The sequence below is a fragment of the Klebsiella sp. R445 genome, assembly GCF_051131755.1.
In the GTDB taxonomy this organism is placed as follows: Bacteria; Pseudomonadota; Gammaproteobacteria; order Enterobacterales; family Enterobacteriaceae; genus Klebsiella; species Klebsiella lignicola.
Genome location: NZ_CP180446.1, coordinates 1202700 through 1257890 on the forward strand (window position 1 = coordinate 1202700; position 55191 = coordinate 1257890).

Annotated in this window: 56 protein-coding genes and 2 pseudogenes (2 of these 58 running past the window's edge); 21 read left to right on the forward strand and 37 right to left on the reverse strand. The window is 57.9% G+C overall.

The window, feature by feature from the left end; all coding sequences use genetic code 11:
- Both ACMYSN_RS05660 and ACMYSN_RS05665 read left to right on the forward strand, forming a co-directional pair.
- Positions 1 to 496, forward strand: partial view of a radical SAM family protein gene (locus ACMYSN_RS05660; protein WP_462497325.1) — the 3' portion only. 380 nt of this gene lie to the left of the window's left edge; only the last 496 of its 876 coding nucleotides appear in the window; the start codon falls outside the window, past its left edge; the stop codon is at positions 494 to 496.
- 15 nt (positions 497 to 511) lie between these two features.
- Complete coding sequence (locus ACMYSN_RS05665; RefSeq protein ID WP_123753747.1) at positions 512 to 853, forward strand: PTS fructose-like transporter subunit IIB; 342 nt, start codon at positions 512 to 514, stop codon at positions 851 to 853.
- Positions 854 to 975: 122 nt separating this feature from the next.
- On the opposite strand, the gene ACMYSN_RS05670 is transcribed toward ACMYSN_RS05665, so the two are convergent.
- Positions 976 to 1743 carry a phytanoyl-CoA dioxygenase family protein gene (locus ACMYSN_RS05670; RefSeq protein ID WP_123753746.1) on the reverse strand — a complete coding sequence of 256 codons (768 nt, stop codon included), beginning with the start codon at positions 1741 to 1743 and terminating at the stop codon, positions 976 to 978.
- A 252-nt stretch (positions 1744 to 1995) separates the two neighbouring features.
- Here ACMYSN_RS05670 and ACMYSN_RS05675 point away from each other — a divergent pair, with 252 nt between their 5' ends.
- Positions 1996 to 2829: an AraC family transcriptional regulator gene (locus ACMYSN_RS05675; protein WP_462497326.1), complete on the forward strand. Its 834-nt coding sequence runs from the start codon at positions 1996 to 1998 to the stop codon at positions 2827 to 2829.
- A 12-nt stretch (positions 2830 to 2841) separates the two neighbouring features.
- Here ACMYSN_RS05675 and ACMYSN_RS05680 read toward each other — a convergent pair whose 3' ends face one another.
- The 8 genes from ACMYSN_RS05680 to hpxU form a co-directional block, all read right to left on the reverse strand.
- A complete protein-coding gene (locus tag ACMYSN_RS05680; protein ID WP_462497327.1) occupies positions 2842 to 3747 on the reverse strand; it encodes a GGDEF domain-containing protein in 906 nt (301 codons plus the stop codon).
- 311 nt (positions 3748 to 4058) lie between these two features.
- Entirely contained in the window at positions 4059 to 5321 is a 1263-nt protein-coding gene (gene hpxK, locus ACMYSN_RS05685) for a Zn-dependent hydrolase (RefSeq protein ID WP_462497328.1), read from the reverse strand.
- Complete coding sequence (locus ACMYSN_RS05690) at positions 5318 to 6559, reverse strand: pyridoxal-phosphate-dependent aminotransferase family protein (protein ID WP_462497329.1); 1242 nt, start codon at positions 6557 to 6559, stop codon at positions 5318 to 5320. The genes hpxK and ACMYSN_RS05690 overlap by 4 nt, the downstream gene beginning before the upstream one ends.
- Before the next feature lie 13 nt (positions 6560 to 6572).
- Complete coding sequence (locus tag ACMYSN_RS05695) at positions 6573 to 7310, reverse strand: amino acid ABC transporter ATP-binding protein (protein WP_123753742.1); 738 nt, start codon at positions 7308 to 7310, stop codon at positions 6573 to 6575.
- The gene (locus tag ACMYSN_RS05700) at positions 7291 to 7947 is read right to left on the reverse strand and encodes an amino acid ABC transporter permease (RefSeq protein ID WP_462498206.1); all 657 of its coding nucleotides are present in this window, start codon (positions 7945 to 7947) and stop codon (positions 7291 to 7293) included. The genes ACMYSN_RS05695 and ACMYSN_RS05700 overlap by 20 nt, the downstream gene beginning before the upstream one ends.
- Positions 7947 to 8612 (reverse strand): amino acid ABC transporter permease, encoded by a 666-nt coding sequence (locus tag ACMYSN_RS05705; protein WP_462497330.1) that lies wholly within the window; start codon positions 8610 to 8612, stop codon positions 7947 to 7949. Before ACMYSN_RS05705 ends, ACMYSN_RS05700 begins: the two co-directional genes overlap by 1 nt.
- 9 nt (positions 8613 to 8621) lie before the next feature.
- Positions 8622 to 9407 (reverse strand): transporter substrate-binding domain-containing protein, encoded by a 786-nt coding sequence (locus ACMYSN_RS05710; RefSeq protein ID WP_462497331.1) that lies wholly within the window; start codon positions 9405 to 9407, stop codon positions 8622 to 8624.
- 213 nt (positions 9408 to 9620) lie between these two features.
- The gene (gene hpxU, locus ACMYSN_RS05715) at positions 9621 to 10460 is read right to left on the reverse strand and encodes a MurR/RpiR family transcriptional regulator HpxU (protein ID WP_434585590.1); all 840 of its coding nucleotides are present in this window, start codon (positions 10458 to 10460) and stop codon (positions 9621 to 9623) included.
- Positions 10461 to 10623: 163 nt separating this feature from the next.
- Between hpxU and hpxW the strand changes: the two genes are divergently transcribed.
- From hpxW to hpxZ, 4 genes are read left to right on the forward strand one after another with little or no spacing between them, the layout of a single operon-like run.
- Positions 10624 to 12207, forward strand: coding sequence for a gamma-glutamyltransferase family protein (gene hpxW, locus ACMYSN_RS05720; RefSeq protein WP_462497332.1), 1584 nt, complete (start codon positions 10624 to 10626; stop codon positions 12205 to 12207).
- Between the two features lie 9 nt (positions 12208 to 12216).
- A complete protein-coding gene (gene hpxX / locus ACMYSN_RS05725) occupies positions 12217 to 12405 on the forward strand; it encodes an oxalurate catabolism protein HpxX (protein WP_462497333.1) in 189 nt (62 codons plus the stop codon).
- Positions 12402 to 13799 (forward strand): amidase, encoded by a 1398-nt coding sequence (locus ACMYSN_RS05730; protein ID WP_462497334.1) that lies wholly within the window; start codon positions 12402 to 12404, stop codon positions 13797 to 13799. Before hpxX ends, ACMYSN_RS05730 begins: the two co-directional genes overlap by 4 nt.
- Positions 13796 to 14182 carry an oxalurate catabolism protein HpxZ gene (gene hpxZ, locus ACMYSN_RS05735; RefSeq protein WP_434585594.1) on the forward strand — a complete coding sequence of 129 codons (387 nt, stop codon included), beginning with the start codon at positions 13796 to 13798 and terminating at the stop codon, positions 14180 to 14182. Before ACMYSN_RS05730 ends, hpxZ begins: the two co-directional genes overlap by 4 nt.
- 67 nt (positions 14183 to 14249) lie before the next feature.
- On the opposite strand, the gene puuE is transcribed toward hpxZ, so the two are convergent.
- From puuE to ACMYSN_RS05750, 3 genes are read right to left on the reverse strand one after another with little or no spacing between them, the layout of a single operon-like run.
- Complete coding sequence (gene puuE, locus ACMYSN_RS05740) at positions 14250 to 15182, reverse strand: polysaccharide deacetylase family protein (protein WP_462497335.1); 933 nt, start codon at positions 15180 to 15182, stop codon at positions 14250 to 14252.
- Positions 15183 to 15197: 15 nt separating this feature from the next.
- On the reverse strand, positions 15198 to 15941 hold the full coding sequence (gene hpxA / locus ACMYSN_RS05745) for an aspartate/glutamate racemase family protein (RefSeq protein ID WP_462497336.1): 744 nt from the start codon (positions 15939 to 15941) through the stop codon (positions 15198 to 15200).
- Positions 15938 to 16657 carry a GntR family transcriptional regulator gene (locus ACMYSN_RS05750; RefSeq protein WP_462497337.1) on the reverse strand — a complete coding sequence of 240 codons (720 nt, stop codon included), beginning with the start codon at positions 16655 to 16657 and terminating at the stop codon, positions 15938 to 15940. The genes hpxA and ACMYSN_RS05750 overlap by 4 nt, the downstream gene beginning before the upstream one ends.
- Positions 16658 to 16801: 144 nt before the next feature.
- Between ACMYSN_RS05750 and ACMYSN_RS05755 the strand changes: the two genes are divergently transcribed.
- Positions 16802 to 18295 carry an NCS1 family nucleobase:cation symporter-1 gene (locus tag ACMYSN_RS05755; RefSeq protein ID WP_462497338.1) on the forward strand — a complete coding sequence of 498 codons (1494 nt, stop codon included), beginning with the start codon at positions 16802 to 16804 and terminating at the stop codon, positions 18293 to 18295.
- 112 nt (positions 18296 to 18407) lie between these two features.
- Entirely contained in the window at positions 18408 to 19721 is a 1314-nt protein-coding gene (guaD, locus tag ACMYSN_RS05760; protein WP_462497339.1) for a guanine deaminase, read from the forward strand.
- 40 nt (positions 19722 to 19761) lie between these two features.
- Here guaD and ACMYSN_RS05765 read toward each other — a convergent pair whose 3' ends face one another.
- Positions 19762 to 20088 carry a hydroxyisourate hydrolase gene (locus ACMYSN_RS05765; protein ID WP_462497340.1) on the reverse strand — a complete coding sequence of 109 codons (327 nt, stop codon included), beginning with the start codon at positions 20086 to 20088 and terminating at the stop codon, positions 19762 to 19764.
- On the reverse strand, positions 20085 to 20585 hold the full coding sequence (gene uraD, locus ACMYSN_RS05770; RefSeq protein WP_462497341.1) for a 2-oxo-4-hydroxy-4-carboxy-5-ureidoimidazoline decarboxylase: 501 nt from the start codon (positions 20583 to 20585) through the stop codon (positions 20085 to 20087). The genes ACMYSN_RS05765 and uraD overlap by 4 nt, the downstream gene beginning before the upstream one ends.
- A 50-nt stretch (positions 20586 to 20635) precedes the next feature.
- On the opposite strand from uraD, the gene ACMYSN_RS05775 reads away from it, so the two are divergent.
- Together ACMYSN_RS05775 and hpxO are read left to right on the forward strand one after the other, a co-directional pair.
- Complete coding sequence (locus ACMYSN_RS05775; protein WP_462497342.1) at positions 20636 to 20977, forward strand: hypothetical protein; 342 nt, start codon at positions 20636 to 20638, stop codon at positions 20975 to 20977.
- Positions 20978 to 20989: 12 nt separating this feature from the next.
- Positions 20990 to 22075 (forward strand): annotated as a pseudogene (gene hpxO / locus ACMYSN_RS05780) (FAD-dependent urate hydroxylase HpxO); the annotation flags it as partial.
- Positions 22076 to 22100: 25 nt separating this feature from the next.
- Here hpxO and hpxR read toward each other — a convergent pair.
- Positions 22101 to 23049 (reverse strand): annotated as a pseudogene (hpxR, locus tag ACMYSN_RS05785) (LysR family hpxDE operon transcriptional regulator HpxR).
- A 127-nt stretch (positions 23050 to 23176) separates the two neighbouring features.
- Here hpxR and hpxD point away from each other — a divergent pair.
- The 3 genes from hpxD (at position 23177) to ACMYSN_RS05800 (ending at position 25764) form a co-directional block, all read left to right on the forward strand.
- Positions 23177 to 24214: an aromatic ring-hydroxylating oxygenase subunit alpha gene (gene hpxD, locus ACMYSN_RS05790; protein ID WP_462497343.1), complete on the forward strand. Its 1038-nt coding sequence runs from the start codon at positions 23177 to 23179 to the stop codon at positions 24212 to 24214.
- Between the two features lie 13 nt (positions 24215 to 24227).
- A complete protein-coding gene (locus ACMYSN_RS05795) occupies positions 24228 to 25202 on the forward strand; it encodes a PDR/VanB family oxidoreductase (RefSeq protein ID WP_462497344.1) in 975 nt (324 codons plus the stop codon).
- A gap of 217 nt (positions 25203 to 25419) precedes the next feature.
- On the forward strand, positions 25420 to 25764 hold the full coding sequence (locus ACMYSN_RS05800; RefSeq protein WP_254444138.1) for a hypothetical protein: 345 nt from the start codon (positions 25420 to 25422) through the stop codon (positions 25762 to 25764).
- 164 nt (positions 25765 to 25928) lie between these two features.
- On the opposite strand, the gene ACMYSN_RS05805 is transcribed toward ACMYSN_RS05800, so the two are convergent.
- From ACMYSN_RS05805 to ACMYSN_RS05835, 7 genes are all read right to left on the reverse strand, one after another.
- Positions 25929 to 26249, reverse strand: a complete 321-nt coding sequence (locus tag ACMYSN_RS05805) for a hypothetical protein (RefSeq protein WP_462497345.1) — start codon at positions 26247 to 26249, stop codon at positions 25929 to 25931.
- Positions 26242 to 26487, reverse strand: coding sequence for a hypothetical protein (locus ACMYSN_RS05810; RefSeq protein WP_462497346.1), 246 nt, complete (start codon positions 26485 to 26487; stop codon positions 26242 to 26244). Before ACMYSN_RS05810 ends, ACMYSN_RS05805 begins: the two co-directional genes overlap by 8 nt.
- A 14-nt stretch (positions 26488 to 26501) precedes the next feature.
- A complete protein-coding gene (locus tag ACMYSN_RS05815) occupies positions 26502 to 27227 on the reverse strand; it encodes a DarT1-associated NADAR antitoxin family protein (protein ID WP_462497347.1) in 726 nt (241 codons plus the stop codon).
- A gap of 8 nt (positions 27228 to 27235) precedes the next feature.
- Positions 27236 to 28288, reverse strand: a complete 1053-nt coding sequence (locus ACMYSN_RS05820; protein ID WP_462497348.1) for a DarT ssDNA thymidine ADP-ribosyltransferase family protein — start codon at positions 28286 to 28288, stop codon at positions 27236 to 27238.
- Positions 28289 to 28711: 423 nt separating this feature from the next.
- Positions 28712 to 29743 carry an ABC transporter ATP-binding protein gene (locus tag ACMYSN_RS05825; RefSeq protein WP_462497349.1) on the reverse strand — a complete coding sequence of 344 codons (1032 nt, stop codon included), beginning with the start codon at positions 29741 to 29743 and terminating at the stop codon, positions 28712 to 28714.
- A gap of 1 nt (position 29744) precedes the next feature.
- On the reverse strand, positions 29745 to 31319 hold the full coding sequence (locus ACMYSN_RS05830) for an ABC transporter permease (RefSeq protein WP_462497350.1): 1575 nt from the start codon (positions 31317 to 31319) through the stop codon (positions 29745 to 29747).
- 23 nt (positions 31320 to 31342) lie between these two features.
- A complete protein-coding gene (locus ACMYSN_RS05835; RefSeq protein WP_462497351.1) occupies positions 31343 to 32359 on the reverse strand; it encodes an iron ABC transporter substrate-binding protein in 1017 nt (338 codons plus the stop codon).
- 416 nt (positions 32360 to 32775) lie between these two features.
- Between ACMYSN_RS05835 and ACMYSN_RS05840 the strand changes: the two genes are divergently transcribed.
- Both ACMYSN_RS05840 and ACMYSN_RS05845 read left to right on the forward strand, forming a co-directional pair.
- Positions 32776 to 33315 (forward strand): DUF2058 domain-containing protein, encoded by a 540-nt coding sequence (locus tag ACMYSN_RS05840; protein ID WP_123753714.1) that lies wholly within the window; start codon positions 32776 to 32778, stop codon positions 33313 to 33315.
- A 213-nt stretch (positions 33316 to 33528) separates the two neighbouring features.
- Complete coding sequence (locus ACMYSN_RS05845; RefSeq protein ID WP_154143332.1) at positions 33529 to 34020, forward strand: cold-shock protein; 492 nt, start codon at positions 33529 to 33531, stop codon at positions 34018 to 34020.
- Positions 34021 to 34123: 103 nt separating this feature from the next.
- On the opposite strand, the gene ACMYSN_RS05850 is transcribed toward ACMYSN_RS05845, so the two are convergent.
- The 6 genes from ACMYSN_RS05850 to ACMYSN_RS05875 form a co-directional block, all read right to left on the reverse strand.
- Complete coding sequence (locus tag ACMYSN_RS05850) at positions 34124 to 35389, reverse strand: Y-family DNA polymerase (protein ID WP_462497352.1); 1266 nt, start codon at positions 35387 to 35389, stop codon at positions 34124 to 34126.
- Positions 35390 to 35391: 2 nt separating this feature from the next.
- Positions 35392 to 35811, reverse strand: a complete 420-nt coding sequence (locus ACMYSN_RS05855; RefSeq protein ID WP_123753708.1) for a translesion error-prone DNA polymerase V autoproteolytic subunit — start codon at positions 35809 to 35811, stop codon at positions 35392 to 35394.
- A 311-nt stretch (positions 35812 to 36122) separates the two neighbouring features.
- Positions 36123 to 36404 (reverse strand): hypothetical protein, encoded by a 282-nt coding sequence (locus tag ACMYSN_RS05860; RefSeq protein ID WP_462497353.1) that lies wholly within the window; start codon positions 36402 to 36404, stop codon positions 36123 to 36125.
- 92 nt (positions 36405 to 36496) lie between these two features.
- Positions 36497 to 36781 carry a hypothetical protein gene (locus ACMYSN_RS05865; protein WP_462497354.1) on the reverse strand — a complete coding sequence of 95 codons (285 nt, stop codon included), beginning with the start codon at positions 36779 to 36781 and terminating at the stop codon, positions 36497 to 36499.
- A gap of 576 nt (positions 36782 to 37357) precedes the next feature.
- On the reverse strand, positions 37358 to 39553 hold the full coding sequence (locus ACMYSN_RS05870) for a CBM35 domain-containing protein (protein ID WP_462497355.1): 2196 nt from the start codon (positions 39551 to 39553) through the stop codon (positions 37358 to 37360).
- 11 nt (positions 39554 to 39564) lie between these two features.
- Positions 39565 to 40902 (reverse strand): maltoporin, encoded by a 1338-nt coding sequence (locus ACMYSN_RS05875; RefSeq protein ID WP_462497356.1) that lies wholly within the window; start codon positions 40900 to 40902, stop codon positions 39565 to 39567.
- Positions 40903 to 41441: 539 nt separating this feature from the next.
- Between ACMYSN_RS05875 and ACMYSN_RS05880 the strand changes: the two genes are divergently transcribed.
- Positions 41442 to 41654, forward strand: coding sequence for a hypothetical protein (locus tag ACMYSN_RS05880; RefSeq protein ID WP_462497357.1), 213 nt, complete (start codon positions 41442 to 41444; stop codon positions 41652 to 41654).
- Between the two features lie 49 nt (positions 41655 to 41703).
- Here the strand turns inward: ACMYSN_RS05880 and ACMYSN_RS05885 are convergent, their stop codons facing one another.
- Positions 41704 to 42618, reverse strand: coding sequence for a LysR family transcriptional regulator (locus ACMYSN_RS05885; RefSeq protein ID WP_462497358.1), 915 nt, complete (start codon positions 42616 to 42618; stop codon positions 41704 to 41706).
- Positions 42619 to 42724: 106 nt separating this feature from the next.
- Here ACMYSN_RS05885 and ACMYSN_RS05890 point away from each other — a divergent pair, with 106 nt between their 5' ends.
- Positions 42725 to 44044, forward strand: coding sequence for a nucleobase:cation symporter-2 family protein (locus ACMYSN_RS05890; RefSeq protein ID WP_462497359.1), 1320 nt, complete (start codon positions 42725 to 42727; stop codon positions 44042 to 44044).
- Positions 44041 to 44517: a nucleoside deaminase gene (locus ACMYSN_RS05895; protein WP_462497360.1), complete on the forward strand. Its 477-nt coding sequence runs from the start codon at positions 44041 to 44043 to the stop codon at positions 44515 to 44517. Before ACMYSN_RS05890 ends, ACMYSN_RS05895 begins: the two co-directional genes overlap by 4 nt.
- Before the next feature lie 55 nt (positions 44518 to 44572).
- On the opposite strand, the gene ACMYSN_RS05900 is transcribed toward ACMYSN_RS05895, so the two are convergent.
- The 8 genes from ACMYSN_RS05900 to ACMYSN_RS05935 form a co-directional block, all read right to left on the reverse strand.
- Complete coding sequence (locus tag ACMYSN_RS05900) at positions 44573 to 45160, reverse strand: cupin domain-containing protein (RefSeq protein ID WP_123753697.1); 588 nt, start codon at positions 45158 to 45160, stop codon at positions 44573 to 44575.
- Positions 45161 to 45219: 59 nt separating this feature from the next.
- On the reverse strand, positions 45220 to 45921 hold the full coding sequence (locus ACMYSN_RS05905) for a DUF1989 domain-containing protein (RefSeq protein ID WP_174508563.1): 702 nt from the start codon (positions 45919 to 45921) through the stop codon (positions 45220 to 45222).
- Positions 45918 to 47171, reverse strand: coding sequence for a M20 family metallo-hydrolase (locus tag ACMYSN_RS05910; protein ID WP_462497361.1), 1254 nt, complete (start codon positions 47169 to 47171; stop codon positions 45918 to 45920). The genes ACMYSN_RS05905 and ACMYSN_RS05910 overlap by 4 nt, the downstream gene beginning before the upstream one ends.
- Positions 47168 to 47953 carry an amino acid ABC transporter ATP-binding protein gene (locus tag ACMYSN_RS05915; protein WP_462498207.1) on the reverse strand — a complete coding sequence of 262 codons (786 nt, stop codon included), beginning with the start codon at positions 47951 to 47953 and terminating at the stop codon, positions 47168 to 47170. Before ACMYSN_RS05915 ends, ACMYSN_RS05910 begins: the two co-directional genes overlap by 4 nt.
- A gap of 31 nt (positions 47954 to 47984) precedes the next feature.
- Positions 47985 to 48626 carry an amino acid ABC transporter permease gene (locus ACMYSN_RS05920; protein ID WP_154143348.1) on the reverse strand — a complete coding sequence of 214 codons (642 nt, stop codon included), beginning with the start codon at positions 48624 to 48626 and terminating at the stop codon, positions 47985 to 47987.
- Entirely contained in the window at positions 48623 to 49282 is a 660-nt protein-coding gene (locus tag ACMYSN_RS05925; RefSeq protein ID WP_462497362.1) for an amino acid ABC transporter permease, read from the reverse strand. Before ACMYSN_RS05925 ends, ACMYSN_RS05920 begins: the two co-directional genes overlap by 4 nt.
- Positions 49283 to 49292: 10 nt before the next feature.
- Entirely contained in the window at positions 49293 to 50150 is an 858-nt protein-coding gene (locus tag ACMYSN_RS05930; RefSeq protein WP_462497363.1) for a type 2 periplasmic-binding domain-containing protein, read from the reverse strand.
- A gap of 311 nt (positions 50151 to 50461) precedes the next feature.
- Positions 50462 to 50821, reverse strand: a complete 360-nt coding sequence (locus tag ACMYSN_RS05935) for a helix-turn-helix domain-containing protein (RefSeq protein ID WP_462497364.1) — start codon at positions 50819 to 50821, stop codon at positions 50462 to 50464.
- Positions 50822 to 51164: 343 nt separating this feature from the next.
- Between ACMYSN_RS05935 and ACMYSN_RS05940 the strand changes: the two genes are divergently transcribed.
- Together ACMYSN_RS05940 and oqxB are read left to right on the forward strand one after the other, a co-directional pair.
- Positions 51165 to 52340 carry an efflux RND transporter periplasmic adaptor subunit gene (locus ACMYSN_RS05940; protein WP_462497365.1) on the forward strand — a complete coding sequence of 392 codons (1176 nt, stop codon included), beginning with the start codon at positions 51165 to 51167 and terminating at the stop codon, positions 52338 to 52340.
- A 23-nt stretch (positions 52341 to 52363) separates the two neighbouring features.
- Positions 52364 to 55191, forward strand: the 5' portion of a protein-coding gene (gene oqxB, locus ACMYSN_RS05945; protein ID WP_462497366.1) for an efflux RND transporter permease subunit. 325 nt of this gene lie beyond the right edge of the window; the window shows 2828 of its 3153 coding nt (coding positions 1-2828); it begins with the start codon at positions 52364 to 52366; its stop codon lies beyond the right edge, outside the window.

Sequence of the window (55191 nt, forward strand, 5' to 3'; positions counted from 1 at the left end):
GCTGATGCAGGCTGAATTTGCCACGCGTCTGCTGCGCCAACTGCGCGAATGGGGGATCCACACCGCCATTGAAACCGCGGGCGACGCCGCATTCAGCCGTTTTTTCCCGCTGGCGCAAACCTGCGATGAAGTGCTGTTCGATCTGAAAATTATGGATGACGTCCAGGCTCAAACGGTACTGCAGATAAACATGTCGCGGGTACGGGATAATTTCACCCGACTGGTCGCGGCGAATATTCAGGTTATTCCCCGGGTGCCGTTAATTCCGGGCTATACCCTCAACAAAGCCAATTTCCGCCAGATTCTGGCGTTTCTGGCCCCCTTTAAGCTGCCGGAAATTCATCTTCTGCCGTTCCATCAATACGGCGAAGCCAAATACCAGTTACTGGGAAAAATCGGGGCACTGTCGCAGGTTCGCGTCCCCGAAGAGTCTGAGATCCACCCCTTCAGGGTGCTGGCTGAACAGTCCGGTTTTCAGGTGACCATCGGCGGATAACGCCAGGAGGATACGATGGATGTCAATATCGTTGCCGTAACGGCCTGCGTCAGCGGCGTCGCGCACACCTACATGGCGGCCGAGCGTCTGGAAAAGGTGGGTCACCTTGAAAAGTGGCATATCAAAATCGAGACCCAGGGCGCGTTAGGGGTAGAGAACAAAATCACGGCTGACGATATCGCCCATGTCGATGTCGTCCTGCTGGTGACGGATATTGAGATCGACGACGCAAAGCGTTTTCACGGCATCCGCACCATTAAGACCAGCATCAAAACCTTCCTGCTGCAGCCGCAGCTGATTATCGAGGCGGTGAAGTGCATTATGAAAAAGCCGGTGGTCTATATCGACATCCCCTGACCGCGGGTGAGTCCTTCTTCGTGCATCTTCGGTTTCCCCCGGAGGCGTTGCTACGTAACCTGTAGCCCGGACAGGCGCGTTAAGCGCCGCCTCCGGGAACCACACGGGCAACTACGTCAAATTTACTCTACGCCCAGCAGCCATTTTTGCGCCGGCGTCAGGCGGCTCGCGGTCTGCGGCGTTAGCCAGCGCTGCTGATCCTGCTGCGCGGTATCTTCCCGGTCGATGTACAACCCGTGCAACACCCGGCGTCGGCTGCCGACCCGGTTGCGGGTCCCGCCATGCCAGGCGTGGGCGTTATAAATCATCACGCTGCCCGCCGGGGCGGCAAACACCACCTCGTCAGGGTGCGTTAACTCCGGATCGTCCAGCACCTCTTCCGGTAGTTCCGGACGGTGATGCGTGCCGGGAATAATGCGCGGTGCGCCATTTTCCGCACTTAAATCATCGATAGCCCAGATGGTGTTCACCAGATGCACTTTCGGAAAATCCGGGCGAGGCTTCTTCCAGTCCGCATGCAGCGGCTGGTGGCCGCCGTTAAACAACGCTTCCCGGGCGTTCAGGCTGGAGACTTTAAAATCACCCTGAAAAACATACTGGCAGGCGGAGAGGATCAGCGGATGCGACCAGACTTTTTCCCAAATAACCCCTTTGTTAATCAGGTTGGCAATGCGCGTCGCCGTCGCCTCCTGATGATGCTCGATCGCCAGATTGTCGCCCTCTTTCTCGACGATGGTATCAATCAACTCGCGCATCGCCGCCAGCCACTCCGGGTCCGCGACGTTATGCACCACGGTATAGCCCAGGGTATCCAGCTCTTCTTTCATCTTCGGGGACAGCTCGATGTTCGCCCCCAGCGCATTCAGATAAACCGCAGATTGTTGTTCCATATTTACATTCCTTAACGTATCGATAACACAGAACCAACTTTAAGCTGCGGCGGGGCGGAAAACATGAAGGCAAAACTACGAAAAACTGGACACGCGTACGCGGCAGGGAAAAGTGTGACGCGCCTCAAAATCTATCACCCGGACCGCCCTACGCGGTGCGATCCATGATGTAAATAGCGCATCGTGCTCGTTCAGCTGTTATAAAATAGATGATAATCAACGAGATAATTGCACCTTGCTAAGGCCTAGAGGATGATTGACGATCTGGCAGATATTTTAAATCGTTTGGTAAATCAGAAAGATAATCTGCATGCCCGCTTCCCCGACCCGGATATCTCCGAGCCGGCGCTGGCGCTGAAAGTCCCCTTTCCGCGGCTGGAAATTGTGCTCGAGGGTGAGCTAAAGGAGAACGGACTGCCGCTGTCGGAATCGATGCTCTCCGCCTCGCAGGTTCTGTATGTGCAGGCCGGGAAATGGACGCTGCCGGAATGGAGCGGACCGGCATCGACGCTCAGCATTCTGTTTGGCCGCCAGAAGCTGGGATTCTGTCTGCAGCACTGGGACGGCAAACAGTTGCGAACGGAAAAGCAGAACGTCGCTCGTCTGGGGCCGCGGGTCGGCTCCTATCTGCTGCTATCGCTTAATGAAATCTGCCTGCAACCGGACCCGGTGACGGCCAGGCTGGTGATCTCGGCGCTGTTGAGCCACTGCCTTGAGCAACTGGTGGGGCTGGAGATGCGGGTCAGCCGCAGTCGCGACCTGTTTATGGCGGTGCAGGATTATCTTGAAGAGCACCTCAGCCAGCCTTTAACCCGCGAATCGGTCGCAAAGCGCTTTCATATTACGCCTAACTACCTGTCGCATATTTTCCAGAAATCAGGTTCCGTCGGCTTCAATGAATTCCTCACCAGCGTGCGCCTGGAAAAGGCGAAAAAGCTGCTGCGCGGTTACGATCTCAAGGTCAAAGAGATTGCCCATAACTGCGGATTTGTCGACAGCAACTATTTCTGCCGGGTATTCAAGCGCTACACCGAGCGCTCGCCGTCGGAATACCGCCGCCACTGCCGCAGCGCACAGCAGGGGTAAGGCAAGGCCATTTTAAGAGGCCCACTCTACCCGGCCACGCCCGTTGTGCTTCGCGGCGTACAGCGCCTCATCCACTTTCTTAATAAACGCATCCTGGGGTTCATCTTTTTCACGCATCCCGACGCCAATGCTCACCGACAGCGGATAATCGTGATTAATCAGAATGGATCGGACATTGAGCAGAATGGACTCTGCGAGCTGGCCCACCTCATCGGCGGGCATGCCGTCAACGATAATGGCAAACTCCTCGCCGCCGATCCTCGCCGGCAGCACCGAGTCGCTGGTGAGCTTCGACAGCTGCTTACCCAGCGCGAACAGCACCTCATCGCCCACCAGATGGCCGTAGGTGTCGTTAATTTTCTTGAAGAAATCGATATCGAGGATCATCAAAGCCACCGGGCTGTGGCTCTGCTTTTCGCGGATCGTATCGATAAAGAAACGTCGGTTCGGCAGTTGGGTCAGCTCATCTTTTAATGACTGGGAGCGCGCATCGACGTACAGAACGTTAATCCGTTCGATGATTTTGTAGATGCCAATCGTGGTCAATAACATCCCCGACAACCGCAGCAGATCTTCGCAGTAGTAGCCCATCCACCGCGGCTGAACGAACATTTCATCCATTAAATCAAAGGTACCCCCGGCTATCCACAGCAGCAGCCCGTAGCGCACCCAGTTCACCGCCACATGACTCATTCTGACTTTCGACGAGATCCACAACATAAAGACCAAAAACAGCAGCGCCAACAAATCGATATACAACCCGGCTTTGGCAAAAATCATGTCCCAGGGCCCTAATGGGGCCGAAATAGTCATACATAACGCGGCAACGGCGACGATCACCAGTAACGCCGGGAGAAGGTTGGCGTAGTGGCTTACTTGCTGGGTTTTTATATTGATATTCTTTTCTGAGTTCAACATCGACATGTCTCTCGGCGGTATCAAAATTTTTCAACAGGTAGCATAGCAGCCCGGTGATATCCGTCGAATAAAAATGATAATTTTCTGAGGGTTAAAGAAAAATTCGGTTTGATTTCAAGGGATCATAAGGATGTGACGAAGAGAACAGACTGACCCCGCGGAATTTTTCCAAAGTGCTACCAATCCATGGCGACGAGGTCAGTGCGGCGGATGGTATAGAGTTCGCCCCCCGCATTTTTAGCATTTTGTGCTAACTTTTACTGAAAAGCGCCAACGGCGCGGCTCCCCACCCTGTCAGACCTGCCAGCGCGTTACTCCCCTACAGCCAGTCGCCACACCGCGCGATGCAATGCCTCGATGGCGAGCGCAACGTCCGGCAGCATCACCGACTCCGCCGGATGGTGGCTGACGCCGCCTTTACAGCGCACAAACAGCATCCCCACCGGCCAGCGCTCGCCGATGGCGATCGCGTCGTGTCCGGCGCCGCTCGGCAGGGAGAGCGAGATCCCCTGCACCTCATGCACCGCCGTCGCCAGCACCGCCTGTAAGTGCCGGTCGCAGGCGGTGGCCGCGATGCGGTAAAACTCGTCGGCGCTGAATTGCAGTTGGCGCCGGGTGGCAATCGCCTGGGCTTCCTCCAGCAGCGCATTGAGCAGCGCATCCAGTGGGCCATCCTGCGGTCCGCGAATATCCAGCGTCAGGATCACCTCGCCGGGGATCACGTTCACCGCGCCGGGTGCGCAGCGTAGCGTCCCGACCGTCGCCACCAGGTTGCCGGCCTGCTGCCGGGTCATGGTTTCTATCAGCACCATCCACTCGGCGGCGGCGGCCAGCGCATCCCGCCGATGGAGCATCGGTACCGTACCCGCGTGGCCTGCCTCACCGGTAAAGCGGCAGTTCAGACGGCGGGCGCCGTTGATGGCCTCCACCACGCCGAGCGCCAGCCCGGCCTGTTCCAGGCAGGGGCCTTGCTCAATATGCAGCTCAAGATAAGCGCTAATGTCTCCGGCCGGACGTTCGGCCTGGCGGATGCGGGCCGGGTCGAGACCGGCCTGAACCATCGCCTGCGTCACGCTGATGCCATCCACATCGCACTGTGCCAGCCAGCCCTCCGGCCACGTCCCGGTCAGGCCACGGCTACCGAGCAGCGTGATGCCAAAGCGTGTCCCCTCTTCATCGCCGAAGCCGACAATCTCAATGGCTTTCGCCAGCCGCTGTCCCTGCCGGTGCAGGTCTTCCACCACGGCGATCGCCGTCAGCACCCCCAGCATGCCATCATAGCGCCCGGCATTACGCACCGTGTCCAGATGCGACCCCAGCAGGATCGCCGGCGCCCCTTCCTGCGCCCCTTCGTAACGCCCGCAAATGTTGCCGACGCTGTCCTGCCAGACGGTCATTCCCGCCTGCGTCATCCAGCGGGCCACCAGCTGATTGGCCTGCAGATGCTCCGGGGAGAGATACACCCGGGTCAGCCCCTGCGCGGTGGCGCTGATCGCCGCCAGTTCATCGGCGCGGGCCATCACCCGCACCGCCGCTTCCGTCATCTCCGCCTGCTGGCGTGGCAATGGACTCATAGCGCACTCTCGCGGCGATAGTGATCCCACGCGGCCTGCATGGCGGCGCCCTGGGTGGTGGCGAATTTCAGGTGGTTCAGCACCGACTCCAGCGCGCTGAGCGTGGTCATCACGCAATCTTTGCGCGCGTTGTAGCCCATGGTGCCGATGCGCCATACTTTGCCATGCAGCGGGCCGAACGAGGTGCCAATCTCAATACCAAAGTCTTCCAGCATCAGCTTACGGACCTGGTCGCCGTTGATGCCGTGGGGGATAACCACCCCGAGCACGTTGTTCATTTTATGTTTCAGGTCGCCGAAGGTGTCGAGCCCCATTGCCTGAATGCCCTTGAGCAACGCATCGCCGTGGAGCTTGTGGCGGGCAATGCCGTTATCCAGCCCTTCCTGCAGGATCAGCCGCGCGCACTCCCGGGCGGCAAACAGCGCCGAGGTCGCCTCGGTGTGATGGTTCAGGCGCTCCGGCCCCCAGTAATCCATCACCATGCCAAGGTCGAAGTAGTTGGAATACACCATCTCGTCGACACCATCCTGATGGGCATCGGTACGAATACCCGCTTCAACGCATTTGCGGCGGCGGATTGCCTCTTCCATACGCTCGCTCAGGGTGATCGGCGAGGTGCCGGACGGCCCGCCGAGGCATTTCTGCATCCCGGCCGAGACCGCATCCAAACCCCAGGCGTCGCTCTCGAGGGGGTTGCCCCCCAGCGAGGCGGTGGCGTCGGTGTAAAACAGCACGTCATAACGGCGGCAAATCGCCCCCAGTTCGGCCAACGGCTGGAGCATGGTGGTGGAGGTGTCGCCCTGCACCGTCAGCAGCAGACGCGGACGAACGCGCTTGATCGCCTCTTCAACCTGATCCGGGGTAAAGACCTCACCCCACGGCACCTCAATGGTGTGCACTTCGGCGCGGCAGCGGCGGGCAATTTCGCACAGCAGATGACCAAAGCGACCGAATACCGGCACCAGCACCTTGTCGCCGGGGCGGATCGCCGAAACCAGGATCGCCTCGATCCCCGCGCGGGAGGTGCCGTCCACCAGCATCGTCCAGCGGTTTTCGGTACGAAAGACTCCGCGATAGAGCGCCATCACTTCATTCATATAGTGGGTCATCGCCGGGTCATACTGGCCGATCAGCTGGCTTGCCATCGCGCGCAGCACCCGCGGGTCGGCGTTGATTGGTCCCGGCCCCATCAGCAGGCGTGACGGCGGGTTGATTTGCGAAAACTGAGTGATATCCATCTTTTAGTCCTTATTAATTGAGACCGCGCACGGAGGAGATAAACTGCTTCAGCTCGCTGGTCTGCGGGTTGGCAAACAGCGTCTTGCTGTCGCCCTGCTCCCAGACGCGCCCCTGATGCATAAACACCACGCGGTCACCCACTTCACGGGCGAAATTCATTTCATGGGTAACGAGAATCAGCGTCATGCCTTCCGCCGCCAGCTGCTCCAGAACTTTGAGCACTTCGCCCACCAGTTCCGGGTCCAGCGCTGAGGTAATCTCGTCACAGAGTAAAACTTTGGGCGACATAGCCAGCGCCCGTGCAATCGCCACGCGCTGCTGCTGGCCGCCGGAGAGGCTGGAGGGGTAATAGTCGATCCGGTCACCCAGCCCCACTTTCTCCAGCATCCGCTGCGCCAGTTCCCGGCATTCGGCGGCGCTTTTCTTCAGCACCCGCCGCGGCGCCAGCATCACGTTTTCGAGGGCGGTCATGTGCGGGAACAGGTTAAAATTCTGGAAGACCATCCCGACGGAGCGGCTGATCTCCCGCGCCTGCGAGTCACGATCGGTGATGGTCATACCGCCGAGCTTAATGCTGCCTTCCTGGTACCCTTCCAGCCCGTTGATGCAGCGCAGCAGCGTGCTTTTCCCCGAGCCGCTGCGGCCGATAATCGAAATCACCTCGCCCATATCAATGTCCAGATCGACACCTTTCAGCACGTGGTTGTCACCGTAGTACTTCTGCATCTGATTAATGGTGATGAGAGGCATTGAATTTATTCTCCAGATAGCGGCTGTAACGGGACAGCGGGTAACACAGAACGAAATAGCCCAGCGCCACCAGCGCAAAGACTTTAAACGGCTGATAAGTGACGTTAGTCAGCATGGTGCCGGCTTTGGTCAGTTCGACAAAACCGATAATCGACGCCAGCGCGGTGCCCTTCACCACCTGCACCGCAAAGCCGACGGTCGGGGCAATCGCAATCCGTAACGCCTGGGGCGCCACGACGCGAAACAGGGTCTGGCCAAAACTGAGGCCCAGGCAGCGCGATGCTTCCCACTGGCCTTTCGGCAATGCGCGAATGCTGCCGTACCAGATATCGAGCAAAAAAGCGCTGGTGTAAAACGTCAGGGCCAGCGAGGCAGCGGTCCACGGCGATACGTCAATACCGAACAGCGCCACGCCGAAGAAGGCCAGAAACAGCTGCATCAGCAGCGGGGTGCCCTGAAACAGCTCGATATAGCCGCGGATCAGGCGCTTCACCTGACGCCCGCCGCTCAGGCGCAGCAGCAGCAGCGGCAGAGTCACCAGCGCGCCGCCGATAAACGCCACCAGCGACAGCAGCACCGTCCAGCGTCCTGCCAGCAACAGGTTACGGATAATGTCCCAGTCGGTAAAAGTGGTCATCATGCCTCTACCCTCAGCCATTTTCGCCCCGCTGCCATTAGCAGCTGACGCATTGTTATCGACAACACTAAGTAGATCCCCGTGGTCACCAGATAGACCTCAAAGCTCAGGAACGTCCGCGACTGAATCAGGTTGGCGGCAAAGGTCAGCTCCTCATAAGAGACCTGCGACACCACCGACGATCCCAGCATCACGATAATGCACTGGCTCACCAGCGCCGGATAAATGCGCTGCAACGCCGGGGGCAGCACCACGCGGATAAAGGTCTGGGTGCGGCTCAGCCCGAGCACTCGCCCTGCCTCCCACTGCCCTTTTGGCGTCACCTGAATACCAGCACGCACGATCTCAGTACTGTAGGCGCCAAGGTTGACAATCATCGCCAGCAGCGCCGCTTCGCCTGCGGTCATCTTGAGCCCAAGATTCGGCAGCCCGAAGACAATAAAGAACAGCTGAACCACAAACGGCGTATTGCGAATCAGCTCCACATAGCCGCCCCAGATCCGGCTGAACCATGATGGGCGTCCGCTCCGAATAGCGGCGCCAAAGATACCGATGGTCAGGCCGCCGGCGGTAGCCAGCACCGTCAGCTGAATGGTCACCCACAGTCCGGCCAGCAGCTCCGGCCAGTGCGGCCAGAGCTCAGAAAAATGAAGTTGTTCCGTCATGCACAGACCTTATGCAGCAAAGTCGGCGGGCAGCGGAGCTTTCAGCCACTGTTGAGAGAGGGTATTCAGGGTGCCGTCCTTCACGCCTTGCTCAATCAAGGCGTTCACTTTCTCTTTCAGCGCCGGTTCATTCTTTTTCAGGCCAATCACGCACGGTGAATCTTTCAGCATAAAGCTCGCTACCGGTGCTTTTGCCGGGTTTTGGCGGGTGATCGCCGCCACCACAAGGTTGCCGGTCGCTACGTACTGCACCTGCCCGGAGAGATATGCCGACAGCGTGGTGTTGTTGTCTTCGTAGCGTTTAATCTGCACCTCTTTCGGGGCGATGCCGGTCAGCACCATATCTTCCACCGCGCCACGGGTCACGCCGATGGTTTTGCCGCTCAGCGCCGCCACATCTTTCACTTCCGCCCCTTTCGGGCCAAACACGCCGAGGAAGAACGGCGCGTAGGCGCGGCTGAAATCAATCACCTTCTCACGCTCGGCGTTTTTCCCGAGGCTGGAGATAACCAGATCCACTTTATCAGTTTGCAGATACGGCACCCGGTTGGCGCTGGTCACCGGCACCAGCTGCAGCTTGAGCTTCATCTGCTTTGCCAGATAACGCGCCATATCGATGTCATAGCCCTGCGGTTGCAGATCGGTCCCCACCGAACCGAACGGCGGGAAATCCTGCGGAACCGCAATGCGGATCACCCCGCGTTTTTCGATATCCTGCAGCTGGTCGGCTTTCGCCGCGGTGATGTTGGTGAACAGACAAGCGGCCCCAGCCAGGGCGATCAGCAGTTTTTTCATGGTGTTTACCCGTTACGTTAGTATGAAACAAAAGATTCTTTAAATAAACTTTTGCAACTAATGTGCCAGGTACAACAAACCGTAGCCTTGCCGCGCCAGGCGGAATAAAAGAGAGCATAAACAAGAGATAGCGAAAAACGGTGATAAAAGCGCTGTTATTTTCTCACCGTTTTATTGCACTAAAAAAAGGCAAAGCACCAGCCTGAGGCCCCATTATCGTTGCTCAAGCTCATCCAGCTGCTGATACAGAGTGGCAATATCGTGGATCCGCGGACGGCCCTTATCGAGAATTTCATGCAGAAAAGCATTCGCCAGTAGGTTGATTAAACTGTTCACCGCCCCGTAGCTGTCATAGGCCGACACGCTGTCCAGCGGCGCGCACAGCTGCCAGTTGGACAGCGGGAACAGGCTGTAGGCCTGCGGTTCGCACATCAGCAGCAGCGGAATACCGCGCTGCTGCAACTGTTGTAGCAGCGGGCGAATGATGCGCGGGCGGCGGCGAAAGGCCACCATCACCACTAGATCGTCCGGCGACAGATCCACCAACTCCTCGCTTAAGCTCTGCCCCGGCTGCGGCAGCACCTGCACCTGCCCACGCGCCTGAAGCAGCTGCTGGCGCAGGTGCAGCGCCACCGGCCAGGAGTTGCGCATCCCGATGATGATAATCCGCCGGGCGTTGACCATCGCGCTTATCGCCTCGGCAAACTGCTGCGCGTCGAGGGTGTTGACCCACTGGGTCAGGTTGGCCATCTCCTGCTTATAATGCCGCGCCAGCAAGGTGTTACCCTGCACCGCGTCGCGCTGGTCGGTCAGCGGCATACCGCTCTGGCGCAGGGTGCGCAGCTCGTCGCGCATATCCTTATATTTTTCGTAGCCCAGCCGCTTAAACAGGCGACTGACCGTAGCCTTTGAGACCCCGCTCAGCTGCGCCAGCTCGGCGCTGTTATAGCTGATCAGGTCGTCAAAATGGTCGAAGATAAAATCGGCGACCCGCTGTTCCTGAGGCGACAGTGACGCATATTGTCCCTTCAGGCGTTCATCTAGTTGCTCCATAAAGCCTCTGTAACTTTTGTTTCATCAAACTATACATGTAAGCCCTTTCACAATGCATGCCAGTTTACTAAAAATAGGGGTTTCCCGGGACGCTGAAACTTTACGCTCAAAGTGGAACAGCTTTTGCAAACCTGACCTTACGATTCGATTACGAGGAAAACCCATGCAGAGTCATGTATCCGCTCACGGGATGGCGGTTGCCCCCCATCATCTGGCCAGCCAAAGCGCGGTTGCCGTCCTGCGCGAAGGCGGAAGCGCAATAGAGGCAATGGTTGCCGCTGCCGCCACCATTGCGGTGGTCTACCCGCATATGAACGGGCTGGGCGGCGATGGATTCTGGCTGATCGTACCGCCGGACGGCGAACCGATCGCCATTGACGCCAGCGGCGCGGCAGGGTCGCTGGCGACGCAGGAGGCCTACGCCGGACTGGCGCATATTCCGCACCGCGGGCCGCAGGCGGCGCTGACCGTTGCCGGCACCGTCAGCGGCTGGGACGAAGCGCTGAAGGTGTCGCAGTCCCTGACCGGTGGCGCGCTGCCGCTGGCTCGTCTGCTGGCGGATGCCATCGGCTATGCCGCAGACGGCACGCCGGTGACCGCTTCGCAGGCCAGCGCCACCGCCAGCAAACTAGCCGAGCTTCAGCACCTGCCGGGGTTTGCGGAGACCTTTCTGGTCAACGGTCAGCCGCCGGAAACCGGCAGCCGCTTTCGTCAGCCCGCGCTGGCGGCGACGTTACAGCAGCTGGTCGATGACGGCCTCGATAGCTTTTACCGTGGCCCTCTGGCAACCCGTCTGGCCCAGGGCATGACGCAACATGGTCTGCCCATCACCCTTGGCGATTTACAGCAGCACCGCGCCCGCCGCCCGGCGCCGCTGAAACTGTCGCATCAGCAGGGCGAACTGTGGAATCTGGCACCGCCGACGCAGGGGCTGGTCTCTCTGGCGATCCTCGGGATCACCGACCAACTGGCGATGAGCGACGCCGACGACGCGCAGACCGTCCACCGGATTGTCGAAGCGACCAAGCTGGCCTTTGGCCTGCGCGATGCCCATATCACCGACCCGCGCCATCTGGACGTGGATATCCAGAGCCTGCTTGCGCCCCAGGCGCTGCAGCAGCTGGCGGCGAAGGTTGACGACCAGCGGGCCGCCCCCTGGGGGGCTGGCAAAGGCCCCGGCGATACCGTCTGGATGGGGGTTATCGACAGCAGCGGGTTAGCGGTCTCCTTTATTCAGAGTCTCTATCACGAGTTTGGCAGCGGCGTGGTGCTGCCGGAGAGCGGGATCGTCTGGCAAAACCGCGGCGCCTCGTTTAGTCTCGACCCCGCGCACCTGCTGGCGCTGGCGCCCGGCAAACAGCCGTTCCATACCCTCAATCCCGCCGCCGCCCGCCTCAACGATGGCCGGGTGATGGTCTATGGCTCCATGGGCGGAGACGGGCAGCCGCAAACCCAGGCCGCTATCTTCACCCGCTACATTCTGCAGGGAGTACCGTTGCAGGAGAGTATTTCACGCCCGCGCTGGCTGCTGGGCCGCACCTGGGGGCAGACCTCTGACTCGCTGAAGCTGGAGGGCCGCTTCTCCCCTGACACCATCAACCGCCTGCGGGCGCTGGGCCACGAGGTTGACGTGCTGGCCGATTACAGCGAAGCCATGGGCCATGCGGGCGCCATCGTGCGTCATCCCAACGGCCTGTTTGAAGGGGCATCCGATCCCCGCAGCAACGGCTCCGCCGCCGGTTATTAGGAGAAACCCATGCCGCAACCCATTACTGACTGGAGCGCCTGGCTGGCGCAGATGGAACAGATCCTCGGCCTCGAACTGGATGCGCAACGCCGCGACGAGCTGCAACTGCAGTTCAGCCGCATTGCCGCGATGGCCGAACCGCTGATGGCCTACCCGCTGGCAGAGCGCCAGGAAATTGCCGGAGTGTACAAAGCATGAAGCTCAATCAGATGACCATTGCCGGAATCCAGCGCGCGCTGGCCGCGGGCGAACTGAGCGCCAGAGAAATTGCCCGCAGCAGCCTCGACGATATTGCGCGGGTGAACCCACAGATCAACGCCTGGACGCAGGTCACCGAAAGCCGGATGCTCGCCGAAGCCGACCGTATTGACGCCCTGCGCCGGGACAAGCAGCCGCTGCCGGCGCTGGCCGGTATTCCCTACGCGGTCAAAAACCTGTTTGATGTCGCCGGCGAAACCACCCTGGCCGGTGCGCAGCTGTTCAGCGACCGTCCGGCGGCCAGCGCCGACGGCTGGGCGGTGCGCCAGATCCAGGCGGCTGGCGGCCTGCTCAGCGGTATGGTCAATATGGACGCCTACGCCTACGGTTTTACCACCGAAAACAGCCACTACGGCGCCACCCATAACCCCCACGATCTGCAGCGCATCGCCGGCGGCTCATCCGGCGGTTCAGCGGCGGCGGTGGCCGCCGGGCTGGTCCACTTTGCGCTGGGCAGCGACACTAATGGCTCAATCCGCGTTCCCGCCTCGTTGTGCGGGATCTTTGGCCTGAAGCCGACCTTCGGCCGCCTGTCGCGGGCGGGCAGCCATCCGTTTGTCGCCAGCCTCGATCACATCGGCCCGTTTGCCCGTCATGTCGGCGATCTGGCGGCGGTGTATGACGCTTTACAGGGGTTGGATCCTGACGATGATGCCCAGGCCGATCGCGCCGTGGCGCCCGCCAGTCCGTTGCTCGAACGTGGGCTGGACGGGCTGCGCTGCGCGGTGCTCGGCGGCTATTTCACCACCTGGTGCGACAGCGACGCCCGCGCCGCCGTGGCTCAGGTGGCGCAGGCCCTCGGCGCGGATCGGGAGCTGCAGTTCTCTGAGGCCGAGCTTTCCCGCTCCGCGGCTTTTATTATCAGCGCCAGTGAAGGGGGTAATCAGTATCTCCCCGCCCTGCGCCGCGAGCCGGCACGCTTTGAGCCGCACTCCCGGGAGCGGCTACTGGCCGGGGCGATGATCCCTTCCGCCTGGTATCTTCAGGCACAGCGTTTTCGTCGTCATGCCCGGGAGGCGATGGCCGCGCTGTTCGATCACGCCGAGGTGCTCATCGCCCCGGCAACCCCGTGCAGCGCGACCCTGATCGGTCAGCAAACCATGGCGATCAATAGCCAGTCGCTGCCGGTGCGCGCCAGTATGGGCATGCTCACCCAGCCGATTTCGTTCCTCGGCCTGCCGGTGGTGACGGTGCCGTTGCGCACGACCAGCGGACAGCCCATTGGCGTGCAGTTGATTGCCGCGCCGTTTAACGAGCAGGCTTGCCTGCGCGCGGCGCGTGTTCTGGAAGCGATGGGCCTTACCGAAGCCCAACCTGCGGAGATAGCAGCATGATGAATCAGGATAATATTAACCGCCCGCTGGTGCTGGCCGAGGTCACGGCGGCGTTTTATCGTTATGAAGAGGCGCTGGTCAGCAACAATATTGCGGTGCTGGATGAGCTGTTCTGGCATGACAAACGCACGGTGCGCCTGGGGGCTGGGGAGAATCTTTACGGCATCGACGAGATCCGCGCCTTTCGCGCCGCGCGCCCGTCGGCGGGGTTACAGCGAGAATTGCACCACACCGAGATCGTGACCTTCGGCGAGGATTACGCGGTGTGCAGCACCGAGTTTACCCGCGACGGTAGCGAGCGTATCGGCCGCCAGCAGCAGACCTGGGTGCGCTTTCCTTTCGGCTGGCGGATTGTCGCCGCCCAGGTCAGCCTGATGAGTTAACGCCACCGTCCACCGCGATGGTGTAGCCCCGGGCTACACGCCGATGTTATAGCCCGGGAACCGTCGACTATGGCTGGTACGGGTGCACGTCGCGCCAGTGATCGGCGATCTGCTGGCGGGTGCACACCCACACCCGATCGTGCTGCTGCACGTAATCGAGGAAACGCTGCAACGCCCGGAAGCGCCCCGGCCGGCCTAACAGGCGGCAATGCATCCCCACCGACATCATCTTCGGCGCCTGTTCCCCCTCTTCGTACAGCACATCAAAACTGTCTTTCAGGTAGGTATAAAACTGCTCGGCGGTATTAAACCCCTGGGCGGTGGCGAAGCGCATATCGTTGGCATCGAGGGTATAGGGCACGATCAGGTGCGGCTTGTGTGAACCATCGCTGCAGGCCACCTCGCTCCAGAACGGCAAATCATCGCCATAATAATCGCTGTCGTAAGCAAAACCGCCGTGCTCCACCACCAGCTGACGGGTGTTGGGGCTGTCGCGCCCGGTATACCATCCCGTCGGCGGTTTGCCGAACAGGTCGGTCAGCACATGCACCGCTTTGTGCAGATGCTCGCGTTCGCTGTCGATATCCATATGCTGGTAGTGGATCCAGCGCCAGCCGTGGCTCACCACGTCATAATCGGCGGCTTTGATGGCGGCGACGATCTCGGGGTGACGCGCGAGGGCCATTGCCACGCCAAACACCGTCAACGGCAGCCCGCGGCGGCTGAACTCCTGGTGAATGCGCCAGAACCCGGCGCGGCTGCCGTACTCGTACAGCGAGTCCATCGACATATGGCGATCGGGATAGCTGGCGGCCCCGATAATATCGGAGAGAAACTGCTCGGAACCGGCGTCGCCATGCAGCACATGGTTCTCCGCCCCTTCCTCATAATTGAGCACGAACTGCACCGCAATCCGCGCCTGTCCCGGCCACTGCGCATGCGGCGGCTGCCCGGCGTAACCCCGCAGATCCCGCGGGTAATGCTGATCGGAAAACGTCATCTCCACCCCTTACCGTTAAAACGAATTGAATACCTGAAATGGCCCACTCAGCGTTTTGGCTTCCGGAAACGCCAGGTCGCCCCGCTTGCTGGTCGATAGCCCAAGCGATACCAGCGACTCCACCATCTTCACCGCCGCGCTGACGCCGTCAATCACCGGAACCTGCAGTTCGTGCGTCAGTTCCTGGGCCAGCGTCGCCATGCCGCCGCAGCCCAGCACGATCGCGCCGCAGCCGTCTTCCCGTAGCGCCTGAATACAGCGCTGGCGCACTTTTTCCTGCGCCAGACCGCTGCCGTCCTCCAGCGCCAGGACCGGCAGGTCGATGGCGTGTAGTCCGGCACAGTGGTCGTAAAAGCCATATTGATGCAGCAGGTGACGGGCAATAATCAGCGTTCGCGGCAGCGTGGTGACGATGGAAAAGCGCGTGGCGACCAGCGTCGCCATATGCATCGCCGCTTCGGCAATGCCGATCACCGGCCCCTGCGCCAGTTCGCGGGCCGCCAGCAGCCCCGGATCGCCGAAACAGGCGATAACGTGCCCCGAAACCCCCTGCTGGCGGCCAGCCTGAATCTGTTCCAGCACGCCGATGGCGGCAATGGCCTCATCAAAGTGCCCCTCGATCGATGCCACCCCTTCCCGCGACGACACCGCCAGGATTTCGGTTCCCGGTGCCGCCACGGCTCTGGCCGCGCGGGCGATGGTTTCCGTCATCCCGGCGTTGGTGTTGGGGTTAATCACTTGTATACAGATAGCGCTCATGACAGCTCCTTGTTGCCGGCGAAGAGTCGGGCGAAATCCGGCAGCGACTCGCCATCGCGCTCAAAGCACAGGCTGGCGACAATATGTTCAAAATGGTGCGTTAGCGCGTCGCTCAGGGGCGCCAACGCCTTCTCCCGCAGCAGCTGAATGATCCGCTCGTGATCGTTGCACCGACACCCCTGGCGCCACGGCGCCCCCCATGTGGCGATCGCTAATGAAGAGCGCTGGCTCAGGCGAGTCACCATCTCGGTGAGCACCGGGTTGCCGGAAATCGCCTGCAGCTGAATATGAAACTCGGCGGAGTAACGGATTGCCGCCGGGCCGTCGTAGGCGTCATGTGCCTGCTGCTCCTGCAACGTGATGGCCTCCAGCGCCGCCAGATGCGGCGGCTGGCAGTGGGCGATCACGTCCGGCAGGTTAGCGACCTCCAGCAGCATGCGGGTACGGAAGATGGCCTGGGCCTCTTCGACCGTCGGACTGGCGACCTGTGCACCACGTTTGGGCGTGATGGTGACCATTTGCACAGTGGCGAGTCGTTGCAGCACTTTACGGATCCCGGTCCGGCTCACGCCGAAGACCTCCGCCAGCGCCTCTTCCGGCAATTTACTGCCCGGCGGTAGCTGATGTTCCACAATCGCGGTCATCAGGGACTGATAGATGGTTTCGTCCTTGTCATGCAGCGCTGCCGCGGCCTGCTGACGATGTTCATTACGCATTCACCCGCTCCAAATTTACCTTTCGATATCTAATCGTATACATGAAATAAAAGTCTTGTATACAAAATTAACCATTCTGGCCTGGATCCTGCAACAGCATCCTCAACACCCTAATCAGGGGTTTCATTCACAGGAGCAGGTTTCATGCCAAACAATCAACATACCCAACAGAATACGGCCGCTGATTCCACCGCCGGCTACAGTCCACGGCTTTGTAATGAGGATCTGGCGCCAACCCGCGACCAGAACTGGAGCTGGTACAACATATTTTCGTTCTGGATGTCGGACGTCCATAGCATGGGAGGCTACGTCGTGGCGGCGAGCTTCTTTACGCTCGGGCTGGCAAGCTGGCAGGTGCTGCTGTGCCTGCTGGTAGGGATTTGCATTGTACAGCTGTGTGCCAACCTGGTGGCCAGGCCAAGCCAGATGGCCGGCGTGCCCTATGCGGTGATCTGCCGCCAGGCCTTTGGCGTCTTTGGCGCCAATATTCCAGCGGTGATCCGCGGCCTGATCGCCTTCGCCTGGTACGGCATTCAGACCTATCTGGCAGCCAACGCGCTGATGCTGGTCATGCTTAAGTTCTGGCCCGGCCTGGCGAGCTTAACCGAGGCCTCCTTCCTTGGCCTGTCGCACCTCGGCTGGCTCTGTTTCGCCACCATGTGGCTGCTGCAGGCGATGGTGTTCTGGCACGGGATGAGCGCCATCAAGCGCTTTATCGATATCGCCGGGCCGGCGGTCTACGTCGTGATGCTGGCGCTGGCGGGTTGGATTGTATACAAGACCGGTTTTGACGGGATCTCCTTTACCCTCGCCAGCAAATCGCTGACCACCGGGGAGCAGACCTGGCAGATGATCACCGCCACCGCGCTGGTGGTCTCCTACTTCTCCGGTCCGCTGCTTAACTTCGGCGACTTTTCGCGCTACGGTAAAAGCATGGGCGAGATCCGCCGCGGTAACCGCTGGGGCCTGCCGTTTAACTTTCTGCTGTTTTCGCTCGTCACCGTGGTGATTGTCTCCGGCACCCAGTCGCTGTTTGGCCGCATGATCACCGACCCGATTGAAACCGTCAGCCGCGTCGGTAACGATCTGGCGGTGGCCATTGGCCTGCTGACGATGATTACCGCCACCATCGGCATCAATATTGTCGCTAACTTCGTCTCCCCGGCGTTCGATTTCTCCAACTGCTCGCCGCAGAAAATCAGCTTCCGCACCGGGGGGATGATCGCCGCGGTCGGCTCGATTCTGCTGACCCCGTGGAACCTGTTCAACTCACCGGAGCTTATCCACTACACCCTCGATGTCTTAGGGGCGTTTATTGGCCCGCTGTTCGGCATCCTGATTGTCGACTTCTATTTGATCAAACGCGGGCAGGTTTCCGTCGACGATCTGTTCAACGCGACGCCGAGTGGCCGCTACTGGTATAGCAACGGCTTTAACCCCAAGGCCATTGCCGCCCTGCTCCCGTCCGTGGCGATCGGCCTCGTGATCAGCTTTATCCCGGCGCTGCATGAAGTGGCCAACTTCAGCTGGTTTATCGGCGTGCTGCTGAGCGGTTCGGCCTATCGCTGGATTGCCCGCGAGGATCGCGTGAATGTGTCCTCGCACCTGACCGCTCGCCCGCTGGCCCAGAAAGAGTAACCCTCCACCGTTGCCGCGGCTGTACGCCGCGGCACTTCCTGACCAGCAAACTGGCATCGATTTTGCTCAACAATCCTGCCCCTCTATTGTGGATAAAGGAAAAGTTGTCTTTATGATTGAATACCACTCCGCCGTGCGCGGCGCTTTTTTCGACATCGCCCAACCCGCCGACAGCGCCGACGACATCGCGCGCCATGGGCGTTATCTTGATGATGGTGTCCTGTTTATCCACGAGGGCAAAATTCAGGCCCTGCTGCCCTGGCAGGAGGGGGAAGCTCACCTCGACGGGCAAAAAGGCTACCTCGACCTGCGCGGACAACTGCTGCTGCCCGGTTTTGTCGATGCCCACGTGCACTACCCGCAAACCGAGATGATTGGCGCGTTCGGCGAACAGCTGCTGGAGTGGCTGACCACCTACACCTTCCCGGTCGAGAGCCAGTTCAGCGACGAGGAGTACGCCGCCGACATCGCGCAGTTTTTTATCAACCAGCTGCTGAGCCACGGCACCACCACCGCGCTGGTGTTTTGTACGCTGCATCCTGAGTCGGTCGATGCGCTGTTCACTGAAGCCCTGCGGTTGAATATGCGCCTGCTGGCCGGGAAAGTGATGATGGACCGCCATGCGCCAGATTATCTGAGCGAAACGGCGGAGCAGAGCTACCGGCAAACCCGCGAGCTGATCCAGCGCTGGCACCATCGCGGCCGCCTCGGTTACGCCATCACCCCGCGCTTTGCGCCAACCTCAACCCCGGAGCTGCTGGCGGCGGTTCAGCAGCTGCGCGAAGAGTTCCCGGATACCTGGCTGCATACCCACCTTAGCGAAAACCTCACGGAAGTGGCATGGGTGAACAGCCTGTGGCCGGAGCACGAGCACTATCTGGACGTCTACCATCACTACGGCCTGACCGGTGAGCGCAGCGTCTTTGCTCACGGGATCCATCTGGCGGAAAAAGAGTGGCAGTGCCTGCACGACACCGGCTCGGCGGTGGCCTTTTGCCCGACCTCCAACCTGTTTCTCGGCAGCGGCCTGTTCCGCTTACCCGCCAGCTGGCAGCACAAGGTGCGTATCGGCATCGGCAGCGATGTGGGCGCCGGCACCACCTTCAGCATGCTGCGAACCCTGGGCGAGGCCTACAAAGTGGCGCAGCTGCAAAGCTATCGCCTGCGCTCGTGCGAAGCCTTTTACCACGCGACGCTGGGAGGCGCCCGGGCGCTGCGTCTCGACGACAAGATTGGTAACTTCCAGTCGGGCAAAGAGGCGGATTTTGTGGCGATCGACCTGACGGTGACCCCGCTGCAGCGGCTGAGAATGTCCCGCTGCCAGGATATTTACGAACGGCTGTTCGTGCTGATGACGCTGGGCGATGAGCGCAACATTCGCCAGACCTGGGTCAATGGCGAGTGCGTCTGGCGCAGCGAGACGTAGAGAGATAGCCAGCCCGGCAGCGCTACCGGGCTGCTCGGGCTTAGCTTCCCCGGTAGGTGGACCAACCGCCCGGGGCAATCACGAACGGTAAATGGAAATGCGTGTCCGACCCGGCGCTAATTGCAAAGTCAATCTGCGCCCGCAGATACAGCGTTTCCCGGCCGCTGTGGGTAAACCAGTCGCCAATTTCCGCCACCAGCCGATAGCGCCCGGCCACCAGCATACCGGGGGCCAGCGTCGCAATGCGGCCATTTTCGTCGGTTATCCCGCTAGCAATAGATTGCCCGCCGAGCATCAGATGCACCGCCACCCCTTGTGCCGATTGTCCGGTAGAGATATCCAGAATATGGGTACTTAACGTATTCATTGGCCGATGACTCCCGTCAGTCTTAAGAGCGTAATCTCACGCAGCTGCGCCAGCGCAACCTGCACTTCCTCTGCCTCGCTGTGGGTCAGGCGCTGCGTGAGCGCCTGCAGGATCGCCTCGCCGCTGCGGCCCTTCGCGCGGATCAGGAAGACCCGACCGAAGCGCGCTTCATAGCGGGCATTTCCTGCTTTCAAGGCCTCGGCCAGCGTAGCGTCATTGTCGTTCACCGCCGCCTGCTCCTGCCGGGACAGCGCGGCATGCGCGCGCTCCCCGGCGGGCTTCTCGCCGATGCGCGGATGGGCGCTCAGCGCCTGGTCCAGTTCCGCTTCCCCCCACTGCGCGGCCTGCTGTTCGGCCATCGCCTGCAGCGCCGGGAGATCGGCATAGGGTCGGGCCTGTACCAGCGCCGTCACCCAGGCGTCGAGTGCGACGCAGGGAGCCAGCAGGCTCCCTGCGTCCTGCGGCGAAAGTTGATTAAAATGGTGAAGCGCAATCATCGTGACTCCTTAACCGCCGCCACAGCGAGCAGTCATTATTATTATCGGACATGATCATTCCAGCGGGTTGTTTAAAACGCCGTCTGCACAGTGCACAAAGCAGGCCAGAGTCGCGCCCTCGCCGCCGCTCAGCTTCCCGCACGGCATTACTTTCCAATTATCAACACCATAGCGATAAATATAGCGCAAAATTCGTTCGCACTACCGTGCCTGACGATGAAACATTCGATACCGCCAGCGACAATCAGAAATTTTTGATTCAAAAAATGGCAATTGCCACGCAACAACGCACCAGCGAAGTGCACTGGCTGGGTCAATCCCTCTTCCGCACCGGCCCGCGCGGGTTCGTCAAGCTGGTACGCAATTTGCTCACCTCCTTTACGACGCAATAAATGGAGAAGAGCATGAAAGCATTAGTCATCGGCGCCGGTATTGGCGGCCTGAGCGCGGCCGTCGCGCTGAAGAACGCGGGAATTGAGTGCGAGGTGTTTGAAGCGGTCAAAGAGATTAAACCGGTCGGGGCAGCAATCTCTATCTGGCCCAACGGCGTGAAGTGTATGCAAAGCCTGGGCATGGGGGACATCATCGATACCTACGGCGGCCCGATGCACTATTTAGCCTATAACGCCTGTCGCGACGGCGAAACCCTGACCCGCTTTAGCCTTGCGCCGCTGGTGGAGCGCACCGGCGGTCGCCCCAGCCCGATCGCCCGCAGCGAACTGCAAGGGGAGATGCTCGACTTCTGGGGGCGTGACGCCGTGCAGTTCGGGAAACGGGTCATCCGGGCAGAGGAAGACGCCAGCGGGGTAACGGTCTGGTTTACCGACGGCACCACGGCCCACGGCGATTTCCTGGTCGCCGCCGATGGTAGCCACTCGGCGCTGCGTCCGTACGTGCTGGGCTATACCCCCGAGCGCCGCTATGCCGGCTATGTGAACTGGAATGGCCTGGTGACGATCGATGAGCAGATTGCCCCGGCCAATCAGTGGACCACCTTCGTCGGCGAAGGCAAACGCGTGTCGTTGATGCCGGTGGCAAACGGTCGCTTCTATTTCTTCTTTGATGTGCCGCTGCCGCTGGGTCTGGCGGAAGACCGCGACACCCTGCGCGGCGATCTCTCTCGCTACTTCGACGGCTGGGCGCCGCCGGTGCAGCGGCTGATTGCGGCGCTGGATCCGCACACCACCAACCGCATTGAAATCCATGATATTGAGCCTTTCGACCGCCTGGTGCACGGCAAGGTGGCGCTGCTCGGCGATGCCGCTCACAGCACCACGCCGGATATTGGTCAGGGCGGCTGCGCGGCGATGGAGGACGCGGTGGTGCTTGGCGACATGTTCCGCACGCACCAGGATATTACCGTGGCGCTTCAGCAGTACGAAGCCCTGCGCTGCGAGCGGGTGCGCGACCTGGTACTGAAAGCGCGCAAGCGCTGCGACATCACCCACGGCAAAGATATGGCCCTGACCCAGGCGTGGTATCAGGAGCTGAAAGAGGAGACCGGCGAGCGGATCATCAACGGTCTGTGCGACACCATTCAGGGCGGCCCGCTGGGCTAGACGCTCTGCATCTCCTCCATCACCGCCGTCAATTTTTGAATCGCCATTTGTGCCGGGCGCGACAGCTGGCGCGATGGCGCCGAACACAGCGCCAGCGTCAGGGGACGCAGCAGCTTATTGCGCAGCGGAATAAACTTCAGCTGGCCGTTTCTCACCTCGTCCAGCACATCCAACCGGCTCAGCACCGTCACCCCGCTGCCTTTAAGCACCAGCGACTTAATCAGCCGGATGTCGTTACAGCTGATGCCGTTCGCCGGAATAAAATCGTAGTGGCGGTACAGCATCCCGACGCGCTCGTGCACAATCAACGGCGCGCCGGGCACGATATGGCGCTCCTGGCTGAGCTCGCCTAAGGACAGTGCCGCCGCCCCGGCCAGCGGATGGTCCGGGCGCATCACAACCCCCATCTCCAGTTCGACAAACGCCAGAACGCTGAGCCCCGCCTGCCCTTCCGGATCCAGAATCAGGCCAAAATCGAGGTCGGCCTGGCGCACCTTCTCGCTGACCGTATGGCTGTCGGCCACCTGCAACACCAGCTCCAGCCACGCCCAGTTGCTGATGATATCGGCCAGCGCCGCGGCAAAGCTCCCCTCGGCCAGCGCCTGTACCATGCCGACGCTGACCGTGCCGCGCTTCAGCCCCTGTAGTTCATCAAACTTTTGCCGGGTCAGATGAAACTCTTTTTGCCAGCGCAGCAGGTTGTCATACAGCAATTCGCCGGCGGTGGTCATCCGCAGCCCTTCCGGCAGGCGCTCAAACAACGGGGTGCCGAAGGCCTCCTCCGCCTGCAGGATCTGGCGATTAATCGCCGATGCCGAGATGTGCAATTTTTCAGCCGCCCGCCGCAGGCTGCCGCTGCGGGCCACCTCGGCAAAATAGAGTGCAAACCGCGAAAATGGACTCATGTCTCACCTGTACACTTTTTTGCAACGCATTAGTGAATTAATGCTGATGGATGTCAACACCCTAATATGACAACAATTAACTCACAACAATTAAACAATTCTATTTTTGTGAGCAGGAAGGACAACCATGAACAGACCGACGCCGACCCCACCCGCCCATTGCTCGTTTGACCCGCAAGACTGGCTGCACCTCGCCCGATGCTGGCACCCGGTGGCCCGCGCCGAGGATATTGGCGCCGCGCCGGTAAAAGCCATCCTGCTGGACGAACAGTTGGTTATCTACCGTATCAAGGGCCAGGTCGTGGTGGCCCGCGACGTCTGTCCGCACCGCGGCGTGCCGCTGACCCTCGGCTTCCATGATGAAGAAGGGATTGTCTGCCCCTACCACGGTCTGCGCTTTGGCGAAGACGGGCGCTGCAACCGCATTCCTTCCAGCCCCGACCAGCCGATCCCGGCCAAGCTCCATCTCACCAGCTACGCGGTGGAAGAGCGCTACGGCCTTATCTGGACCTGCCTGGCCTTCGACCCGGAAAACCCGATGCCGCTGCCAACGATGCCCCACTGGCACGACGAGGGCTTTCAGCAGATCACCTGCCCGGCCTTCGAGGTCAACGGCTTCGCCGGGCGTCAGGTCGAGGGGTTTCTTGACGTCGCCCACTTCGCCTGGATCCACACCGACACCTTTGCGGACCCGGATAATCAGGTGGTGCCGACCTACAACCCGCAGGAGACGCCGTTTGGCTTTATTGCCGATTACTGGAGCTCCGTCGGCAACTACCCGGCCAGCTCTGAGTTTCGCGCACCGGATGGCTTCCAGTGGCTGCGCCATTTCGAGATGCACCTGCCGTTTACCGCCACCCTGACGATCCACTTCCCCGGCGATGCCCGGCTGGTGATCATGAATGCCGCCTCGCCGGTATCGTCGCGGGTAACCCGGATGTTCGCGCCGATTGCGCGCAATTTTGACCTGCATGTACCGGTCGCCGATGTCCATGCCTTCAACCTACGGGTGTTCGAGGAAGACCGATTGATGGTCGAGACCCAGCGCCCGGAAAGGCTGCCGCTGGACCTGACGCTGGAGGCGCATATTCCTGCCGATCGCAGTTCCATCGCCTACCGCCGCGGCCTGAAGAAAATGGGCTTTGGTGAGTTTTTCCTGGTGTAAGTGGAGGAGCATCATGAGTGACGTCCTGAAGATGGTGGTGGATGGCCTGTGGCGCCAGGGGGAGAAAAGCCTCGCCGTCAGGCTGGTGGCGCAGAACCGTCTGCCGCTTCCCGGCTGGCAGCCTGGGGCGCATATCGATGTGCATCTGCCCTGCGGGATAATCCGCCAGTACTCGCTGACCGGTGCGCATAGCGATGGCGCATGCGACAGCTATCTGATCTGCGTGGCGCAGGATCGCGCTTCTCGCGGTGGGTCGAGTTATATCCATGAGACCCTGCGTCCGGGCCAGACGCTGCTGATCTCGCCGCCGCGCAACCTGTTTGCCCTGCAGCCCGCAGGCCGGGTGACGCTCCTGGCGGCGGGGATTGGCATCACCCCGCTGTATACCATGGCGCTGCATCTGCACGCGGCGGATATCCCTTTTGCACTGCATTACTTCGTGAAAAGTCGCGATCATGCAGCATTTATGACAGAAATGACGGCAAATTTCGGTGATGAGCACTGTACTATTCACTGCTCAGACGAGGGAGGCAGCCCGCGGACCCGCCTCAGCAATACCTTCGGCGAAGGCCACGCCGACCACCATCTGTATCTCTGTGGCCCGGCGGGCTTTATGGCTGCCGCCCGCCAGTGTGCGATGGAAAAAAACTGGCCAGAGGCGCAGATCCACAGCGAAGCCTTCCAGCCGCCGCAGCCCGTCGCCGGAGCCGACGGCGACGATACCTTCACCATCACCCTGGCCTCCTCCGGGGAAACATGGCCGGTGCCGGGACATAAAACTATCGCCCGGGTATTGCAGGACAACGGCGTGGCCGTCCCGCTTTCGTGCGAGATGGGCCTGTGCGGCGCCTGCCTGACGCCGGTAGTGGCGGGCCTGATCGATCATCGCGATACGGTGCAGTCGGACGCGGAGAAATCCGCCAGCGCGCAGCATATTGCCCTGTGCTGCTCCCGCAGTCGCTCGGCAAATTTAGTGATTGATTTATAACCGATGTTACAGCCCCTGCTTCCCCACTGCCTGATTACACCGCAGAAAAGTGTCTCAGGCAGCGCCCGAACTGCGTATAAACCCACGTAAAATCAACGTCATACAAAAACATTCCATTTATTCATGATTAATATAAAAATTATTCATTTCATTTCTAATTCTGTTACCATCATATTTGTATGACAAATTAATCCTCACTACACAGGCCGGTGTCATCATGATGATAAGTAGAGCACAAGAGATGCAGGTTCAGGCTCAGCGCCTGCAGGAACAGGGATTATTACGGCGCGCGCTGGCGTTGTGGGCCGACATGGCGCGATGCGATGACCACGAGGTCGCCCGCCAGGCCAGGCAAAAGCAGCAGGAGATCGTCGCCTTATTGCAGCAGAAAAAAGACCAGCAAGCGGCCTCGCGCTATAACTGCCGGGCTCATGTTGCGGCCGACCGGGAATTGATCATTGCCTATTTACGCAATGGCATGAAACCGCGGGAGATTGAGGCACTGACTCAGCGTTCCAGCGCCTTTATTTACCACTGTAAAAAGCTGCTGCCCGAAGAATAACGGCGGCAATGCCGCCTCACTGACCAGCTTTCTGGATATTGCCGTGCGTGCCGCAGTATCCAGAAAGGTGTTCAGGCACAACGCTGAACATCAACCATAAAATGTATTTCTATCCGAGTATTTGCCAGCCATAACGGCTGGCTTTTTTTGGTTCATCGCGCAACTCACCTGCGGGGCAATTTGTCATTCAGCAGCGCTTCGATTCTGACCCGGTTCTCTTCGAGGATGGCTTTAAAATCAAGGCGGCTTTTGGGGTCCATTTTCGCCAGGGTCGCATCCAGCTCCTGCTGACGGCGAATGCTCTCCTGCACCCCTTTCATAGCCGCTTCCATCGCAATCAGCTCGGACGACAGCTCTCGTTCCAGCATCGAGCGATACAGAAACTCCCGGGCGATGACCCCGAGGGCATTGTTGGCCTGATTGACCGCGTTGTGCGTCTGCTTAAGTGATTCGGCCACGGCGGCCAGAATTTTATTTTCACTCATCGGGCGTCTCTCCTTTCACCACTAACGCCAGGTTTTCCGCCAGGCTGCGGTTGAACATCTCGCGCTGTGCCACGGTCATGGCATCCAGCTGTTTTTTCACCGCCGCCATGCGTTCAAAGTAGTCCTGCATCACCTCGTCACGGATCGCCCGTTTACGTTCATCGGGGATGTCGGCAAAGGTATCCGCCGCGGTCGGTGCCGGCAGGTTGCTGTCGCCGGCGGGTAGTCGCCTTACCATAATCTCTCCCGGTCTTAGAAAAGACGCATATTGCGCAGATCGCCGTCGCTGGTGTTGTAGATAGTGAACTGTTCAAGCAGTTCGATAAACGCATCGCGCGCCGGGATCGTCGTGGCCAACATCTTGCGTTGACGCAGCGCACACCAGAGCGCGACGGAATAGGCCTGACAGTTCACCGACTTCTCGGGATTAAATTCGATATCGGTAAAAGCCGTGTATTCCAGTACCTGTTCTTTGCAGGGGGAATGCTGTAGCGCGTTGAGATACAGCCAGTCGTAAAAGGCGGTTTTCGGTTCTAACGGCCAGATGATAGCCTCGCGTGCTTCATTCGGCTGAAATGAAAAGTGATCCAGCCGGCCCGATGTTTTTAGCACTTCCGCGCGCTTAGCCTCTTTCGGCGACTGGCGCATCAACTCGCGAAACGGCCCGCGAAACGTGCCGTTATCGGTAAACACTTTTGATGACTGGAACAGTGATTCGACGCTGATGAACTGCCCGCCGTTACTTTGGACACCCATGTTAAAGGCGCTGAGCTGCACGCCCAGCGTCTCTGGCGATTTGCTGGAGACCTCAAGGATTCTGGCTTCCGGGTGGTCCATGCGATAGCCTTCATGCAGCGCGGCGATGGATTTTTGTTTTTGGCTGACCGCAAGGCCTGGCGACCAGCTGAAATCCACATTGACGATCTCCACCAGAGCCGCCCCTGTTGAGGTCGGGATAAATACGGGGCGCACGGCCATAAAGTCACCTAAAAAGCAAAATGGGAAGGGTCAACCACGATCTTCACCGGACCATCGCGTAACCATGAGGGGATATTCTCCGCAGAGTAGAAAATAACCTCGCTAATAAACCACACCGGGATCGCCCCACAATACAAAATTTCCGCCTGAATATCATAGGGCCGATCGCCAGAATCGTCGTTATTGTTGCCGCTAAACATCGCCTGAAAGGCCTGATGTTTCTGGCGCTGCTCCACGCTTATCGACCTCACCCCGCTTGAAGCCGCATTACTGTGGCAAAAAACGGTTTGGTTAAGCAATGTCTGATGGTCGAAAGAGGGTTGGGTTGGTCCGCTAATTAACTCTTTTTTGATCTTCAGAATAACCCAGTTGCGATCCCGCAGCGCCTGGGAATATTTGTAGAGCATTTTTTTATTCACCTGACCTAACGACAGGGAAATAGAATTACGCATCCCTTCCAGCCGTAATTCGTCGTTATAATGAAAACTATTTTGCCCTTCATCAAGCTGCTGTCGGGTCATTATGCCTGACTGAAATATATTTTTTAGATTCGTCAGATGACTAAAGTGATAAAGCGCGGCAATATTCCGCCGTTTTACCCCACTGAAATCAATCGCCCTCGCCCAGTTAAATGCCTGAATCGCATAAAATGGTTTATTCGCCACCTGCTGCATAAATTCATTATGCAGATCCGAGGTATAGGCTGGTGCCAGATGGGTTTCGCCGGTTATCGCATAGCGCGTGAGCATATATTCTTTAAAGCCGTTGATATGCATAATCATATTCAACGCGTCGGTCATTGTAATACAGGGGGCAGCATGATTAACACCGCTGATTAACGGGCGTGGCGGCTGCGGTTCCCGGGGGCGATTATCAAACAGCGACGGCGGCGCGACCGGCGGTATGACGCGTTCAAGCTGGCGGCTATGGGCTTTTCTCTTTTCAACATCAACGATCGGTTCTACCGTCCGACTACCTGATTTAGTAGCTGGCGGTTCTTTTTTCTTGATTAAATTACCGATAAACGCGAGGACTAAAAAAATGCCAATTACAGTCCACATATGAACCCCTACAGTAGCGCCTGTTCCATTAGACTATTTATTGTGTGTAATAGCATCACGCCCCTCAGTTATGAGGGTAAATGAGTATTGTCTTATTGGTTTTGTTGTTATACCCATCATACTTCAAGTTGCCTGGGTGTTGGCTACTCCCGTTCACCCCAGTCACTTATCTGACGAATTATTTAGGGTATATTCAGCAGTCCGGACGGACTGGGCGGCGAATGAATGGCCGGTTCCCCACGATAATCTATCCCCTCAGGGAACTCAAGCGCTGGCACCTGTCACAGACGCCCTGACACAGGATGAGAATCGCGCTTTTTAATCCATAAATAGCGCCTTTCGGCGCCATTACGACATAAAACAATATCAATCATTTACCCGATGAGCATCGGCAGAATAATTAACCTAAGAAAAATCCTAACATTATCCGTTTATGAATACCCGTCCTTTACCGGTGACCTCGATGCGTACCCGGCAGCCCGGTATCCATTCGGCACGACTGACGGTTTTCAACTGTAGCATCTCAGACTGCTGCGCGACCGCCAGCGTCAGGATCGACAGCTGTCCGGAAAAATCGACGTCGAGAATGCGGATGTCGCTTTCATGCATCTGGCAAGGCGTCATAACCAGCTGTTCCGGACGTAGCATGACCCGCCCTGTCCCTCTGGCCATCTCATTATCGGTACGCAGTTCACCAATGACGCACCGCGCCCGCCCGTTGTAAAGCTCCGCCGGCAGTATCACCGCATCGCCGAGAAACAGCGCTGTAGCTTCATCGGCGGGCCGGGAATAGACCTCAAACGGGCTGCCAACCTGGGTAAAGCGCCCCTGACGCATCACCGCAACCTGGCTGGCAAACGACAGGGCTTCATTCTGATCGTGCGTCACCAGGATCGCGGCGACGCCCGCCTCGGCGAGTAAATCCGCCGTCGCCTTACGGGTGGTAGCGCGCAGCCCGGTATCCAGCGCGGAAAAAGGTTCATCCAACAACATCAGCGATGGCTGCTGCGCCAGCGCCCGGGCCAGCGCAACACGCTGCTGCTGGCCGCCGGAGATGTGATGCGGCCAGTGGGTTGCCAGCTGGGCGTCCAACGACACCATCTCCATCAGGGTCGCCACCCGACGGCGCTTTTCCTGCCGGCTGCAGTCCAGCCCCCAGGCAATGTTGTCCGCGACATTAAGATGAGGGAACAACGCCCCTTCCTGCGGCACAAACCCGATCCCGCGCTGGTGCGCGGGAACAAAGACCCCGTCGCCAGAGAGCGTTCTCCCCTGCATCACGATACGTCCGGAATCAGGTGTTTCAAACCCGGCAAGGATCCGCAGTAGCGTGGTTTTTCCGGATCCCGAAGGGCCCACGATGGCGGTGCGGCTTCCGGCGGCCACCGTCAGGAAAAGGTTATCCAGCACTTGCGCATCGGCAAAAGATTTTGAGACAGCGGTTAATTCCAGCATGTTACAGACCTGCCATTTTTTTCGACTGGTGATAGAGGAGAGCGGTCAACGGCAGAGAAATCGCAATCATCAGCAGGGCATAGGGTGCCGCCGCGACATAATCGATCTCGCTGGTTAACGCCCAAAACCCAGTGGAGAGCGTGCGGGTTCCCAACGGGGAAAGCAGCAGCGTGGCGGTCAGTTCATTACTGACGCCGAGGAATACCAACGCCGCCCCGACCGTCGCTCCCGGCGCAGCGAGACGCAGCGTGATGCTCCATAGCGCTCGGGCGGGACTTCTTCCAAGGCTGCGCGCCACATTTTCCAGCTCCACCGGCGCCTGGGCGATCCCGGCACGGAGGTTAATCAGCGCCCGGGGCATAAACATCAGCAGGTAGGCCAGAAACAGCGTGACTTCGGTTTGATAGATCGGTCGCGCATAGTGGATGGTGATGGTCACCAACGCCAGAGCGGTGACAATGCCGGGTAGCGAGCTGGTCAGGTAATTGCAGCCTTCCAGCAGGCGAAACACCCGGCGTGGATAGCGGATCCCCAGCCAGGCAATCGGGATCCCGCAGGCGGTGGTCAGAAGCGCCCCGCTGGCGCCGAGCATCAGCGTCTGGCGGAAGGAAGACCACAGGTCGGCGTTCATCCAGTTGGCAATGCCTCCCAGCCACAGCCAGCGCCCCAGCACGATCAGCGGTACGCCGAGCGCCAGCAGGACCAACGCCAGCAGCAGCGCCTGTGCGGCAACGGCGGTCGCCAGGTTCAGTTTTTTGCGTTTCTGCTCCCGCGCGGCCCCGGCGCCAATCCGGGCATAACGCGCTTTTCCTCTGGCGGCACTTTCCAGCATTAAAAACGCCAGGCAGCACAGCGCCAGCACGCCGGCCAGCATATTCGCCGCCGGACCGCTGAAGGTGGACTGGAACTGGTCATAAATCGCGGTCGTAAAGGTATCGAAGCGGATCATCGCGTAGAGGCCGTATTCCGCCAGCAGATGTAGCGCCACCAGCAGAGCGCCGCCACAAATCGCCAGTTTAAGCTGGGGTAACACCACCCGGAAAAAGACCTTCCACGGCGGCGTGCCCAGCGAGGCCGCGACATCTTCCAGCGTCGGGTCCAGACGGCGAAGCACCGCCGCCACCGGCATATAAATAAAAGGATAGTAGGCCAGCACCGAGAGGAACACGCCGGAGGAAAGACCATGCAGCGACGGCACCGCGCTGATCCAGGCGTAGCTCTGGACAAACGCCGGGATCGCCAGCGGTGCCACCGCCAGCGCCGACCATGTCTGCCGACCTGCCAGGGTCGTGCGTTCGGTCAGCCAGGCCAGCGTGACGCCTAGCGCAATGCAGGTCGGGACGGTTAAGACACTCAGCCACAGCGTATTGCCGAGCAGCTCCCCCACTCGCGGGCGAAAGACCAGCGCCTTGATGGTGTCCCAGCCGGTATCCATGCCCACGGCGATAACAAAACCTAACGGCAGGAGCGACAACAATGAAATCAGGATAGCTAATGCAACCATCGGAAACGCAGGACGCCTGCGCTCAGGCAGGCGTCGAACTTTCTTTCCGAGTGTAAGACTCAGACCAGACATAAGGTATTCACTTCACCGGGGGATTACAGCAGGCCAGCTTGCGTCATCAGGTCGATAACTTTTTTACTGTTCAGCGAAGAAGGTTCAACTTTCGGCGCATCCAGCGCGTTCAGCGGCGTCAGTTTCGGGTTCGATGCGGCATTTACGCCCACGGCATATTCAAATGCGTTGTTGGTTCTCAGCTCATCCTGACCCTGCTTACCGGTGATCCATTTAATAAAGGCCTGGGCCTGCTCTTTATGTTTACTGGACGCCAGGACACCGCCGCCGGAGATGCTGACAAAGGCGCCCGGATCCTGATGTTTGAAGTAATACAGTTTGGTGTTTTTGCTGTTTTCACCGGTTTTTGCCTGATCGACAAAGCGGTAATAGTGGTAGATCATGCCACCATCAATCTGCCCGGCGTTGACGGCTTTCATGACCGTGCTGTTGCCTTTATAGGCCACGAAATTCGCTTTCATCGCTTTGAGCCAGTTGAGCGTGGCTTGCTCGCCTTTCAGCGCGAGCATCGCGCTGACGATGGCCTGGAAGTCGGCACCTGACGGGGATGCGGCCCAGCGCCCTTTCCATTCTGGTTTCGCCAGATCCATCAGCGAATGAGGCAGCTGAGACTCACTGATTTTTTCCGGGTTATAGACAAAAACGGTACTGCGTGCCGCGATGCCAATCCAGCGGCCATGCTCAGGACGATATTCCGGCGCGACCTGTTTTAAGGTGTCGGCATCAAGAGGAGCAAACAATTTCGCGTTATCGACCAGCACCATCGACGGGGAGTTTTCCGTCAGGAAAACATCGGCCGGCGACGCGCTGCCTTCCTGCACCAGCTGATTCCCGAGCTCGCTGTCGCCACCGTTACGCAGGGTCACTTTGATGCCGGTCTCTTTGGTGAAACCATCCACCCACGACTTGACCAGGTTTTCATGCTGGGCGTTATACACCACGATGCCTTCAGCGCTGTCAGCCGCCATGGCCTGAGGGGCAAGATATAACGATGAGGCGACAAGCGCGACGGAGCAGTAGGACGACAGGCGAAAATTCATATGCTAATCCTTAGTATGTTTGAATAAATGGCCGCCGATAGCCTGGCCGAAAAGGATTAAAACACAGTGAAATGGGAATGATAATGAAAACAATTCCCATAAAAAGAAAACAGTTAAATATACCGCGCTAAATAATTTGATTATCTGAAAATGCTTTATTTAAAAATAAGAAAAAGGAAAGATTAAAATAACCTTAAGGCTTTCTTATTTATGCTCACCAAAATGGAAAAATATGATCGCGATAACAATTATCGCTGTGCATGCGCAATTTTGAACCGTCCCGTCACCCAGGGACATGGAAGCGATCGACAGGCCTGGCAGGCAGCCACCGCGCAGGTTCGTGGGCTGGAACCTGTTACAGTCGTCAAAATTGCAGGTATAATCCCCTGCATTATTCAACGGGTTCAGAAACGACGATGACAAAACTTACTTTACAAGAACAGATGCTCAAAGCGGGATTAGTCACCAGTAAGAAGGCGGCTAAGGTCCAGAGAACGGCGAAGAAATCACGCGTTCAGGCCCGAGAGGCCCGTGCGGCGGTCGCTGAAAATAAGCAGTCGCAGCAGGAGCGCGACAAGCTGCTGAGTGAACAACAAAAGCAGGCGACGTTATCGAAAGAGTATAAAGCGCAGGTAAAACAGCTTATTGAAATGAACCGCATCACCATTTCAAAGGGCAATATTACGTTTAACTTCACCGACGGTAACTTAATCAAGCAGATGACGGTGGACAAGCTGACCCAGGCACAGCTCACCAATGGCCGGCTTGCTATCGCGCGCCTGACCACTGACGCCAATGGCGATAACGTATACGCGATTATCCCTGCCAGCGTGGCCGATAAGATTGCCCAGCGTGACGCCAGCAGCATTGTGTTCAATAGCGACCTGACTCAGGAAGCGCAGGACGAAGACGATCCGTACGCTGATTTTAAAATTCCTGATGATTTGATGTGGTAACAGGCGATGGCTGTGCGCTCTGCCAGCCATATAGCAAACCCGGCGGGTCAAAATCCACAATACAACGGCTGGCGGCCCCACTCTTCGCCGTTAGCCACTCGCGCAGCACAAATTTATCGTCCAGACTTAAGCCAAAGGCGTGGTCTGCGCAGGCATTGTGCTTTACACTGCGCGCTGCAAAAACTGAGTAGATAAACGATTAAGTAGGCGATAATGGCGATGAATGGCACGATCACAACCTGGTTTAAAGATAAAGGTTTTGGATTTATCAAAGATGAAAACGGTGATAACCGTTATTTTCATGTGATTAAGGTCGCCAACCCTGACCTGATTAAGAAAGACGCGGCGGTGACCTTTGAACCTACCACCAATAATAAAGGCTTGTCCGCTTATGCAGTGAAGGTCGTCCCGGAGAGCAAAAATCTCTATATTGCTGGCGAGCGCCTGAAGATCACCTCGATCAAATCTTACCTCGTGTACAGCGAAGAAGTTCCGGCAGATGCCTCCGTTGATAAAGAGAATGCGGTGCTGTCGGTAGGGATGCTGATGGGAAATATCAGACCGAAATCCGCCGCGAAACCGGGCGAGATGCGCTCGCTGAAAAAACTGGCGATCACCACCTTCCAGGGCACTACTCTTATCTTCTCGGAAGATGAGATTGACATCGAAGAGACCGTCAAGCTGCTCAAAAACTTAAACCGTTAACGGTTTCTGTGCCGCCATCCCGGGCGCGCCCTGCGCCGGATGGCGACATCACGAGTCTTCAGACACCGCGCCCCCTCTCCGCCACCATCACAGCACAGCCCTATCAGCGCACCCGCAGCAGATCGCTGTAGCGGGTCGTGTAGCGCGGGGAAAGCATATCGCGTTTCATCTGCCATCCGGTCTGTATCCCCTGCCCGGCAAAATAGAGCGCGCCTCTTCCGTTCTTCGCATTCAGATCGTCCAGCACCGCCATTAGTTTCTCGCTGTTCTTGCGTGGCGCGTTGTCGTCGAAAAGATTGAGCTGGGCAACCCCCTGGCTGTAAAAATCCCCCAGCATAACCCCGGCTTTCTGGTAGCGATGCCCCTCCTTCCAGACCGCATCCAGCGAGCGGATGGCCGCCGCAATAATATCCCGGCTGTCCTGCGTCGGCGTGAGCAGCTTCACCGACGCGCCGTTGCTGTAATAGGGGCTGTTGCGCGCAAAGGGGCTGGTTTTGATAAACACCGAAATAAACCGGCAGTACTGATGCTCGGCGCGCAGCTTCTCGGCGGCACGCGCGGCGTAGCTGCATATCGCCTGGTGCATCTCGGGATACGCCGTAATATAACTGCTAAACGATCGGCTGCAGATAATCTCCTGCTTAAGCGGCACAAACTCTTCCAGTGCCAGGCAAGGCTCACCGCGCAGCTCTCTCACCGTCCGTTCCAGGATCACGTTGAAATGTTTGCGGATAAAACGAATATCGGTATCTGCAAGCTGCAGGACGCTTTTGATCCCCATGGTCTCGAGCTTTGTGCTGATACGGCGGCCGACGCCCCACACTTCCCCGACGGGCAGGCGGGCCATCAGCTTTCGCTGCCGCTCCCGGTTCGATAGATCCACCACGCCGCCCGTTTGCTGCTGCCACTGTTTTGCCGCATGGTTGGCCAGCTTGGCCAGGGTTTTGGTCTGGGCAATGCCGACGCCGACGGTGAGATGGGTTCTGCGCCCTATCGTTTCGCGAATTTCCCGGCCAAAGTCACTCAGATCTCGGCAGTTACGCACCCCGGTCAGATCGCAGAAGGCCTCATCGATGCTGTAAATTTCACAGCGCGGAGATAGCTCTTCCAGCGTGGTCATGACCCGATTCGACATGTCCGCGTAGAGCTCGTAATTGCTGCTAAAGCAGATCACGCCGTGCCGGCGGAGCTGCTCTTTTTGTTTAAAGTACGGCTCACCCATCTTCACAAACGGCTTCGCTTCGGCCGATCGGGCGATCACGCAGCCGTCGTTATTCGACAATACCACCACCGGTCGGCCGCTTAAGTCCGGCCTGAAGGCCGTCTCGCAGCTGGCATAAAACGCGTTAACATCACAGAGCGCAAACATATTCAGCCTGCAGATTTAATGATGTAGGTGACGACGCCAAAGACATTGAGGGTCTCTTCGCTGCCAACAAGGATCGGGGAATAGGCGCTGTTCATCGGATTAAGCTGTACCAGCGGCCACAGCTGCAGCTTTTTGACCGTAAACTCTCCGTCGACCGCGGCGATCACAATGTCACCGTGCGCGGCCTTGCGTGAACTGTCGACGATCAGCAGATCGCCCTCCCCGATGCCCCCGTCGATCATGCTGTCCCCGGCGGCTTTCACGAAATAGGTCGCGCTGGGGTGGCTAATCAACAGATCGTTTAAGTCGATGCGTTTTTCGACATAATCCTGCGCCGGGCTGGGAAAGCCACACTGCACAACGTCACTGAATAAGGGGAGCGGAGCCATCTGGTGTAACTCGGCTGGCGTGTAAAACTTCATGATAAACCCACCACATAAATACTGATTATATATACAGTAGTTTTATCAGGTCGGCAGGTCAATATAGGCTGCGGCTATCAATTATCCAGACAGACGTAACATACTGATGCTATTGGCGAGAAAATTCTTAATGCTGCGCGGGTGTCTGACTGACTGCTGAGGAAGTAAGCGACGGGGCCGCCAACCCGAATCATCCTGCTAGCCGGGTTAGCAGGATTATCGTTATGGTATCGCCTCATCATCACGGAACTGGATCGATCCGTGCCCTGTATTCACGCTGCGCCATCCCCCTTAAACAGCGTCAGTATCGTTCACGACCAGAAATGATCCCGGGATTCCTGATCTGCCGTCGGTCGCGTCAGCCACGCCAGAAAACCGATCGCCGCCCCCAAAATAAATAGCACCACCGTAATCACTGGCACGATAGAACGCTCTGTTGAAAACATTTCAATTGACACACCATTATTCATTCCACTAAAAAAGAATACCCCTTCATCCAGGGTGAAATAGATAAACCAGATACAAAATGCAATAAACAGCCATAGAAATATTTTCCCGAGAAGCGTTCTTTTTATCTTCAGTTCCTCAGACATGATATTTTCTCAATATACTCGTGATCGTTCGAGTATAAATACTCACGTTAGATACACTGCCGGGATAGCACATCCCTGCGTCATCATTCTTTTTATTGCATAAAATCTACGGCCTGCTGCTGATACATCCCGGTAATATTGACATCGAGATCGTGCACAATATCCTCCGCGACCTCGCGTCTGGCGTTGTGCTTATGGTTATCCGCATCCTGATACTGGTGATAGGCGTGCCCGACATGGCACGTCCCGTTCGCTTCACTGACTTGAGTACATCCTGAACGTTCCAGCTGTGCGCGATAAGCTTCGCTGATCGCAAATACCGGCTGAAACAATGAACCGGCGACCAGCGCGACACCGATAATATATTTCGCTTTCATCTACTGACCCTTTCTACGGTACCAACAACGTGAGCCATTATCGTCCTGGCTGGCATCAGGTAAGGTTTCGCAATCCGGCAAAGAACCCCCATCACTGCTATTGCTCTCTTTTTCATTTTTAACCCTGTCTTATTTTTAACCTGACCGATGCCATTGCAAACCTGGAAAATTTATTCAACAGTCCGTATTGGACAACCGCATCTTATTTGACATAGCAAAACAAGAAAAGAGGCCAGCCCTGGATGAAAACTCTGCTTTAACTCATTATTTTAAAAACAATTAAAATTGGTGGCGCATTTTTGTTATTAACTTGATAATATTCCATCGCTTATTTTGTTATTTTTATTTTAATGCTTTAAATATCTTTTGACGCTGAGCGTTGGAATCATTACATTTCCTTAATAATCCCCGCTAAAAAAGCTTTTCACCGTATTTATTTAAGATAAATCCTATAAGTGCAAGGTATTTACCACGCTAATTAAATGCAGCCTATTATTAATCACCGCCACGATCGCTATTCAGGTTATTGATGAAGGTTAAAATAAATGCTGCGCCCAATGGGCGCAGCCAAAGCCATTACTCAGCAGTCACGGCAATAGATTGAATAAACATATAGCCCCAGTCGCCAGAAAACTTACCGAAGCTCACCACGTTTTCACCGGCCTTCAGGGTGACGGGCACGACGACCTGCTGGCCTTTTTCATCCGTCTGCGGGAATTCAATGCCGATCGGCGAGCCGTCGTTAACCACGAAGGAGTTTTTCTTACCGCCCCACTTCCCATTGAACTTCACATGCAGGGCGTATTTGCCCTCCCAGGGAGCATTCACCTTCCACGTCACCTTATCGCCATCATTGGCAAAAGGTCCCAGGAAGCCATCGTCAGCAATAGCCAGCTGGTTTTCACTGCTTTTCACAACGTTCAGCTCACCCTGCTTAACATCCAACACCTCGCCGCTGAATTTGCAATAATCGGCAGGCAGCTTGCCGGCAGGCTCGGCGACCGACACCTTCACCGTTTTACTCGCTTTCAGCAGGCCATCGTTGGCGGTAAAGGTCAGGTCATACTCTCCTGGGGCTGAGAACCAGGCCCGGGTTTCTGCTTTGCCGCTGTCACACACGTGTGCCTTGTCGTTGCCACCGGTACTCCACGCCACCGTGACGTGACGCGCGGGGAGCTCGTCGTCAGTCCATGTGGCAACGAGCGGCACCCCTTTATCCTGAGTGGTGGTCAGGGCAGCGCCCAGCGTCACTACCGGCGCAAGGTTTTCCTGGGTGTGCTTGATGCTGATGACGTTAGAAGGCGCTGACGCACCGCTTTCGTTCTTCGCAATGACGCGGTAGTAGTAAGTTTTCCCTAATTGCAGGCTGCTGTAGTCATCGCGGAAGAGCGCCATTTTTGACGGATCCCACTCATTGACGCCGTCAGAGACATCCTTGCCGACTACCTTCCACGGCCCTTTCGCGCTGGTGGCTCGTTCGATATCGTAATAACGACCGACCGGCGCCCCCATCCAGTTGATGGCAAAAGGCGAATCCGTGGTTCTCAGCTTCGGTGCTTCCGGAACGGGAAGCGCAGGCGCTGTGCTCAGGCCAGCCATCTGCGCGGACGCATTGCGAACCAGATTGACCACCTCCATTTCCTGGTTGGCTTTGCCTTCTACCGGGAAGCCCGGCAGATGGTAGCTATAGTGGCCGGTATACTCTTTGTGCCAGTAGAATCCGCCGTCATGACGATGGCCACGGAACCCCCAGATAAAGCCACCAGCCGCCTGCGCCCCGTTAACATCGGTATGCACAATAGACTGCATGATGTTGTTCAGCTCTTTGTGGTCCAGCAGACCAAACTCGCCGACCAGGTAAACCTTTTTACCGCCGATAGCCTCCAGATCTTTGCGTACCTGGTCGGGATGGTTGTTACCCGCGTTGGTGTAGTAGTGGTTACTGACAATGTCGACGTTAGGATCGTTAATGGAAAAATCATTAATCTTTTTATAGGTCCCGTCGACAATCAGCTGATGCGGAGCCCATTTGCGGATCCAGGCCGCGGTCTCTTTAAGGAAGCTTGCATTGGTGTCTTCCAGTTCGTTACCCGTTTCCCAGGCCATAATGGCTTTTTCATCGTAATAGTGACGGCCCGTAATGCTGTTAACGCGCGTGATCACCTGACGGATGATGTCCTGATATGCTTTATAGGTTTTGCTGTCGGTACGGTAAAAATCTTCTGGTTTTTCATGATAAAACGCCGCCAGCTGTTCACGTCCGCCCCACCACCACCAGTGGTCGATAAACGGCAGAATCAGCCTTAAGCCCTGCTTGTCCGCCTCGGCGATCATGTTGTCGTACACTTTCATCGCCGTTTCGTTCAGCCGTGGCATACCGTCAGGCGTTTCGGGCGCGAGGATATGCGTTTCGCGATCGCAGGCTTTGTCATTTTCCTGCTGCACGGAGAGCACATAAACCCGTTGTGCCTTCGCGCCCGTTTTCACCATCGCCTTGATCCAGTTTTCCTGCTCTTCAGCGGTGGGCCACTTAAAGTACTGCCCCCATCCCCGGGGGTCAGCTTTACAGGTTCCGCGCGCATCATCTTCGATGCGATGCAGTTCCGGGGCATGGATCCCGGCAAAGCGGAAGACGTTATTGCCATCCTTCAGTTGCGCCCCATCACGGGTGATGAAGTGCTCAAAATGGGACTGTTCCGCCGCCATTGCGCCAGCACATCCCAGCGCTGACAGCAGTGAAACCAACAGGATTTTTTTTACGGGGATAAACATCGTTCTTCTCCTTAGAACCAGACTTCAGCCTGAATACCGAAATTCAGGGTGTCAGAACTCCCCGAGCGGGTATAACTGCCCGAGGTGATGCTGCCGGTGCTCCAGTCGTAGCTACCATCAAGGGCATCAGATACGCCCTTATCCCACTTGGCATAAGTAACGAAGAAGCGCAGTTGCGGACGCGCCCAGAACCCGGAATCAAAGGTCAGCGTTGGCGCGATGGTCACTTTGGTCAGCCCGCCCTTACCTTTGCCATCGACCCCCATGTAGTTTTTGTCGTCGAGATACTCATAACCCAACTCGTACTGCATGGCGAAGTTCCTGGTGATCTGGTGATAAGGTCGAATCCCGGCGACCCACATCGAGCGACCCCAGCCATTTTCATCGCTGGTCCACCAGCGGTAATTCTTGTCTTTCTGGTAGAACGCGAAGGTGGAGATTTCCAGATCGCCCATCGTCGCCAGGTTATCAAGCACCACACGCCAGGATTGGGTATCTTCAAGGTTCGCCCAGCCCCAGCCGTTTTTACCCAGCGAGTCAGCGGCGGCAAGCCCTTTACCGTACTGGAAGGCAATGCGGGAATACCCACCGGTCAGGCCATAGAAACCATCAAAGTTGTACACGCCGGTAAAGCCGTAGCCTTTTTCTGCCGCCGTCGAATGGTTTTCGTTGCGGTTCATATGGTGGCCGATAAATTCGAGGTCCAGACCGGTGCCGCCAATTTTCTTGAACCACAGGTTGAGGGAGTAATCGTCCGGGTAGCCCTTGTCACCTTGATCAACCGGATAGGCATCGGTTTCATCCGTTGGCGAGAAGGCATAGACCCCGGCATCAAAACGGGCGAACCCGAGGTCCATATTGTCAAAACCACCGCCGGTCCCGTTGTACTGGATGTACTCCCAGTCAAACTGGTGGCTGGAAGTGTTAGAGCTGCTGTAGCGCTTACCGGCCCAGAAGGTGATATCCGGAGCAAAATCGAGGTTGCTGAGTTCAGCAAAACCCTCACGGAACTGAACGTCATGGTCGTCGTCATCGCGACAGTTCCAGTCGGCGGTACATTTGGTCTGGTGCGTCAGGTTGGCCTGAATACGGGCCACCGCACCGGTATCTGACTTCAGCGTCACCGTCGGAATCAGTTCAATTTTGGTGTCTTCTTCGTTACCAAGACGCCATTTGCCATCCGGCATTAACCCCACGGAGTTGGAACGGTTTCCGTCGCTGTTAGCCAGAATCCCGGAACGCATGTAACCGTGCAGTTGAAAATCGTATTTATCATCTGCGCTGGCGTAGCTGCTCATTACCGTTACGGCGATCAAGGACAGAGGTATTGATTTAATTAGCTTTCTCATATGATCCCTTTGTTTATTATTTGCACTGCTTAACGTTGCAGTGGAAATGTACGGATCAAAAAAGGAAATGTATATCCCATAACGGAAAGCGCTTTCCATATTTACCGGATCAAATCACAAATCTGAGATAAAAAAGGATGTTTTAGTGATTTAAATCACACAAATATGCTTGAAGAGGTTATGGATAACATCGAAATAGCAGATTCAAGGGGCCAGAGATGGCACAGACCGAATGGCAATGGAAACGACGCATCCAACGATGAGTTCTCCGTCCCCCTCCCAGATATCCGTATCATATTGTCGGTAATTGATTATTTCTGGTGATCCTAATCACAATTAACCCATCCATAAATGGAAAGCGCTTTCCGTTACGTTAGGTAATAGCTATAGTCCAGACCAGCAAGCGAAAGGCGTTGTTGTTGCAGAGCGTGGTCACACGTTCTGGTCAGAAGTCGTCACGCCACCATAAAAGCAGATATCCCCTTACACGATGATTATGCAGAAGATCTCAAGATGAGATTGACCTCAGGAGAAAACCGATGAAACGAATGTTAGCCGTGCCAACCCTCGCTTTCATTGCGGCGATGTCATGCAATGCCATTGCTCAGGACGTTATTTTGCCACTCAAGGAAGAAGTCCAGACCGATGAGGGTAAAATTTGCATCTATGGAACCGACACGCAAAATGAAAAAGTCATCATGCAGGGCACCGACAGCTGTCCGCCAACGAAAACGGCTAAACAGCAAAAATGATGAACATGCCATGTGACAGAGACTGTCGCTGGGGTTACCGCGCGCTGGACTATAACGTGGTGCGGTTGCCGCTATTATCCTGCTCGAAGATTTTATGCTGGATAAGCCGATCCCGTAGCCAGTGCAGCGATTTGCCCACCCGTTTGTGCTTCGACCACAGCAAATCGACCCCGACCACCCAGTCGGTGTGGGGATACTCCTGCTGTCGCAGCTCAACCAGTTGGCCTTCGTTTAGCTCTTTTTCGACAAACAACCGCGGGAGGGAGGCCCAGCCGAGTCCCGCGCTGGCGGCGGCGATCATCGCGTTATAGCTTTCGACGCGCCACAGCATTGGGCTGCCGAGATATTCGGTGGTGGCAATGTGTTGTTCCTGGGGACCAAAGGTAATATGGCGCCAGCGATGCAGATCGGCGAAAGAGACCGGGCCCTGGCTCGCCAGCGGGTGCGAGGCGCTGACCACGTGCACCATAATAACCTTGCCTAACTGCACGAACTGCAGCCGATCGCCGTCAATTCTGCGGGAAATCACGATCCCGGCGTCCACCTCGCCTCTGCTCACCAGTCCCGTCACATCCCCCTGATGTGGCTCGCGGATATGGATATCAACCTGAGGAAAAGTCATAGCAAATTCATATAAAACCGGGGCGATAGTCGGGTAAGGCACCTCGATCGCCAGGGTCAGGCTGGCTTCGGTCTGCACATTGTAGGCACCGACCCGCTGCTCCAGCACGTTGCACTGTTCGAGCACGGTTTTGATGTATTCGCGTAGCACCGCGCCCTCCCCGGTCAGCGTGACCTGGCGCGGCGAGCGCTCGAATAAGCGGACATTAAATTCGTCTTCAAGATTACTCATCGCCATATTCACCGACGACTGCGATCGCTTCAGTACCCGTGCGGCAGCAGAAAACGAGCCGGAGCGGGCAACCTGCTCGAAGACCATAAGTTGCTCCAATGAATAGCGCATTTTGCCCCCCAGATTTCAATAAAACTGAAAACAGCTGACTAACTTATATCACGTTTCCACACATATAGTGGCGACCTCTTCCTTCGCGTATTTTCAGGGGATTACCATGGCTACCGTTTTAGAAAACCACAGCACCACCCACTCGCTTAGCGTAAAACGCATTGCCTCTCTTGGACTCCAGCACGTCCTGGTGATGTATGCCGGCACCGTCACCGTCCCGCTGATTCTGGCGGCCGTGTTGAAGCTGAGCAGTAGCGAAACGATTACCCTGATCAATGCCTGCCTGCTGACCTCGGGGCTGGCCACGCTTTTGCAGGCGATAGGGATTGGCCGTTTCGGCAGTCGCTTGCCGCTGATCCAGGGATGCTCTTTTATCGTGCTGGCGCCGATGTTGATGATCGGGCAGCAGTACGGCATCGCCACTATTTTCGGTTCGGTGATCGCCTGCGGTCTGTTCACGCTGCTGGTGGCCCCGGTATTTAGCCGCCTGGTGCATTTTTTCCCGCCGCTGGTGATTGGCTGCGTGATCGCACTGATTGGTATTTCACTGATGCCCGCCGCGGCAATCTGGTTGGGAGGCGGGATCCCGGATGCGCCCGATTTTGCCCAGCCGCGTAATTTGCTGCTCGGTTTTGCCACCCTCGTCGTGACCCTGCTGTTTTACTGCAATACCCGCGGCGTGATGCGTAACTTCAGTATCCTGTTCGGGCTGCTGATCGGCACGCTGGGGGCCTGGCTGTGCGGATTAAGCCATTTCGACGCCGTGACGCAGGCCTCCTGGGTCGGCTTCAGCCTGCCGTTCGCCTTTGGGATGCCGCAGTTTTCGCTCGCGCCGATTGTGGTGCTGTGCCTGTCGATGTTGATCGTAATGACCGAGACCACGGGCAACATCCTGCTGATCGATAAGCTGATTGGCCAGCCCACCACCTCCCGGCGTCTGGCTGACGCGATCCGCGCCGACGGGCTATCGACCCTGGTCGGCGGATGCCTGAACAGCTTCCCCTACAACGCCTTCTCACAAAATGCCGGTCTGCTGATGCTGACCAAAGTCACCAGCCGCAGCGTCCTGATCGCCGCGGGGCTGATTCTGGTGGCCCTGGGCCTGTTTCCCAAGCTCGGTGCCATCGTGGCGATCATTCCCAGTCCGGTGCTCGGCGGCGTGGCGGTGCTGATGTTTGGAATGACCCTGGCGGCCGGCGTACGGGAGTTAAAAACCGTCGATTTTAACGATGAGAAAAATGTCCTTATCGTTTCGGTATCCATAGCGGTTGGCGTGCTGCCTGTAGCCTTCCCGGCCCTGTTCCAGCACCTTCCCCCCTCGGTAAAACTGTTTATGGATAGCGGGATTTTTATCGGTGGTTTCACCGCCGTCCTGCTGAATGCCTTACTTCATCGCCGCACATCTGACACGGAGACAGCACTTTGATTACCCCTGGTGATATTCAGTTTCTCAGACTTTCCAACGAGGTGGGCCGCCGGGCCATTGCTCTCGGCAGACACCCTTTCGGCGCGGTACTGGTGGCGCCGGATGGCCACACCGTGCTGCTGACCCAGTGCAACATTGATACCGTTAACCATGCGGAGTCGACGCTGGCGCGCATCGCCGCCAGCAACTACCCGGCGGAATATCTCTGGCAATGCACGCTCTACACGGCGGTCGAACCCTGCTGCATGTGCGCGGGTACCATTTACTGGGCCAATATTGGCAGGGTGGTTTACGGCATGAGCGAAGAACAGCTGCTGGCCTGCACCGGCAGCCACCAGGAAAACCCGACGATGAGCGTTCCGGCCTCCTGGGTCTTCAGCCACGGGCAGAAAGCGATTTCGCTGCTCGGGCCGGTGGCGGAGATCGAAGAAGAGACCCTGGCCTTACAACGCGAGTTCTGGCTGACGCGCTAAAGCTGCGGCGAGTGTTGGGAGCGGGCGGCGTGCTTTGAATGACAACCGGGGCATATCAGAAGGTGACGGGGGTGTTGACCCACAGAACTTTCGCCACCACGCTGCCCACGTTACGGTACCCGTGGGGAACCTGGCTTGGAAAATAGAAGGAATCCCCCTGCGTCAGGCGCCATACGTCGTCGCCGAGCCGCAGCTCCACTTCACCTTCCAGCACGTAGCCCATCTCTTCGCCATGGTGCTCAATCAGGCCATCGCTCTCCACGCCGGGCTCAATAATATGAATATTGCCCTGCAGCAGCCCGCCTTTGTGGTGCCAGGTGAGGTTTTCCAGCTCAATGCCGCCCTTTTTGTTACGTTGCAGGAAGCGCTTACGCTGGCGCTGTTCGGGCTTCAGGATCGGCGCATCAGCCACCCAGTCTTCCGCCATCAGGTCGGCAATGCTGGTGTCCAGCGCTTTGGCTAACCGATGCAGCATCGCCAGCGACGGGCTTGCCGCTTCATTCTCAAGCTTCGACAGCAAACTTTCCGAGCACCCCACCTTCTGCGCCAGCTGCTTAAGCGTCATTTCCTGCACCAGCCTGGCATGGCGCAAGCGCATGCCGAGACGCGTTCCCGAAGATTTCAGTTCAGTCGTATTTTTCATGTATGAGTTTCATTCAATCCAGCAACAGGCCCGCTTGCGGCGGGCCCGGACATTATCCATCACGCCATCACGATGAACTGGACCTCTTGCGGCGAACAGCCGTTGATCGGCACGATATCCTGAGGGCACGCCGACATCACCGCCACGCAGTCCAGTTCAGCACGAATCTCTACATAATCACCCGCTTTACTGACCGTAGGCAACCAGGAAATGGTGTAGTCCGGATTGACCGGCGTATTCATCCACAGGTTCAGCGGCTGGGGCACTTCGCGGGCGCGCAGCCCAATCGCCTGCAGCGCCATCCGCAGGTTGTCGGCGCAGCTATCGTGGTACTCCGTGATCCCCATATTGCTGTAACGGTAGAGGTCGCAGGCGGCGATCATCGTGTCATGCACTCCCGGCGAGGTATCGGTCAGCAGCGTGGCGATGGCCCGGCGGTGGTTGGTCGCCAGCACATCGCCCGGCTGGGGGATGATTTTGTCGATGAACGCGCGGGTGTGCTCCATCGAGGCAAACTCGCTCAGATCGGCGTGATTGAAAAACCAGGTATCGCACACCTGGCTCCCCGGGGTGTTGATGATGCGGATCACCTGGCCTTTTTTCAGCAGCACCGCACGACCGCAGCGCGGTGGGATGGTGTAGAGTTCGTTAATCACCGGCGCGCCATCCGGCGAGATCGGGGTGGTCGCCGTCGGGTTCACGCCGAGGGCGTCGCCATTGTCGTGGTCACAGCAAGCGGGATAATGGGTCGTCGTGGTCATGGTAAAACTCCTTCAAAAGTAGCGGAAAGCTCGGTCAGGGCGCAGGCTAATGTACGAGCGCCTGCGGCCAACGAGCGTGGTTCGGTAAATTCAGCCGGGTTATGGCTAATGCCTTGATGGCTGGGGACAAATAACATGCTGGTGGGACAGTGCTCCGCCAGATACATCGCGTCATGAAAGGCTCCGGACAGCAGCGCCATATGGGCAATATCCAGCGCATTTGCGGCGTTGGTTAACACCTGATTCATTGACGCCTCAAAAGCCACCGGCGCTTTGGCTAACAGCGTATCGACGGTCACCCGTTCGCTGCTCAGCCCGGCCATCAGGGCATCGAGCCGGAGCAGGGTCTCATCCGCGGGATGGCGGAAATCCAGGGTAAAGCTCACCTGCGAGGGAATGGTGTTGATGGCGTTAGGGGTGACCTGCCAGCGGCCGAAGGTCATGCGCAACTGCGCATCGTCGGTATCGCCCATCGTCCGTTCAATGTGGTTCACTAACTCCCGCGCAAGGTTCATTGCGTCCTGACGCAAGCCCATCGGCGTCGTTCCTGCATGGGCCGATACGCCCTGACAGGTCACCTGATACCAGCGCACGCCCTGGATACCCTGCACCACCGCCAGCGACAAATCATGAGCCTCCAGAACCGGCCCCTGTTCGATATGTAATTCGACAAAGCAGGCCAGATCACGATCTGGCCGCGGCGGTATCTCTGGGAAACGCTGCCGATGGCGCGCTAACGCCTCGTTAAAGGGCACGCCATCTTCCCCAATAGCCGCCAGATAGCCGGCAAGCCGCGCAGGTTCGACAAAAGCACTGGATCCCATCGCGCCGGGCGCGAAGCGGGTTCCCTCTTCGTTGGTCCAGATAACCACCTCGACCGGGCGTTCGGTGACCACCTGGGCGTCATTCAGCGCTTTCAGGCATGCCAGCCCGGCGATCACCCCGTAGCAACCATCGTAGTTGCCGCCGCAGGGTTGGGTATCGATATGGCTGCCGGTGCCGACCGGTGGCAACGCCCGGCGTCCGGGGCGGCGGAAAAACAGGTTTGCCGCCGCGTCGCAGTAGACTTCGCAGCCGAGTTCACGCGCGAGGCCGATAAGCCAGGCCCGTGCATCAAGTTCTACGTCGCTCAGCGCCTGGCGGTCCACGCCGCCGTTGGCCAGTTTGCCAAACCCGGCGAGCTCCGCCAGCTGCTGTTGCAGCCATGCGTCATCGAGGTGCTGAGCGACCTGTAAGCTGGCTTCCATCATGCTAATTTCTCCAGCTCTTCGGTTTGTAAGGGACGGCGAAACAGTGGCGCAAGGAAGCTGCGCAACCGCTCACTTTCGGGGCGGGTGAACATCTGCCGCGGTGTCCCGCTTTCGATAATCTGTCCGTCGGCCATAAACACCAGCCGCGAAGAGATATGCGCTGCGAAGGCCATTTCATGGGTCACCATCACCATGGTCATCCCCTGCCCGGCGAGGTCGCGGATCACATCCAGCACCTCTTCGACGCGTTCCGGATCAAGCGCCGAGGTAGGCTCATCCAGCAGCAGCAGTTCCGGGTTCAGCGCCAGCGCGCGGGCAATGCCAACCCGCTGCTGCTGCCCACCGGACAGACGTACCGGCCAGTCGCCGGCTTTTTGCGCCATCCCCACCCGGGCAAGCGCGGCTAAGGCTGCCTGCTTTGCCTCATGGCGGGGCATTTTTTTCCCCAGTACCAACGGCGCGCTGACGTTCTCCAGCACCGTCATATGTGGCCAGAGATTGAACTGCTGAAAGACCATGGCCAGCGGCTTACGGACTTCCGCAATCAGGCTGGCGCTGTCAATGCAGGACGGGCCTCGCTGGGTGCCGGAATAGCCAAGGAGCTGCCCTTTGATCAGCACCTCACCGCGATCGTAGGCTTCGAGAAAATTCATACAGCGCAGGGCGGTCGTCTTGCCGGATCCCGAGGGGCCGATCAGCGTGACGATCTCCCCATGGTGGACGCTCAGATTGAAATCATGCAGAACCACATGGTCGGCGAATGACTTACCTACATGTCGCATTTCAAGTACAGGTGCGGATGTATTGCTCACGTTATTCTCCGGTTCTCAGGACGTGGCTTAGTGTTCTGACACTCAGGCTTACCCCCTGGGCCAGCAGCCAGTAGCTGATAATCAGCAGGGTATAAGGCAGAACGTAGCTATAGGTGTTGGCGACAATCTGACTCGTGGTCATGGTCAATTCCGGTACCGTAATGACCGAGGCGATCGCGCTCTCTTTGATGGTCAAAATAAACTGGTTACCGAGCAGCGGCAGGGCAAAGCGCAGGGCCTGCGGCGTCTGGATATGCCAGAAGCAGCGGAACGAAGAGATATTGTTCGCCAGCGCCGCTTCCCGCTGTCCGGACGGGATGCTGTTCCACGCCGCCCGAAAGATTTCGCTAAAGTAGGCTGCGCTATAGAGCATCAGCGAGAGGATCGTCGCCTCGACGGCGCTGAGCATGATGCCGACCGACGGCAGCCCAAAATAGATAACCGCCAGCTGCGCCAGGAACGGCGTACCGCGTATGACCCAGACATAGGTGCGCCACAGACGAAAGGCCACCGCGTGGTGACGGCACAGGCTGTGCATCATAAACCCGACCACCATGCCGCCGCAGGCGGCGCACAGGCTCAGCCATAACGTGACGCCGAGGGCCTGCAGATACTCGGGCAGATACTGCATCAATTCACTCATCGTTGTTCCCTCTGCCAGTGACGCTCCGCCTGACGCCCGAGCAGGGCCAGCAAGCTGGTAAGCAGCAGATAGACCAGCGCGACGGCGAGGTACACCTGCAGCGGCTGGTAGGTCGAAGAAGCCAGCTGCTGCCCCACGCGCATCAGGTCAGTCAAGGCAATAACCGACACCACCGCCGAGGCCTTCACCACATCAATCAGTTCAGAGATCAATGAGGGCAACGTGGTGCGCACCACCTGCGGTATCTGAATGCGCCATAAAATTTGCGCCGGCGTGAGGCCGCAGATAGCCGCCGCCTCCAGCTGGCCTGGTGCCAGGCTGGCAAAGCCGCTTTTGAGGATCTGCGACTGGTAGGCGGCCGTATTGAGCGTCAGGGCAAGCGCCGCCGCCACAAAACCGGGAATATCCAGCCCGAACCAGGAAGGCAGATAAAAGCACAGCAACAGCTGAGCCAGCACCGGCGTGCCGCGGAACAGGCTGACCCAGACATGGGCCACAAAGCGATACAGCCGTAGCGGACTTATCGACAGGCGCCAGACGCCCGTCCCCACTAAAAATCCGGCCGCCATCGCCGTCAGGCACAGCGTTGCCGTCGTTAATGCCCCCTCCAGCAGTACCGGGAGCCAGCGGACAAAGCTGGTGATGAAATCCGTCATCGTCAACGACTCACAGCGCCGGGGCAGGCATGTCGCTTGCCGGAATGGTCATGGTGAAGCCGAACCATTTTTGCTGCAGCGCTTTCATCGTGCCGTCGCGGTTAGCCTCGACGATCCCGTCGCTGATCACTTTCACCAGCGAGGCGCTATCCGCGTCTTTGCGCCCTACCCAGCCGAAGTAGGTCTGTGGACCGATCATCTCCGGTAAGGTGGCGAAGACCCCAGGGCGCGTTTTGATCAGCGGCCCAAGATTTGAGAGGGACTGGGCGACGCCGTCCAGACGATGAGACGCAAGGTCAGCGTAAGCTTCATCAAAAGCGACGTACTGTTTGATCTCTTTAATACCTGGTTTGCCTTTCGCCCGCAGCGCGTTGTCGAAGGACTGCAACACCTGGAGTTGGCCCGAACCAGCCTGGGAGCCAATCACTTTGCCACTGAGGTCTGCCGGGGTCTTAATGGCGCTATCATCTGCCCGTTTCAGCAGCGCAACCGTGGATTCCGCAATCGGGGCCGTAAAGGCGAAATGCGCCATCCGTTGCTTGTTCACGGTCACCGCCGTGACGACAAAATCGAACTTCCCGGCATCCAGCCCCGGGAGAATGCCCTGGAAAGGCAGATCCAGCTGTTTAACCTTCACCCCAGGCAGCGACTTTTCGAGGATATGGTTCATCAAATCCACGTCGTACCCGACGATTTTGCCGTTATCAACATATTCAAACGGGGCATATCGCGCTTCGGTCGCCACGGTGATGACTTTCGCCTCCTTCACGCGTTGCAGAAGATCGGCGCTAAAGGCCGCAGACGAATACAGGCTGGCGGATAGCAACATTGCCCCACAGGCAGATACGGAAAAACGGGTCGGTTTCATGGTTCGCTCTCTGAAAGTTGTTTGAACGTTAGTCAAGTAACTTGAACAGAATGATAAGAGCATGAAACATGCCAATGAGGGCCATTGGTCGGTTAAAAAAATAACGGTTTGATAATCAACAATAAAAATGAGGAAGAACTGGGACGGGAAGACCAGCGCAAGGCAAAGCTCTGCACGCATTCAATGCTGAGACTGCACGTTAACGGTGCAGTTGCACAGACGTAAACCGCCGGCGAGGATCGGCTCAATGCCCTCCGAAAGCGCGCACGGCCTTAGCCCCGGGCGCTTTTGATCCCCTGAATGCGCGGATATCAGCGGTGCTGGCAGGCCGGGTTTGCATCGGCGGCGGCCAGATTACGGCGCCAGACGCCCGGCGCCTGGCCGTACTGGCGCTTGAAGCTGCGGTTGAAGGACTGCTGGGAATCAAAGCCCAGAGCGATGGCCACGTTGAGGATTGGCTCGTCGCTGTCGGTTAAGCGCTCCAGTGATTTTTGCAGCTTGCGGGCACGGATGTATTCGCCAATGGCGTGGCCGGTGTGCGCTTTGAAGATCCGCTGCAGGTGCCATTTTGAATACCCTGCCCGCCTGGAGACCGTGTCAATATCGAGGCGGCTTTCAAGGTGGTTATCAATCCAGTCGAGTAAATCATGCATAAAAGTGCCGGTGCTCATGTTGGGTCCCCCTGTGCACAGCATAAAAGTATTTCTATTTATTGCATTTAAAAGTGGCTGTTTTTTGTATTAATTGCAAGTTTTATTGTTGCACTAAAATCCCCAGTCTGCAGATGTGTGACAAACCTGACAGCGTCGGCAAAAAAACAGCACTTAAAGTGAAACAATTATTATTGCACTTAGTCTGTCACCTTCCTACAATCGCCGTGATAGTGTATTCGTAACTGTTACAGTTTTGTGGCGATGAACGGCACAAATGACCTCAGGCCGACCGGACACAGGAAGTGGCGTAGCGTGCTTCGCTGCGTCTTGCCCGGCGGCAATAATCACCGGAATAAAAATAATGAGCCTGCAAAAATACTGGGTTAACTTTCCTCTGCGCTTAACAGGGGGCGCATTCATCGCGCTGCTGCTTGCCAGCTGCGACAACAGCGTCGCGCAGAACGCCGCTCCTGCGGCCCCTGTAGTCAGCGCCGCTGACGTGGTGGTGAAATCCATTAGCCAATGGGATAGTTTTAACGGGCGGATTGAAGCAGTGGAGAGCGTGCAGCTCCGCCCGCGCGTCTCCGGCTACATAGAGAAAGTGAACTACACCGACGGCCAGGAAGTGAAAAAAGGTGAAGTGCTGTTCACTATCGATGACCGCACCTATCGCGCCGCGCTGGAGCAGGCGCAGGCCACGCTGGCCAGAGCCAAAACCCAGGCCAGCCTGGCGCGCAGCGAGGCCAATCGCACCGATAAACTCATCAATACCAATGTGGTATCCCGCGAAGAGTGGGAGCAGCGCCGTGCGGCCGCCACCCAGGCTCAGGCCGATATTCGCGCCGCGCAGGCGGCGGTAGATGCCGCCCAGTTGAACCAGGACTTCACCAAGGTGACCGCCCCCATCGATGGCCGGGCCAGCCGGGCGCTGATCACCAGCGGTAACCTGGTGACGGCGGGCGACAGCGCCAGCGTACTCACCACCGTGGTCTCGCAGAAGACGGTCTACGTCTACTTTGACGTGGACGAGTCGACCTATCTTCACTATCAAAACCTCGCCCGCAGCGGCCAGGGTGCCGCCAGCAACCACCAGGCACTGCCGGTGGAGATTGGCCTGGTTGGCGAGGACGGTTACCCCCATCAGGGGAAAGTCGACTTTCTCGATAATCAGTTAACGCCGAGCACCGGCACGATCCGCATGCGCGCGCTGCTGGATAACGCCCAGCGGCTGTTTACGCCGGGATTATTTGCCCGCGTGCGTCTGCCGGGCAGCGCCGAATTCAAAGCCACGCTGATAGACGACAAAGCGGTGCTCACCGATCAGGACCGCAAATACGTTTACATCGTGGATAAAGAGGGCAAAGCGCAGCGCCGCGATATCAAGCCGGGCCGCCTGGCTGCCGGGTTACGCATCGTCCAGCAGGGGTTGAACCCGGGCGATAAAGTCATCGTCGACGGTTTACAAAAAGTGTTTATGCCGGGCATGCCGGTAGACGCGAAAACCGTCGCAATGACTACCAGCCCTGCCCTTAACTGATCCCTTACCAGAGAATCCAACGCATGGACTTTTCCCGCTTTTTTATCGACAGGCCGATTTTCGCCGCGGTGCTGTCGATTTTGATTTTTATTACCGGGCTCATTTCTATTCCACTGCTGCCGGTCAGTGAATACCCTGACGTCGTGCCGCCGAGCGTGCAGGTGCGCGCCGAGTACCCCGGCGCCAACCCGAAAGTGATCGCCGAAACCGTGGCAACGCCGCTGGAAGAGGCAATCAACGGCGTCGAAAACATGATGTACATGAAATCCGTCGCCGGCTCCGATGGCGTGCTGGTCACCACCGTCACCTTCCGTCCGGGTACCGACCCTGACCAGGCGCAGGTTCAGGTGCAGAACCGGGTATCGCAGGCCGAAGCGCGCCTGCCGGAAGACGTGCGCCGTCTGGGGATCACCACCCAGAAACAGTCGCCGACGCTGACCCTGGTGGTCCATCTGTTCTCGCCAAACGGCAAGTACGACTCGCTGTATATGCGCAACTACGCCACGCTGAAAGTGAAAGATGAGCTGGCGCGCCTGCCTGGCGTCGGACAAATCCAGATTTTCGGCTCCGGCGAATACGCCATGCGCGTGTGGTTAGATCCCAATAAAGTGGCGGCGCGCGGGCTGACCGCCTCGGACGTGGTCACCGCGATGCAGGAGCAAAACGTCCAGGTATCCGCCGGACAGTTGGGCGCCGAGCCGTTGCCGAAAGAGAGCGATTTCCTGATCTCGATTAATGCCCAGGGCCGTCTGCATACCGAAGAAGAGTTCGGCAATATCATTCTTAAAACGGCCCAGGACGGTTCGCTGGTGCGTCTGCGCGATGTCGCGCGCATCGAAATGGGATCGGGCAGCTACGCCCTGCGCTCCCAACTGAATAATAAAGACGCGGTCGGGATCGGTATCTTCCAGTCGCCGGGGGCCAACGCCATCGACTTGTCTAATGCGGTACGCGCCAAAATGGACGAGCTGTCCACGCGCTTCCCGGAAGATATGAAATGGGCCGCTCCGTATGACCCGACGGTATTTGTCCGCGACTCGATTCGCGCGGTGGTGCAAACCCTGCTCGAAGCGGTGGTGCTGGTGGTGCTGGTGGTTATCTTATTCCTGCAGACCTGGCGCGCCTCGATCATCCCGCTGATTGCGGTACCGGTGTCGGTGGTCGGGACGTTCAGCGTGCTCTATCTGCTTGGCTTCTCGCTGAATACCCTGAGCCTGTTTGGCCTGGTCCTCGCCATTGGGATCGTGGTGGACGATGCGATTGTGGTAGTGGAAAACGTCGAGCGTAATATCGAAGAGGGGCTGGCCCCGCTGCAGGCGGCGCACCAGGCGATGCGTGAGGTCTCCGGGCCGATTATCGCCATCGCGCTGGTGCTGTGCGCGGTGTTCGTGCCGATGGCGTTTCTCTCCGGCGTTACCGGGCAGTTCTATAAGCAGTTTGCGGTGACCATCGCCATTTCGACGGTGATCTCTGCCATCAACTCGCTGACGCTCTCCCCGGCGCTGGCCGCCCTGCTGCTGAAACCGCACGGGGCGCCGAAGGACCTCCCTACCCGGCTGATCGACCGTCTGCTCGGCTGGCTGTTCCGCCCGTTCAACCGCTTCTTCCTGCGCAGTTCGCACGGCTACCAGGCGCTGGTGGGTAAAACTTTGGGACGTCGTGGCGCGGTGTTTGTCGTGTATGTGCTATTGCTGTGCGCCGCCGGCGTGATGTTTAAAGCCGTCCCCGGTGGTTTTATTCCGACCCAGGATAAGCTGTACCTGATCGGCGGTGTCAAAATGCCGGAAGGCTCGTCGCTGTCGCGCACCGATGCGGTGATCCGCCAGATGAGCGAAATCGGGATGAATACCGAAGGCGTGGATTACGCGGTGGCGTTTCCCGGGCTGAACGCGCTGCAGTTCACCAACACCCCGAACACCGGCACGGTATTTTTTGGCCTGAAACCGTTCGATCAGCGCAAGCATACGGCCGCGGAAATTAACGCCGAGATCAACGCCAAAATCGCGCAGATCCAGCAGGGCTTCGGCTTCTCGATCCTGCCGCCGCCGATTCTCGGGTTAGGCCAGGGTTCCGGCTACTCGCTGTATATTCAGGACCGCGGTGGCTTAGGCTACGGCACCCTGCAAACGGCGGTGAATACTCTGTCCGGGGCAATCATGCAGACCCCGGGAATGCACTTCCCGATCTCGACCTATCAGGCCAACGTGCCGCAGCTGGAGGTGCAGGTCGATCGTGATAAGGCCAAAGCCCAGGGGGTGTCGCTGACCGATCTGTTCGGCACGCTGCAAACCTATCTGGGATCGTCCTATGTGAACGACTTTAACCAGTTTGGCCGCACCTGGCGCGTGATGGCGCAGGCCGACGGGCCGTTCCGCGACAGCGTGGAAGATATTGCGAATCTGCGCACGCGCAATAGCCAGGGCGAAATGGTGCCGATTGGCAGCATGGTCAATATCAGCACCACCTACGGGCCGGACCCGGTGATCCGCTATAACGGCTATCCGGCGGCGGATCTGATTGGTGATGCCGATCCCCGCGTGCTCTCCTCGGCCCAGGCGATGACGCAGGTGGCCGAGATGTCGAAACAACTGCTGCCAAACGGGATGAATATTGAATGGACCGACCTGAGCTTCCAGCAGGCAACTCAGGGGAATACCGCGCTGATTGTCTTCCCGGTGGCGGTACTGCTGGCCTTCCTGGTGCTGGCGGCGCTGTATGAGAGCTGGACCCTGCCGCTGGCGGTGATCCTCATCGTGCCGATGACCCTGCTCTCTGCCCTGTTTGGCGTGTGGCTAACCGGGGGCGATAATAACGTCTTCGTGCAGGTCGGGCTGGTGGTGTTGATGGGGCT

Coding starts and splice junctions, on each gene's coding strand:
- puuE (WP_462497335.1), bottom strand. CDS start 15,182: ATGACGTTTTCCGATCAGCATTACCCGCGGGATCTGCGGGGTTACGCC.
- ACMYSN_RS05800 (WP_254444138.1), top strand. CDS start 25,420: ATGATGATAAGTAGAGCACAAGAGATGCAGGTTCAGGCTCAGCGCCTG.
- hpxK (WP_462497328.1), bottom strand. CDS start 5,321: ATGAGTCCATTGCCACGCCAGCAGGCGGAGATGACGGAAGCGGCGGTG.
- ACMYSN_RS05710 (WP_462497331.1), bottom strand. CDS start 9,407: ATGAAAAAACTGCTGATCGCCCTGGCTGGGGCCGCTTGTCTGTTCACC.
- hpxU (WP_434585590.1), bottom strand. CDS start 10,460: ATGGAGCAACTAGATGAACGCCTGAAGGGACAATATGCGTCACTGTCG.
- ACMYSN_RS05765 (WP_462497340.1), bottom strand. CDS start 20,088: ATGAATACGTTAAGTACCCATATTCTGGATATCTCTACCGGACAATCG.
- ACMYSN_RS05875 (WP_462497356.1), bottom strand. CDS start 40,902: ATGAGAAAGCTAATTAAATCAATACCTCTGTCCTTGATCGCCGTAACG.
- ACMYSN_RS05845 (WP_154143332.1), top strand. CDS start 33,529: ATGGCGATGAATGGCACGATCACAACCTGGTTTAAAGATAAAGGTTTT.
- ACMYSN_RS05775 (WP_462497342.1), top strand. CDS start 20,636: ATGATCATTCCAGCGGGTTGTTTAAAACGCCGTCTGCACAGTGCACAA.
- ACMYSN_RS05750 (WP_462497337.1), bottom strand. CDS start 16,657: ATGCGTAATGAACATCGTCAGCAGGCCGCGGCAGCGCTGCATGACAAG.
- ACMYSN_RS05755 (WP_462497338.1), top strand. CDS start 16,802: ATGCCAAACAATCAACATACCCAACAGAATACGGCCGCTGATTCCACC.
- ACMYSN_RS05700 (WP_462498206.1), bottom strand. CDS start 7,947: ATGACCACTTTTACCGACTGGGACATTATCCGTAACCTGTTGCTGGCA.
- ACMYSN_RS05920 (WP_154143348.1), bottom strand. CDS start 48,626: ATGAGTGAATTGATGCAGTATCTGCCCGAGTATCTGCAGGCCCTCGGC.
- ACMYSN_RS05860 (WP_462497353.1), bottom strand. CDS start 36,404: ATGTCTGAGGAACTGAAGATAAAAAGAACGCTTCTCGGGAAAATATTT.
- hpxW (WP_462497332.1), top strand. CDS start 10,624: ATGCAGAGTCATGTATCCGCTCACGGGATGGCGGTTGCCCCCCATCAT.
- ACMYSN_RS05705 (WP_462497330.1), bottom strand. CDS start 8,612: ATGACGGAACAACTTCATTTTTCTGAGCTCTGGCCGCACTGGCCGGAG.
- ACMYSN_RS05805 (WP_462497345.1), bottom strand. CDS start 26,249: ATGAGTGAAAATAAAATTCTGGCCGCCGTGGCCGAATCACTTAAGCAG.
- ACMYSN_RS05695 (WP_123753742.1), bottom strand. CDS start 7,310: ATGCCTCTCATCACCATTAATCAGATGCAGAAGTACTACGGTGACAAC.
- ACMYSN_RS05665 (WP_123753747.1), top strand. CDS start 512: ATGGATGTCAATATCGTTGCCGTAACGGCCTGCGTCAGCGGCGTCGCG.
- ACMYSN_RS05820 (WP_462497348.1), bottom strand. CDS start 28,288: ATGTGGACTGTAATTGGCATTTTTTTAGTCCTCGCGTTTATCGGTAAT.
- hpxZ (WP_434585594.1), top strand. CDS start 13,796: ATGATGAATCAGGATAATATTAACCGCCCGCTGGTGCTGGCCGAGGTC.
- ACMYSN_RS05810 (WP_462497346.1), bottom strand. CDS start 26,487: ATGGTAAGGCGACTACCCGCCGGCGACAGCAACCTGCCGGCACCGACC.
- ACMYSN_RS05880 (WP_462497357.1), top strand. CDS start 41,442: ATGAAACGAATGTTAGCCGTGCCAACCCTCGCTTTCATTGCGGCGATG.
- uraD (WP_462497341.1), bottom strand. CDS start 20,585: ATGATTGCGCTTCACCATTTTAATCAACTTTCGCCGCAGGACGCAGGG.
- ACMYSN_RS05670 (WP_123753746.1), bottom strand. CDS start 1,743: ATGGAACAACAATCTGCGGTTTATCTGAATGCGCTGGGGGCGAACATC.
- hpxD (WP_462497343.1), top strand. CDS start 23,177: ATGAACAGACCGACGCCGACCCCACCCGCCCATTGCTCGTTTGACCCG.
- ACMYSN_RS05915 (WP_462498207.1), bottom strand. CDS start 47,953: ATGCGACATGTAGGTAAGTCATTCGCCGACCATGTGGTTCTGCATGAT.
- ACMYSN_RS05675 (WP_462497326.1), top strand. CDS start 1,996: ATGATTGACGATCTGGCAGATATTTTAAATCGTTTGGTAAATCAGAAA.
- hpxA (WP_462497336.1), bottom strand. CDS start 15,941: ATGAGCGCTATCTGTATACAAGTGATTAACCCCAACACCAACGCCGGG.
- ACMYSN_RS05890 (WP_462497359.1), top strand. CDS start 42,725: ATGGCTACCGTTTTAGAAAACCACAGCACCACCCACTCGCTTAGCGTA.
- ACMYSN_RS05900 (WP_123753697.1), bottom strand. CDS start 45,160: ATGAAAAATACGACTGAACTGAAATCTTCGGGAACGCGTCTCGGCATG.
- ACMYSN_RS05910 (WP_462497361.1), bottom strand. CDS start 47,171: ATGATGGAAGCCAGCTTACAGGTCGCTCAGCACCTCGATGACGCATGG.
- ACMYSN_RS05680 (WP_462497327.1), bottom strand. CDS start 3,747: ATGTTGAACTCAGAAAAGAATATCAATATAAAAACCCAGCAAGTAAGC.
- ACMYSN_RS05905 (WP_174508563.1), bottom strand. CDS start 45,921: ATGACCACGACGACCCATTATCCCGCTTGCTGTGACCACGACAATGGC.
- ACMYSN_RS05940 (WP_462497365.1), top strand. CDS start 51,165: ATGAGCCTGCAAAAATACTGGGTTAACTTTCCTCTGCGCTTAACAGGG.
- hpxX (WP_462497333.1), top strand. CDS start 12,217: ATGCCGCAACCCATTACTGACTGGAGCGCCTGGCTGGCGCAGATGGAA.
- ACMYSN_RS05795 (WP_462497344.1), top strand. CDS start 24,228: ATGAGTGACGTCCTGAAGATGGTGGTGGATGGCCTGTGGCGCCAGGGG.
- ACMYSN_RS05815 (WP_462497347.1), bottom strand. CDS start 27,227: ATGGCCGTGCGCCCCGTATTTATCCCGACCTCAACAGGGGCGGCTCTG.
- ACMYSN_RS05925 (WP_462497362.1), bottom strand. CDS start 49,282: ATGACGGATTTCATCACCAGCTTTGTCCGCTGGCTCCCGGTACTGCTG.
- ACMYSN_RS05825 (WP_462497349.1), bottom strand. CDS start 29,743: ATGCTGGAATTAACCGCTGTCTCAAAATCTTTTGCCGATGCGCAAGTG.
- ACMYSN_RS05885 (WP_462497358.1), bottom strand. CDS start 42,618: ATGCGCTATTCATTGGAGCAACTTATGGTCTTCGAGCAGGTTGCCCGC.
- ACMYSN_RS05850 (WP_462497352.1), bottom strand. CDS start 35,389: ATGTTTGCGCTCTGTGATGTTAACGCGTTTTATGCCAGCTGCGAGACG.
- ACMYSN_RS05830 (WP_462497350.1), bottom strand. CDS start 31,319: ATGTCTGGTCTGAGTCTTACACTCGGAAAGAAAGTTCGACGCCTGCCT.
- ACMYSN_RS05870 (WP_462497355.1), bottom strand. CDS start 39,553: ATGTTTATCCCCGTAAAAAAAATCCTGTTGGTTTCACTGCTGTCAGCG.
- guaD (WP_462497339.1), top strand. CDS start 18,408: ATGATTGAATACCACTCCGCCGTGCGCGGCGCTTTTTTCGACATCGCC.
- ACMYSN_RS05855 (WP_123753708.1), bottom strand. CDS start 35,811: ATGAAGTTTTACACGCCAGCCGAGTTACACCAGATGGCTCCGCTCCCC.
- ACMYSN_RS05690 (WP_462497329.1), bottom strand. CDS start 6,559: ATGGATATCACTCAGTTTTCGCAAATCAACCCGCCGTCACGCCTGCTG.
- ACMYSN_RS05865 (WP_462497354.1), bottom strand. CDS start 36,781: ATGAAAGCGAAATATATTATCGGTGTCGCGCTGGTCGCCGGTTCATTG.
- ACMYSN_RS05730 (WP_462497334.1), top strand. CDS start 12,402: ATGAAGCTCAATCAGATGACCATTGCCGGAATCCAGCGCGCGCTGGCC.
- ACMYSN_RS05935 (WP_462497364.1), bottom strand. CDS start 50,821: ATGAGCACCGGCACTTTTATGCATGATTTACTCGACTGGATTGATAAC.
- ACMYSN_RS05930 (WP_462497363.1), bottom strand. CDS start 50,150: ATGAAACCGACCCGTTTTTCCGTATCTGCCTGTGGGGCAATGTTGCTA.
- ACMYSN_RS05840 (WP_123753714.1), top strand. CDS start 32,776: ATGACAAAACTTACTTTACAAGAACAGATGCTCAAAGCGGGATTAGTC.
- ACMYSN_RS05835 (WP_462497351.1), bottom strand. CDS start 32,359: ATGAATTTTCGCCTGTCGTCCTACTGCTCCGTCGCGCTTGTCGCCTCA.